Origin of the sequence: Methylophaga sp. UBA678 (genome assembly GCF_002299105.1) — a bacterium.
In the GTDB taxonomy this organism is placed as follows: Bacteria; Pseudomonadota; Gammaproteobacteria; order Nitrosococcales; family Methylophagaceae; genus Methylophaga; species Methylophaga marina.
The window spans coordinates 1-57,671 of sequence record NZ_DBNG01000027.1 but is presented as its reverse complement, the minus strand read 5'-3'; the positions used below and the strand labels follow the sequence as shown (position 1 = coordinate 57,671).

Here is a 57,671-nt window from a genome sequence, read left to right as displayed (position 1 = left end):
TCCAGAAACGGATTAACGAAGTGCATGATGCGTCAATCAAGGGCAATACTAATCTGAATGCTGAAATTAAAAAAGTATTGGATATTGGCCTGAAAATGAGTGAAGACGCCCATAACCTGACTTCCGCTTTAAAAGGCGACTCTCAGCAACGTGGTGCCTGGGGTGAAGCACAACTAAGACGGACTCTGGAAATGAGCGGCTTAATTGAAGATGCCCATTTTGAAGTACAGACAGCATTTAAAGATGCTGAAGGCAAACAGAAACAAACGGATTATTTGATTAAACTGCCAGATAATAAACACATCATTATTGATAGTAAGGTCTCCCTTAACGCTTATGACCGTGCGGTGTCAGCAGACACACCAGAATCATACAGCTTGGCGATGGCGGATCATGTCAGAGCGGTGCGTAAACATATTGATGATTTGGCTTCAAAGGATTACACCAATGTGGTCGGCATGCGAAGTCCCAGCTTTGTGTTGATGTTTATGCCAATTGAGCCTGCGTATATTGAGGCATTAAAAAATAACAAGGATTTGTTTGAGTATGGCTATAAAAAAAGCATTGTACTGGTGTCTCACACCACGTTAATACCGATTTTGAGAACGGTCTCTAATTTGTGGATGATGGAACGTAGTAATGCTGAAGCTCGGGAAATCAGCGAAAAAGCAGGGGATATTTACAATCAGGTGGCGATTGTCGCTGAACGATTACAAAAATTGGGCAATACTTTGGGCACAGTTAGTAATCAATATAATCAGGTCATCAAAGGTGTGGCAGGAAAGCAGGGCTTATACGGCAAAGTGGATCGCTTTGGTCAGTTATCAACGAAAGTCAGCAAATCATTGCCACAATTGGAAACGATTGAACGTGATTACGAAACTGAACCGCTTACCATGATTGTTGAAGCCATAGAGGAAGAAGATGATCCCCAGTTGTTATCGCATAATGAACAATCAGTCTCTGCCAAAGAATGATGAACTCTGATGTGATTAAAGATAATGAAGCCTGGCTGGATATATCACTGACACAGCAACATTGCTGGCTGCGTCAGGCTGATAAAGTCTTGTTTGAAGCGCCTGTTTCTACAGCGCTAAATGGTCCCGGTGAGCAGAATGGCAGTGGTTGTACACCGCGTGGCTGGCATCTGATCCGTGCAAAAATTGGCGATAATCAGCCCATCAATAGTGTTTTTGTCGGGCGTCGTCCTACGGCTGAAATTTTCAATGCAGCCTTAAAAGCGCAACTTCCCAATCGTGACTGGATCCTGACTCGAATTCTTTGGCTCAGCGGCATGGAAGTCGGTAAAAACCGACTGGGAAATGTTGATACAATGCGCCGTTATATTTATATCCATGGTTGTCCTGATGAGTTACCGATGGGGGAGGCGCTCTCTCATGGGTGTGTGCGTATGCGTAATCAGGACGTAGTGACGTTGTTTGATCAGGTTCACCCTGGTCTTAAAGTCTGGATCCACGAATAAGGTTAAATCACTATGGCATTAGGCCCCTTGATGGTCGATTTGCTCGGCACTGAACTGAGCGAAACAGAAAAAGAAATGCTTAAACATCCCCTGGTCGGCGGGGTAATTTTATTTAGTCGTAATTTTGAATCAGTCGAGCAAATTACCCGTTTATGTGACGACATCCATCAGCTGAGACAACCGCATCTGCTGATTTCTGTCGACCACGAAGGCGGTCGTGTCCAGCGTTTCAGAAAGGGCTTTAGTCGTTTACCACCTGTGGCTGCCATAGGTAAGGAATATCATCAGCATCCAAAATTGACGCTGGAAAGAGCAGAGCAAACCGGCTGGTTAATGGCTGCAGAATTAAGATCGGTTGGTGTTGATTTCAGTTTTGCACCTGTACTGGACTTAGATTATGGCGTTAGTCAGGTGATTGGCGATCGTGCCTTTCATCGTGATCCGTTAGCGGTAACGGACATCGCTCGTGCTTATATTCAGGGTATGAAACGCGCCTGGATGTCGGCGGTAGGAAAACATTTTCCAGGTCATGGCGCAGTAGAAGTCGACTCACATCTTGGCTTGCCTGTTGATAGCCGTCATCTGGAAGATATGCTGCAGGCCGATATGTTGCCATTTACCCGTTTATGTCAAACTGAGCTGGCAGGCATTATGCCTGCACATATTGTTTACGAAAATAATGACAAACTACCGGCCTGTTTTTCACCGTTTTGGTTGCAGGACATGCTACGCGGTAAACTACAGTTTCAGGGTGCCATTTTGAGCGATGATCTGAGCATGGAAGGGGCTGCTATTATGGGAGGCCCTCTGGAAAGAGCCGAAGCAGCGTTATCTGCCGGCTGTGATATGGTGCTGGTATGTAATAATCCCGGTAGTGTTGAGCAGGTAATTGATGGCCTGAAAGTCGCGACTGATCCGTTGAGAAACGCACGTTTGATGCGCCTGCATGGTCGGCATTCGACGCCTCGTCATGAATTACAACAAAGTGCCGAATGGAAACAGGCTGTGCAAACCGTGATGGATTACGCACCTGATCCTGAGATGGAGTTAAATCTCACATGATAACGAGGTCGTTGTTTTTCTTTTTGATGATATGGAGCTTGTCAGTCCATGCCGGCGGCGGAATTAATCCTGCCGCTATTGTCGGCATGCAGAGTTCATCGAGCCAGGAAAAATCTGTTGATATCACGGTTGAGAAGCTTAATCTGACTCAGCCCCGAATCACGGTAAAACACTTCATCAAAGCGATGGATAAAGTGGCTGAAGGGGATAATAGTGCGATCGAACACGCTGTTTCGACCTTTGATTTATCCAATGTCAGTCCGCTTATACGAACGGAGCGTGGTCGCGAAACGGCACGCCTGCTATACAATATTATTCAGATCGCCAAGACGCCAAAAGTCAGTGAGATTCCTGAAAATCCGAAAGGCAAGCAATATACCTATCTAAGAACAGATAATGGCAATATTGTGCTTAAGCTTGATGAGCAAGGTGATTGGTTATTCAGTCCAGAATCTATTGAAGCCATTCCTGATATTTTCAATGAACTCAGTCACAACAAAGAGCTGGTTGAAAAGTCTTCAGCAAAAGTGTCATTACCCGTCAGTGTCAGATTACGATCAGATATACCGGAATTTCTGAGGACTGGTTTCTTATTAGAATATTGGCAATGGATTGGCTTATTTCTGATTATTGTTATCGGATCTATTGCAGACAAATCTCTGGCATTTTTATTAAAACTGCATATCAAACGCCGTAAACAGAAACATGCCTTATACACAGAATTAGATGATGATGTACTGCGTCCCCTAGGTTTAATGGCCATGGCTCTGATGTGGTGGTCAGGTCTGAATTTACTGGGTTTACCTGATACGGCACTGTTGATTTTGCTGGTGGCGGTGAAACTGTTAGTGTCAATCTCAGGCATTTGGAGTGCGTTCAGACTTGTCGATATTTTTAATGCCTATTGGACTGCCCGCGTCAGTAGAACGCAGACCAAGTACGATGACTTATTAGTGCCCATGATCACGAAGAGTATGAAAGTATTTGTGGTCGTGATGGGAATCGTATTTGCCGCCGATAATCTGAATATTGATGTCACTAGTTTATTAGCAGGTCTTGGTCTCGGTGGTTTAGCCTTTGCATTGGCCGCTAAAGATTTATTGGGTAATTTCTTTGGTTCCTTAACTGTGCTGATGGATCGTCCCTTTCATATCGGTGACTGGGTTGTCATCGGTGATATCGAAGGAATGGTGGAGGAAGTTGGTTTTCGTAGTACACGAATCCGTACCTTTTATAACTCATTAGTCACCATGCCTAATTCCATATTAACCACCACCAAAATTGATAATATGGGCGCGCGTCGTTATCGTCGTATGCTGACAAAATTAGCAGTCACCTACGATACGCCACCAGAAAAAATTGAAGGTTTTTGTGAGGGTATTCGACGCATTATTCAGTTGCATCCCTATATGCGTAAAGACCTCTACCAAGTCTACTTTAACGATTATGGTGCCGCTTCATTAGATATTCTCTTGTATGTGTTTTGGGCGACACCGGACTGGAACACCGAGCTTCGAGAACGCCATCGTTTTTTACTGGATGTTCTGAGATTGGCACATCAAATGGAAATCGAGTTTGCGTTTCCAACCCAAACGCTTTATCTAAAACGAGGTCAGAATGGGGTACCAAAAGCGTCACCCTATTCCCCTGCGATGAGTCAGGAAGAAGCCTTTGCCAAAGGCCATGCAGAAGCTGAGTCGATTGTAGGGCAGACACTGGGCGATAGAATTCCAGGCCCTGTTGAGTTCCCTCGCTAAATTAATCACAGAAAATAGGTTTAATACATTAATGCCAAAATCGTTTGTCCATCTTCATTTGCATACTGATTATTCACTGGTTGATGGTTTAGTCAGAGTCAAACCCTTGGTCAAGCAAGTGGCCGATGCAGGCATGCCTGCTATTGCGATCACCGATCATCATAATTTATTCGCGGCGGTGAAATTATTTAATGCGGCGATGCAGGCTGGTGTGAAACCGATATTAGGTGCCGATCTGCGTTTGCGTGATCCGAATGACGCCAAGCAAAGCACGCGGTTTGTGTTGCTGTGTATGAACCTGGATGGGTTTCACAATCTGTCACGCCTGTTATCAAAAGCCTATATGGAAGGCCAGCACCTCGGTGTACCGATGCTGGAAGCTGAGTGGTTGCAAGGCCAAACTGATGGACTGATTTGTTTATCTGGCGGTCGTGAAGGTATTTTGGGTAAAGCCTTACTCAATCATCAGAAAGATGAAATTGAGCAGCAGCTTAACTTCTGGCAGACATTGTTTCCTGACCGTTTATACATGGAGTTGATTCGTACCGGACGAGAAGATGAAGAGCGGTTTATCCGGGCAGCTACAGCTTTAGCAGCAGAAAAAGACTTACCGGTGGTCGCGACCAACGATGTGCGTTTCTTAACCCCTGATCAATTTGAAGCACATGAAGCCAAAGTCTGTATTCATGAAGGTCGTCAGCTGGATGACCCACGTCGTCCAAGGAATTACTCGGAGCATCAATATCTTCGAAGTGCTGAAGAGATGACCGCCTTATTTGATGACATTCCTGAAGCAATAGAAAATACGGTTGAAATTGCCAAACGTTGTAATCTGCAACTGACACTGGGTGAGCATTATCTGCCTGACTTCCCAGTACCAGAGGACATGACCATTGAGCAGTTTTTCAGTGAAGAATCTTTCAAAGGCCTTGCTGAACGCTTAGAAGTATTGTTCCCCGACGAAGCCGACAGAGAAGCGAATAAAGCACGCTATGAAGAGCGTTTGCAGATTGAGCTGGATGTTATCAACCAAATGGGCTTCCCAGGCTACTTCTTGATCGTTGCTGACTTCATCCAGTGGGCGAAGAATAATGATGTGCCGGTTGGGCCAGGACGGGGTTCGGGTGCAGGTTCTCTGGTGGCTTATGCCTTAAAAATCACCGACCTTGATCCCTTGCAATATGACTTGCTGTTTGAACGTTTTCTTAACCCTGAGCGTGTTTCTTTGCCCGACTTTGACGTCGACTTTTGTATGGATGGTCGTGACCGGGTTATTGAATATGTGTCACAACATTATGGTCGGGATCACGTATCACAGATTATTACCTTCGGGACCATGGCAGCCAAAGCGGTATTGCGTGATGTCGGCCGTGTATTAGGTCATCCCTATGGCTTTGTTGATCAGCTCGCAAAATTAGTCCCGTTTGAATTAAAGATGACACTCAGCAAAGCGATGGAACAAGAGCCATTGCTGAAAGAGCGTTATGACAATGAGGAAGAAGTCAAAACCCTGATTGACCTCGCTTTACAGCTGGAGGGCTTAACCAGAAACGTCGGTAAACATGCCGGTGGTGTTGTTATCGCGCCAAAAGTATTGACCGAGTACACGCCAATTTATAGTGAGCACAATGGTGCTGGTCTTGTCTCTCAGTTTGATAAAGATGATGTGGAGAGTGTCGGTCTGGTGAAGTTTGACTTTCTGGGCCTAAAAACGCTGACAGTGATTGACTGGGCAATGAAAAACGTCCGCACGCTGCTACCTAAAGAAGACGCCGATAAAATCGATATTGCCAATCTACCATTGGACGATAAACCAACCTACGCTTTATTGAAGCGTTGTGAAACAACCGCCGTATTCCAGCTTGAATCGCGTGGGATGAAAGAGCTGGTTAAACGCTTACAACCTGATAATTTTGAGGATATCGTGGCCTTGGTGGCGTTATTCCGTCCTGGTCCATTGCAATCGGGCATGGTAGATGACTTTGTTAACCGTAAACATGGTCGAGCAAAAGTTGATTACCCTCATCCCGATCTTGAGCCTGTATTGAAGCCAACCTATGGAGTCATTGTCTATCAGGAACAGGTTATGCAAATCGCCCAGATCCTGGCGAACTATAGCCTGGGTGGCGCCGATATGTTGCGCCGTGCAATGGGTAAGAAAAAACCGGAAGAAATGGCCAAACAACGTTTATTGTTCCTCGAAGGGGCAGCTAAACGGGGCATTGAGGAAAAAGAAGCCGGACCGATTTTCGACTTGATGGAAAAATTCGCTGAGTATGGTTTTAACAAATCTCATTCGGCGGCTTATGCCTTAGTCGCTTATCAAACCGCCTGGTTAAAAGCCCATTATCCTGCCGCGTTTATGGCAGCCGTCTTATCTGCGGATATGGATAATACGGATAAAGTCGTTGGCTTGATTGATGAGTGTCGTGATATGAAACTGAAGGTGCTACCACCTGATGTGAATCACAGCAAAATCAAATTTACCGTGGAAGATGAAAGAACGATTCGTTATGGCTTAGGCGCAATTAAAGGCGTGGGTGAGTCTGCCCTGGCCGGTATTGTATCTGAGCGTGAACAGGGCGAAACCTTCAGTTCTTTGTATGATTTTTGTCGCCGGGTTGATATGCGTAAGATTAACCGTCGGGTGATGGAGTCGCTTGTGAAAGCGGGCGCCATGGACTCTCTCGGTGGACACCGCGCCAGTATTGAGGCCAGCCTGACAAAAGCGATGCAGATCGCCGATCAACACCGGCGTAATAAAGACAGTGGTCAGAATGATCTGTTTGGACTCAGTCCGGAAGTTGATAGCGGTCAGGATGAACCTCTGGAACAGGCCGCGGAGTGGGCAGAAGAACATTTATTACAGGCTGAAAAAGACACCCTGGGTTTATACCTGAGTGGTCATCCGATTGATCGTTATCAACAAGAATTGGCTGAATTCATCCCCAAACGCATAAATGAACTGGATGCGCCTGAATCTAAAGGGTATCAGCGTAATGAAAAGCCAGTGTTAACCGCTGGCTTGGTGGTGGCGATTCGCACCATGAAGTCAAAAAATGGCGGCCGTATGGCTTTTATCACATTGGATGATCAGAGTGGTCGTCTGGAAGTGCGAGTGTTTGCCGATGTTTATGACCAATATCAGAGCTTTATTCAGCCTGACAAGCTGGTAGTGATTCAAGGCAAAATCGGACAGGACAACTTCACTGGGGGCCTAGCCACGACAGCAGAAAAAGTGTTTGATATCACTGGAGCGCGCGAAGCGTTTGGTCATTCTCTCCAGATTAATATTGATAATAAAGACAAGGTCAGTCAGTGGATAGAACAAATGAAAAATACGCTGACGCCTTTCAAGGGTGGTGCTTTATCACTGGAGTTGTTATATCAGAACGAACAGGCAAGCACGGTAATTATGTTAGGTGATGACTGGCAGGTTACCCCCAGCGATACTTTGATGAGTCAGTTAGCTATGTTGCCGGAAAGTCAAAACGTCACCGTTCGATACCGTGCTACGATGACAAATTGAGCACTCGAAAAGCGTGAAACGCATAATAGTATGCACATTCGCATTGTTGTAGGATAAATACACTATCTGAGCATTGTTGCAAGAGGACCCGCAAAGTGGATATGACACCTTATTTCAGACTGATGGCAGACAAGGATGCCTCAGATATGTTTTTCTGCACTGGCACTGAACCCCATATCAAAATTCAGGGCGTCATCAGACCGGTTGGCACCCAGAAATTAGCGCCCGGTGATGTGAAAGAAATGGCTTATTCGATGATGACGGATGAGCAGGCAAAGGAATTTGAAAGCACACTTGAGATGAACTTTGCTGTTCCTCTGAAAGGCGTGGGGCGTTTCCGGGTCAATATTTTCCGTCAGCGTGGCGAGTGTTCTATCGTGATTCGTTATATCAGAACCTCCATTCCAACCTTTGAACAAATTGGTTTGCCTGATGTGCTCGGTGATGTGGTCATGGAAAAACGTGGACTGATTCTGGTGGTGGGGGCAACAGGTTCAGGCAAGTCAACCACGCTGGCATCGATGATAGGTCATCGCAACCGTAATTCCAGTTCACATATTCTCACTATTGAAGATCCGCTGGAGTTTGTGCACAAACATGAACGCTCAATCGTGCAACAGCGTGAAGTGGGTATTGATACTTTATCTTATGAAAACGCCTTAAAAAATGCCTTGCGTGAAGCGCCCGACGTCATTCTTATTGGTGAAATCCGTGATATGGAAACAATGAAACACGCGATTAACTATGCTGAAACGGGTCATCTCTGTCTGGCGACATTGCACGCTAATAACGCCAATCAGGCATTAGACAGAATTATTAACTTTTTCCCTGAAATTTTGCACCGACAGCTATTAATGGATTTATCGCTTAATTTGCGAGCCATTATTTCTCAACGATTATTGCCAACCAAGGATGCAGGGCGTGTACCTGCCGTTGAGGTCATGCTGAATTCTCCATATATCTCAGATTTGATCAATAAAGGAGAAATTGGCAGTATCAAAGATGCCATGCGTGACAGTAACGAAAAAGGTACCATTACATTTGATCAGGCGCTGCTCGGTCTGTATCGCAGTGGTAAGATCACAGAAGAAGACGCATTAATGAATGCCGATTCGCGTAATGATTTGAGTCTGGCTATTCGTCTTGGTGACGACAGTGCCGGGTCAGACACACCAGATGAATTAATTCTCAGCTAAGTGTCTCACTGGCTTAATGTGTATAATTCACCCATTTTTGAATATCTAAGGTAATCCTGATGCAGTTAAATTTCCTTGACTACGAACAACCCATCGCTGAGCTCGAAGCGAAAATTGATGAGTTGCGCTACATGAGTAATGACAGTGATTTAAATATCACTGAAGAGATTCAAAAGTTAAAGGAAAAAAGTGAAAGTCTGACAAAATCGATTTTCGCTTCATTAACGCCCTGGCAAATCACACAAATGGCGCGTCATCCACAGCGCCCATACACCCTTGATTACATTAAATTACTTCTGACAGACTTCGAAGAACTGCACGGTGATCGCACGTACGCTGATGATGCGGCTTTGGTCGCCGGGATCGGTCGTTTAAATGGTCGTCCTGTTGTGGCGATTGGCCATCAAAAAGGGCGTGACACCAAAGAAAAAGTCGCCAGAAACTTTGGTATGCCAAGACCAGAAGGTTATCGTAAAGCATTGCGTGTGATGAAAATGGCAGAACGCTTTGGCATGCCTGTGATTACCTTCATTGACACGCCTGGCGCTTATCCTGGCATCGGTGCTGAAGAACGTGGTCAAAGTGAAGCGATTGCCCGTAATCTGTTTGAAATGGCACAATTAAAAACGCCCATTATCAGTACAGTCATTGGTGAAGGTGGTTCTGGTGGCGCATTAGCTGTAGGTGTTGCTGATCATCTGATGATGCTTGAATACGGTATTTACTCGGTGATTTCCCCTGAAGGTTGTGCATCTATTTTATGGAAGAGTGCCGAAAAAGCCTCAGATGCCGCAGCCACATTAGGTGTGACTTCTTCACGACTGAAAGAATTGAAACTGATCGATGAAGTTGTCGCTGAGCCTTTAGGCGGTGCGCATCGTAACGTGCCTGAAATGGCAAAACGCGTCAAACAAGCCATTGAAAATAAACTGAAAGAGTTAGAAAAACTCCCTGCTGATAAATTAATCAAACGCCGTCAGGAAAAGCTGCTGAATTACGGCGCTTTTGAGGGATAAAAAACGGGGTGTCATTAAATCCCCAAAAAATCATCACTGACATTACTTCACTGGCGGCAGGACGACCTGTTTGTCTTGCCTATAGTGGTGGTGTCGATTCTCATGTCTTATTGCATCTATTAGCAACCACACAACACCCACAGCTTGCTCAAGTTCGTGCTGTACATATTAACCACGATTTACATAATACAGCGGAGCAGTGGGCTAAGCATTGTGCCGATGTTGCCAGCAAACTTGATATTGAATTTAGTCATATTAATGTCACTGTTCAGGATATCGATGAATTAGGTTTGGAAGCCGCAGCCAGGAAAGCCCGCTATCAGGCTCTGAGTGATGAATTACTGCCAGATGAAGTGCTGGTCACTGCCCAACATCAGCATGATCAGGCTGAAACGCTTTTACTGCAGCTATTTCGTGGTGCAGGGCCATTAGGGTTGTCTGCTATGTGGCCTGAAAGTCAGTCACATGGTATGAGTATTATCCGACCACTGTTAGATGTGCCCAAGCAGGATATTCTTGATTATGCTGAACTTCATCAGCTTCATTGGGTTGATGATCCCAGTAATCAAAACATCGATATCAATCGCAATTATCTACGCCAAGAAATTTGGCCGCTTTTGCAACAGCGTTGGCCCACTATTGAAAAAACTATTAGTCGAAGTGCAAAGCATTGCCAAGAGACTAGTCTGTTATTAGCTCAATTGGCGGAACAGGATCGAGAACAGTGTCAGTTGAAACACGATGGACATTTATCTATCGCAGCCGTGAAACAACTACCCTTGGAGCGGCAACGAAACCTGTTGCGGTTTATGATTGAAACAGCAGGGTATGTATTACCGTCTACAGCGATTTTACAGCGTATTATCGAAGACGTGATCAATGCCGCTGATGATAAAGCCCCGCTGGTGAGATGGGCAGATACTGAAGTCAGGCGTTATCGAGATGATTTATATTTTCAGACTTCTACAGATTCAGAGCTCCCTCCAATAGAGATTAATTTCACTGGCCCTGCAGAACTTGAGTTGTCCGACGACTGCACACTCAAATGGCAGTTGACTTCCGGTGATGGTTTGAAAACATCTGTGCTCAATGGTGATCTTATGATGCGTTATCGTCAGGGCGGGGAAAAAATCCGGCTTAGGGGACATCCGCAACATAAATCATTAAAACAGCTTTTCCAGGAGTGGTCAGTACCACCTTGGAAGCGCGCAACTATTCCGCTGATTTTTGTTGGAGCAGAGTTAGTCGCCGTTGTGGGTTATGGTTATGCTCAACATTATGCGGCTGATACTGGTGAAAAAGGCTGGCTGCCTTATCTGGCTGGTGATCTTCAACCAGATTTAGATTGAGCGGGAAGGGCAATTCTGATAATTTATACGCTATTTTGAGCGCAGCCATTCTGGCCGCGTCGTTTTTTATTGAACTCTCCATATTATGACTAAATTTATTTTCGTCACTGGTGGTGTTGTGTCTTCCCTGGGTAAGGGGATTGCCGCGGCGTCACTGGCTGCTATTCTTGAAGCACGTGGACTGAAAGTCACGTTGGTAAAACTTGACCCTTACATCAACGTTGATCCCGGCACGATGAGCCCGCTTCAACACGGTGAGGTTTTTGTCACAGAAGACGGTGCAGAAACTGACCTTGACCTCGGTCACTATGAGCGTTTCATTGATGCGGATATGACCCGCAGCAATAACTACACGACCGGACAGATTTATGAGAACGTGATTCGTAAAGAACGTCGTGGCGAGTATTTAGGCAATACCGTACAGGTTATTCCGCACATTACTGATGAAATCAAGCGCTGTATTTTCGAAGGTGCCGGTGATGCCGATGTGGCGTTGATAGAGATTGGTGGCACAGTTGGGGATATTGAATCTTTACCTTTCCTTGAAACCATTCGTCAGATGGGCTCCGAATTGGGCCGTGAACGTGCATTATTCCTGCATTTAACTTTGGTGCCATATATTGCATCAGCAGGCGAAATCAAAACCAAACCCACACAACACTCAGTTAAAGAACTCAGAACCATTGGTATTCAACCGGATGTGTTGGTATGTCGGATGGATCGTCCTCTGCCAGAATCTGAACGTAAGAAAATTGCGTTATTCACCAATGTGGCAGTGAATAATGTGGTGTCTTGTGTGGATGTGGACAGCATCTATAAAATTCCAATGGAATTACACCGTCAGGGCTTAGATGACATTGTCGTGAAACAATTAGGTTTAGATGCTAAACCGGCTGATTTAAGCCAATGGCAACAGGTCTACAACAACCTGACTAAACCGGAAGGCGAAGTGAATATTGCTATGGTCGGTAAGTACATGGAACTGACCGAAGCTTATAAATCATTGTCTGAATCATTAATTCATGCTGGTATCCATACCAGAACCAAAGTGCATGTGCACTATGTCGATTCGGAACTGGTTGAACAGCAAGGGCCGGATTGCATCAAGGATATGGATGCGATTCTGGTACCGGGCGGCTTCGGTGAGCGCGGTGTTGAAGGCATGATCCAAACCGCGCAGTTTGCCCGCGAAAATAATGTTCCATACCTGGGTATTTGTTTAGGTATGCAGGTTGCCGTCATTGAGTATGCACGTCATAAAGCCGGTATGCCCGAAGCTTACAGTACAGAGTTTGACTTAAACACGGTTGATCCTGTGATTGGTCTGATTACTGAATGGCAAAAAGAAGACGGCAGCGTTGAGCAACGCGATCATGATTCTGACCTTGGCGGTACCATGCGCCTTGGTGGTTATCCATGTGTACTGAAACCTGGCAGTCTGGCTCAAAAAATTTATGGTGAGCAAGAAATTGTTGAACGTCATCGTCACCGTTACGAGTTCAATAGCAACTATAAAGAGAAACTGGAACAAGCGGGTTTAGTGTTCTCTGGTATGTCAAAAGATGAAACCTTGGCTGAAATGATTGAAATTCCAGAACATCAATGGTTTGTAGCTTGTCAGTTCCATCCAGAATTCACATCGACACCGCGTCATGGTCATCCTTTATTTGAAGGATTTATCAGTGCCGCCAAAGCTAACAAAAAGAATAGAGGGTAATACCATGCAATTATGTGGTCATGAAGTGGGTGGTAGACAGCCTTTATTTTTAATTGCCGGTACCTGCGTTATTGAAAGTGAGCAAATGACCATGGATGTAGCCGGTCAGTTGAAAGAAATCACTGACAAGTTGGGTATTCCATTTATCTACAAGTCCTCTTTTGATAAAGCCAATCGTACCTCGACAAAGAGCTATCGTGGACCAGGTTTAGAAGCCGGTTTAGCGATTCTGGAAAAAGTTAAAAAAGAATTTAATTTGCCCGTACTGACGGATGTGCATGAAGATACGCCACTAGCTGAAGTTGCCAGCGTGGTAGATGTGTTGCAGACACCAGCGTTCTTATGTCGCCAAACAAATTTTATTGTCAATGTGGCTAGTCAGGGGCTGCCAGTTAATATCAAAAAAGGTCAGTTTCTCGCACCTTGGGATATGCAACACGTCGCAGACAAAGCCAAATCAACCGGTAACCAACAGATTATGTTGTGTGAACGTGGCACCTCATTTGGTTACAACACCCTGATCTCCGATATGCGTGGTTTACCTACCATGCGAAATATGGACTGTCCTGTAGTTTATGACGCAACACACTCCGTACAGCAGCCCGGTGGACAAGGCGGTGCCTCTGGTGGTCAACGTGAATTTGTGCCTGTACTGGCACGTGCAGCGGTCGCAACCGGCATTGCCGGTGTGTTTATGGAAACACACCCCGAGCCTGAAAAAGCCTTAAGTGATGGACCTAATTCCTGGCCATTACATAAAATGACAGCATTGTTAGAAATGCTGCAAGCAATAGATGCAACAGTAAAACAACAAGACTTTATCGAAGACGAGCTGTTAGCTGGTCGATAAGTCGATATCAAAAAAAACATTACGGGAGCAGAGCATTGAGCAAAATCATTGATGTAAAAGCAAGAGAAATCATCGATTCACGTGGTAATCCGACGGTTGAAGCTGACGTTATTCTGGAAAGTGGTGCATCTGGACGTGCAGCAGTGCCATCTGGTGCCTCAACAGGTGAACGTGAAGCCGTTGAATTACGTGACGACGATAAAGGCCGTTACTTAGGTAAAGGTGTTTTAAAAGCAGTTGAAGCCGTCAACGGTGAGTTACGTGAGGCGGTACTGGGAATGGACGCTAACGACCAACGTGCTTTAGACAATAAATTGATTGCCACAGATGGCACCGAAAACAAAAGCCGTTTAGGTGCTAATGCCTTATTAGCTATCTCGATGGCATCTGCCCGCGCTGCTGCCGCCGATGCGAAGAAAACCTTATACAAATACCTGTCAACCGAAGAAAAAGCCGTGATGCCAGTACCGATGATGAACATCATCAACGGTGGTTCACACGCTGATAACAGCGTCGATTTACAAGAATTTATGATCATGCCTGTCGGCGCATCCAGCCTGACAGAAGCTGTGCGTTATGGTGCTGAAGTCTTCCATGAATTGAAAAAAGTGCTGAACAGCCGTGGCTTGAATACAGCTGTCGGTGATGAAGGTGGTTTTGCACCGGATCTGCCATCTAATGAGTCAGCGATTGAAGTGATACTGGAAGCCATTAAAAACGCCGGTTATGAAGCGGGTAAAGATATTATGTTGGCTTTAGATGCAGCCAGCTCAGAATTTTATAAAGATGGCATGTATGTGCTGGCTTCTGAAAATCGCTCATTAACGTCAGCAGAATTTGCCGATTTATTGGCAGACTGGTCGAATAAATATCCGATCATCAGTATTGAAGACGGTATGGATGAAAATGACTGGGAAGGCTGGAAATTGTTGACCGATAAAATTGGCGATAAAGTACAGTTGGTCGGTGATGACCTGTTTGTCACTAACCCGAAAATTCTGCAAGAAGGTATCGATAAAGGCGTCGCCAACTCGATTCTTATCAAAGTGAATCAAATTGGTACTTTGTCTGAAACATTGGATGCGATTAACTTAGCGAAAGCCAATGGTTACACCGCCGTTGTATCTCACCGTAGTGGTGAAACAGAAGATACGACAATTGCTGATTTGGCTGTGGCGACCAATGCCGGTCAAATCAAAACAGGTTCATTATCACGTTCAGACCGCGTTGCGAAATATAACCAACTGATTCGCATCGAAGCTGAATTAGGTGATGCTGCCAGCTACCCAGGTATGAAGGCGTTTAACGTCCAACAAGCCTAGGTGATATGTCTAAACCCGTCATGATTTTGTTAGCCGTCATATTGGTATTGCTTCAATACCGATTATGGCTCAGTCATGACGGGCTTCCTTCCTTATTACGCCTCCACCAAGCTGTAGAAAAGCAACGCATTGATAACGCTGAGTTAAAAGAGCGAAATCAAGTGCTTGCTGCTGAGGTACAAGACTTAAAAAGTGGTCTTGATGCCCTCGAAGAAAGAGCTCGTAGTGAGCTGGGCATGGTAAAACCAGGCGAAACCTTTTTCCAGATTATTGATAAACCAGATGAGCAGTAAACAGGCTGTTTGGGCCGTTGTGCCCGCTGCAGGTATTGGCAGTCGTATGCAGGCTGATATTCCTAAGCAGTATTTAGAGATTAATAATAAACCAGTATTGCAATTAACACTTGAGCGTCTGGCTTCACATCCGGCTATTGATGGCATTGTGATTGCTTTAGCTGAAAATGATACGTGGTGGTCTGATTTATCACTCACCTTACCTTGTGAGTTGCTGACAGCGACAGGTGGTAAAGATCGTTCTGATTCGGTAACAAATGCGTTAAAGGTTTTACGGCAACGGCTAGCTGACGATCCTTGGGTATTGGTTCACGATGCGGCCAGACCTTGTTTACGACATGAAGATATTGATCGTATGTTAGCCACCTTATCGCAAGATCCGGTTGGTGGCATTCTAGGTATTCCCGTATCAGATACGGTCAAACGAGTCGATGCAGATAACGTCATTAAAGAGACTGTTTGCCGTCAAGGTCTTTGGCGTGCTGCGACGCCACAGATGTTTCGTTTAGCAATGCTTTCACGTGCACTAGAGTCGGCATCCGATCAGTCTTTCGCCGTTACCGATGAAGCTAGCGCGGTGGAACTTGCTGGCCATCAGCCACGTATGGTGGAAGGGCATAGTGATAATCTAAAGATCACACTTCCACAAGACTTGGCACTTGCAGCACTTTATTTACGCCAGCAGGCAGGAGAAAATTAATGCGTATCGGACATGGCTATGACGTTCATCGGTTTACTGAGGACACCCCTTTAATCATTGGCGGTATGACCATCCCACACACGCATGGACTTGAAGCGCATTCAGATGGTGATGTACTGATTCATGCTATCTGTGATGCTTTATTGGGTGCTGCCGGCTTATGGGACATCGGCCATCACTTTCCTGATAACGATGAGGCATTCAAAGGCATTGATAGTCGTATTTTATTGCGGCGTGTTATCGACGATCTTGTAAAACGGGGATGGTCTGTGAGTAATGTTGATGCCACGATTATTGCACAAGCACCCAAAATGGCGCCTTTTATCCCTCAAATGCGCGAATTGTTAGCCGCCGACATGCAAACCGATATCACTGCCATTAATATCAAAGCGACTACCACTGAAAAGTTAGGTTTTGCGGGTCGCAAAGAGGGGATAGCCACTCATGCTGTCGCCTTGATTAAGCCGATGGACGACTAACCTTGTCATCATTTGATTTTGCCGCCTTAGCCAGAGTCAATACAGCAGCGTTAAACCATCGTTGCCTTATTCGTCAGACGCCTGAAGATTTTCGAGTCGAAGAGCAATTGCCTTTTGAACCGGCTGGTCAAGGGCCTCATGTGATGTTACAAATTACCAAAACCGATACGAATACTGATTGGTTAGCCAAACAGTTAGCTCAGTTTGCTGGTGTTGAAGAGGTAGCGATTGGCTATGCGGGTTTAAAAGACCGACACGCTGTCACGACGCAATGGTTTAGTGTTAATACTGAAGGTGTCACTGAACCAGATTGGTCAGCCTTTGAGTCTGACTTCATAACCATCAATCAAATCACACGCCATAATAAGAAATTAAAACGTGGTGTGTTATCTGGTAATCGGTTCACCCTGAACTTGACCGTTGTTGAAGGTGATAAACAAAGTTTGGAGTCGGCGCTTAGTCAGGTGCAAAAAGACGGGGTACCCAATTACTTTGGTGAACAGCGATTTGGTCACCAGATGAATAATTTACAGGCTGTTGAACAATGGTTCCAGCAAGGCAGAAAACCTAAAAGTCGTACCAAAAAAGGTCTATACCTCTCTGCTGCGCGTTCGTGGTTGTTCAACTTAATCGTAAGTGGACGTGTCAAAAACAGTAACTGGAATCAATGGTTAAAAGGTGATGTGATGCAGTTAAATGGCAGTCACAGTTGTTTTCAATCCGATAACGACGACATGCAACTGCATGATCGCCTCGCTCGTTTTGATATTCACCCAACTGGGCCACTTGTCGGGCAAGGCGATCTGTTGAGTCAGGATGACTGCCAGCAATTAGAAACGGCTATTTTGGCAGATTGGCAGGATTGGCTTCAGGCATTATCTCGACAAGGGCTCAAGCAAGAACGTCGAGCTATACGCCTACTGCCTTCAGACTTTAACTGGCAATGGTTTGATACACATCTGCAAGTATCATTTTTTCTATCAGCAGGTTGTTTTGCGACGTCTGTGTTGAGAGAGCTCGCTATTATTGAAGATGGCAGTGAAAGATTTAGCCAGCCACTTAGCCCGTCACAACAGAAATAAAATGGAGGTCTTTATGTTTAAACAAGCCTGCCGACTTCTGACCTTGTTTAGCTTATTTACATCTCCTGTTTTGCTTGCCTCAGACTGGCAAGCTGAAACAAGCAATAAGCACCTGGTTGTGATGGAATTGTTCACAGCCGAAGGCTGCGGTTTATGTCCGGCAGCTGAAAAGTGGGTAAAACAGCTGCCTGATAAAGGTGTGACAAACGAAGATATCGTGGTATTAAATTTCCACGTCGATTATCTGGATGAAAAAAAAGGCTGGGTAGATCGTTTTGCTAGTCCGATTTTTACGGAAAGACAAAAACAGCTTGCCAGATTAAATCTATTTCAAACTGTCTATACACCTGAATTCTTCATCAGTGGAGAGGTGTTACATGATTGGCGAGCACATGGCCTTGAAGCCATTGATTTTGTAAGTGACTTTGAGCCTGAAGCCGATATCGCATTACACGCACAGCTTGCTGGTACTAGCTTATCAGTGGATACAACAGTGACTGTGCAAGATCAGGAAAACAGAGAGCACAGTCAAGTGTATCTGGCGCTGACTGAAAATAATGTCCTCAGTGAGATCCGTGGTGGCGACAATGCTGGTGCAACGTTTAATCATCAATATCTTGTCAGAGCCTGGCTCGGGCCATACCCGGTAAAAACAGATGGCACAACCGAGCTAAAAACACAGATTCCTATCGACAAAAACTGGAAATTAGTTGATATGTCATTGGTGGCTATTGTTCAAAATATGGAAAATGGTTATGTCTTACAAGGGCTGGCCTTACCTTTAAAAGATTAATTCATGGATTATTTACCGATATTTTTAGATTTAAAACAACAAACTTGCCTGGTTGTGGGTGGAGGCAGTGTTGCCACTCGAAAAACGAAGCTACTTTTAAAAGCTCAGGCCAAAGTGACCATTGTCTCACCTGAGCTGACGGATGCGTTGAATACGCTTGTGCAGCAAGGCGAGGTTAGTTGGACTCAATCAGTATTCACTCCAGCTCATATCAGTGACCAACGCTTGGTAATTGCAGCAACCAATGACGAAAAGGTTAATCAGTCTGTATATGACGTTGCTCAAAAGAAAAATATCTTAACCAACCTCACTGATAACCCTAATGATAGCGACTTTATTTTTGCTTCGGTATTAGATCGCTCTCCTATCATTGTGGCGGTATCCAGTGGTGGTGAATCGCCGGTTTTAGCTAGGAATTTGCGTGCCCGTTTAGAAACCTTAATTCCACCAGGCTACAGTAAGCTAGGCGAATTGATGGGGAAATATCGTCATGCGGTGAAACAGAAGTTTGGTGAACTTCGTCAACGCAGACAGTTTTGGGATAACGTTTTATCTGGTCCTGTCGCTGACCATGTTTTAGCGGGTCGAGAAGCTGTGGCTGAGCATATTCTTCAGCAACAGTTGGCTGATGAGGCGAAAACGATTGACACTGGCGAAGTATTCTTGGTGGGGGCTGGTCCTGGTGATCCCGAATTACTGACGTTTAAAGCACTAAGACTCATGCAACAGGCCGACATTGTTTTTTATGACCGCTTGGTTAGTAAAGAAATTTTGGCTTTGGTTCGTAAGGAGGCTGAACTCGTCTATGTCGGTAAGCAACGAGCATGGCATGCCGTTAGACAGGAAGAAATCAATAATTTATTACTCAAACATGCCCAACAAGGCAAACGTGTTTTACGTTTAAAAGGCGGCGACCCATTCATATTTGGTCGCGGTGGAGAAGAAATCGATACCTTGGCTGAACATAATATTCCTTTTCAGGTGGTACCTGGAATCACAGCTGCATCAGGCTGTGCTTCCTATGCTGGTATACCATTGACTCATCGCGATTATGCCCAAAGTTGTATTTTTGTGACTGGCCAATTGAAAGAAGGGGAATTAAATTTAAATTGGCCTGTCTTAGTAAAACCAAGACAAACAGTGGTGGTCTATATGGGACTGGCTGGCTTACCTCAATTGAGTCAACAACTACAGCAACATGGCATGCCTGCCGATATGCCTGCAGCACTGGTTCAACAAGGTACAACTGAAAACCAAAAAGTCTGGTTAAGCACCATTGCTGAGCTACCTATGCTTGCTGAACGTGAAAAACCCATTGCACCTACCTTACTTATCATCGGTGAAGTGACGAAACTACACGACAAACTGTCTTGGTTTAAACCTGGTTGATATCAGCCACCCTGGTTGGTTTATTGTAGCCGCTTATGCGTGGTTTCACTGCTATTAAGATTTGTAAGTGTTTGTTAAAAAACCATTTACAAACTTGGCACTATATATGCTCCTGTTATTGAGTTTTTACAACCATAAAAATAACTCAGGAGAGTATAGGTAATGCAATTTCCGCAAAAGAGAAAGCTGATTTGCGTCATGCTAACCTCTGCACTGTTTTCCAGTGCGAGCTTTGCCGCTGACGATGATGTGAAATTAAGCGACATAGAAGTCGTAGGGACAACCCCTCTACATGGCGTAGGCTTACCAAAGGATCAAATGGCTGCTAATGTTCAGACAGCTACAGAAGAAGATATTGAACGTGTTCAGTCATTAGATATTTCTGATTTCATGAATAAAACGCTCGGCAGTGTTAGTTTAAATCAAGCTCAAAATAATCCTTTCCAACCCGATTTACAGTTTCGTGGTTTTACGGCTTCACCATTGGTGGGTAACTCTCAAGGTTTATCTGTTTATGTAGATGGTGTTCGTGTCAACGAACCATTTGGTGATGCGGTCAATTTTGAGTTAATTCCTCAGTCAGCCATTGCGAGCACCAACTTAATTCCAGGTTCAAACCCACTGTTTGGATTGAATACACTGGGTGGTGCACTATCACTCAAAACAAAAACCGGTTTCACCAACCCCGGTCATAGCTTAGAAGCTTACACTGGTTCGTTTGGCCGTGATTCAGGCACTATCGAAAGTGGTGGTAGTGACGGTAATTTTGCTTACTTTGTGACTGGGTCAATTACCAAAGAAGACGGATGGCGCGACTTTTCACCTTCACGTGTAGAGCAGTTTTTTACTAACCTGAGCTATGCAAATGAAGACACCACATTAGACTTCGGTATTACTGCCGTAGATAGTGATTTGAATGGTAACGGTGCGTCACCGATCGAATTAGTTGCTGCTGACCGCGAAGCGGTTTTTACCCATCCAGATAATACGCAAAACAAATTGCGAATGTTCACTTTGAATGGTTCTCACTGGATTAACGATGAAACATTATTAGCAGCTAATACATACTACCGTAGAAGTGACCGCAACTCATTTAATGGTGATGGTGGTGAGTTTGAAGTTGATGGTGGTGGTGATTTTGTTGATGATGATGGTGACGCTATTCGCACAAGCGCTGGCACCATTAACGTCGCAGACTTCGCTGACCCGCGCTATGATGTGGATGTAGATGGTGATGAAGTCGAAGGTCTCGGTTTAAATAACCGTAGTAAAACTGAGCAAGATAGCTGGGGTTTTGGTGTGCAAACAACATCATTCAAGCAGCTTTTTGGTCGTGACAACCAACTGACGGTTGGTGCAGCTTTTGATCGTTCAATAGTGGATTACAGTGCCAGTTCTGAAATCGCTTATTTGACTGATACTAGAGGTACAGATGGTACTGGTATAAATCTACTAGATGCACAAGTAGATGGGAACATCGATACTAATACATATAGCCTCTTTTTCACTAATACACATTCAGTAAGCGAACGTTTAGCACTGACAGTAGGTGCTCGTTACAACTGGATTGAAGTCGATATCTCAGGCTCAAGTAAAGCAGGGGCTCAAGATTTGAATGAGTCTGGCAATTCACACACCTTTAAACGCCTGAATCCCTCACTTGGTTTAACTTATAAACTGACAGAGGACATGACAACATACGTCAGTTATAACGAATCTAATCGTGCGCCTACTGCTACCGAATTGACTTGTGCTGAGCCAGAGTCACCATGCGCTTATCCTAATGCGTTCTTGGCAGATCCTCCATTGGATGATGTTGTTGCTAGAACGATTGAAACAGGTCTGCGTGGTCAACAAGAATTGTTTGATTGGTATGCCAATGTCTACTACACAGAGTTGAAAGATGACTTGTTGTTCTTCCCAGAAGATGAAAATCTATCTGAAGATGATAGTGGTCGTTTGGGCTTAGGTAACTTTAGAAATATTGATAAGACTGCTCGTGCAGGTATTGAACTTGGCCTAGCAGGTCAATATGAGAAGTTAAGCTGGTCAGCAAACTATGGTTATGTTCGTGCGACGTTTGAAGATAACTTCACCTACTCGAGAGATGGGGATTTGTATAACGTCTCTAAAGGTGATCGTCTACCAAGTATACCTGCTCATAACTTGAAAGTAGGGCTTGACTATGCGTTCACACAACAGTTTTCTGCAGGTCTGACTGCGTCATACCATTCTAGCCAACACTATCGTGGTGATGAAGCAAACGTAGACAAGGAAATCGCTGGTTATCGTGTAGTGAATCTGCATAGCCGTTATAAAGTAAACGAGCATCTGCAATTCTTCGCGAAAGTTGATAACTTATTCGACAGTGAGTACAACACCTTTGGTTTATATGGTGAGCCAGAAGAAGCGGGTCTTGAAGACTATGAAGATCCTCACTTTGTAGGAACCAGCGCACCACGTGCAGGTTGGGTTGGCTTTAAGTTAACTATGTAGCAGAACGAAAAAAGGGGCTGAAATCAGCCCCTTTTTTTTATACAGGATTATTGAATGAAATTTTTAGTACTCTTCATTTTGTCTTCATTTTCTGGAACCTTGCTCGCTGAAGATTCAACTCAATTTTTTGAGCGGTGTTTATCAGTAGTGACGGATCTTAAACCTGGCCATGTTATTAAAGTGGAAAGGAAAGTCGAAAATGAAAGAGATGTTTACGAGTTTGATATTCGTGGCATTGATGGGGCTGACTGGGATGTGGAATGCTCAGTAAGAACAGGTAAGGTGTTAGAGGTAGAGCAAGAAGTTGATCATCCTAACCACCCTAAGTTTAAAGCCCACGCCAAAATCAGTGAGGCGGAAGCTCGAGACATTGCTTTGGAAATGTATCCGGGTGAAATCGTGGAAGTGGAATACGAGATAGAAGAAGACGGAAAAGCCACCTATGAATTTGATATTGCCACTCGTGATGGTAAAGAAATGAAAATTGAGATTGACGCTGCTTCAGGGAAAGTTATTGAACAAAATCTGGAACTTTGGCAAGTCGGCTTAGAATAAGGTTTACTCTCAACCGCAGTCATCATTAGTTTGAATGGTACTGCGGTTTTTTTTATTCAAGAAAAACGCATAGAAAGATCCACGGCTTTGATATCTTTTGTCAACGCACCAACGGATATCCTATCTACGCCTGTTTCAGCGATGCTTCTGATATTACTCAATGTGATGCCACCAGAAGCCTCGAGTTCTGATTGGCCTTTATTCAGTGCAACAGCCTGTTTTAATTCATCGATTGTGAAGTTATCTAATAGAATGATATCGGCACCAGCCATTAGCGCTTGCTCTAGTTCTGCTAAGTTTTCTACTTCGACTTCAATAGGCACATTAGCAGATAAAGCTTTTGCCTGATCAACGGCACGCTCTATTGAGCCTGCGGCCATAATATGATTTTCTTTGATGAGAATACCATCATAGAGGCCCACTCTATGATTAAAGCAGCCGCCACATTTGACGGCATATTTTTGAGCGACACGCCACCCCGGAATGGTTTTACGCGTATCCAATATTTTTACGGGCAAAGCAGAAACAGCGTCTGCATAGACAGACGATAGCGTTGCTGTAGCTGATAGAGTCTGTAGAAAATTCATCGCAGTGCGTTCACCAGTCAGTAGGCTTCTGGCTGGTCCATGAAGTTCACACAAGACCGAGTGTGCTTTCACTCTGTCGCCATCCTGTGCTTTCCAATTTATTGAAATTGACGCATCCAGCTGTTCAAACACACTGTTGAACCATTGCATCCCGCAAAGTGTGGCATCTTCCCGAGTGATTAATGTCGCAGTAGCAACTGCGTCAGCAGGAATAAGATTTGCCGTTAAATCCTCTTGTCCGATATCTTCAAGTAAAGATAGTTTAACTTGAGAGGCGATAAATGCAGCGGGCAATGGATTTTCTATTGTCATATCGATATGGTAAAGGCTAAATAGAATAGGGTAACGTGTGTTGCCAGATTAATCCAATATCGTATCCATACCACGAGTGACATCAGTGAAAATAAATAGAGAATCAGGGCTGCTTGAGAACGCAATAATGACACTATCGCCAAATTATGACGAGCGACCGGATAAGAACGATATTTCAGGTATCGTCATACACAACATTAGCCTCCCGCCTGGTGAGTTTGGCGACACGTTTATTGATGATCTTTTTCTTAACAAGCTTGATTGTTCGGCTCACCCATATTTTCAGCAGCTAGAAGGTTTAAAAGTCTCATCCCATCTCCTGATTAGAAGGACAGGGGATATTGTCCAGTTTGTGCCTTTTCATGCGCGAGCTTGGCATGCGGGAGTCTCCCAATGGCAAGGTAGAGAGAGGTGCAATGACTTTACAATAGGGATTGAACTGGAAGGGTGTGATGAGATGCCATTTGAACACCTGCAATATGAGGCGCTCGCTGAAGTCATAATGACATTATGCAAGACCTACCCCATGCTGACTCATGAAAAGATAACAGGACACGAGCATATTGCCCCAGGGCGGAAAACCGATCCTGGTCCTTATTTTGACTGGCAAAAGCTGACAAAAATGTTGGATAGACAGACATAAAAAAAGCCGCCTTTAGGCGGCTCTTTTTATAATTAACCATCAATTATTTTGTGATAGCAATCAACTCAATTTCAAAAATCAAGGTTTCATTAGGACCGATTAAGTTTCCTGCACCACGTGGACCGTAGGCCAGGTTAGCTGGAACAACGATGCGCCATTTAGACCCTTCTTTCATCATTTTCAATGCTTCTTGCCAGCCTTGAATAACACCATTGACTGGGAATGTAGCAGGTTCGCCACGATCATATGAGCTATCGAAAACGGTACCATCGATCAATGTACCTTTATAGTTAGCAATGACTTTGTCATTTTCTGTTGGCGTCGCGCCATCACCTTCTTTCAGGACTTCGTATTGTAGACCGCTATCTGTTGTGACAACGTCATCTTTCTTAGCGTTCTCTTCCATAAATGCTTTAGCTTGAGCTTGTTTCTCATTCATGACTTTAGCTAGCTCTTGCGCTTTTTGGGCTTGGTAAGCTTGAACAACTTGTTCTGCAGTGGCTTGATCAAGTTGAGGTTGCTGGCCAGCCATCATATCGGCAACACCTGCTTTGAAAGCTTCGATATCCAGTTCCACACCTTCTTGCATCATATTTTGACCAACTTGAATACCAAAGATGTAACTAATTTTTTGTTTATCTGTGTCTAATGTTGTGGCGTTGTCAGCAGCCATTACGTTTGCTCCAAATAGTAAAGGTAAAATAGCGAGTGTTTTTAATTTCATATAATGCTCTCAATGTATTTATAAGGTGCGTGCCGATTTTAGTACAATGTTTGTGAACGAAAGTTCATAACCATACGCTAAATCTACAATATTTTCACGACCCCAATGAGGTAATAACTGAGAAAAACACTTGGTTATTAATCTAATTGATACTATAATAGTACCAATTAGGAGGTGCACCAATGTTGCGAATGGGAAAATTAACAGATTATGGCATCGTGCTGATGAGTCACTTTGCGTCTAATCTGCAAGTTCAACATAGTGCACATGCTATTGCTGAAGCAGTGAAAGTACCACTGCCAACGGTTAGAAAAGTTTTAAAGTTATTGTCTCACTCAGGCTTATTAAAGTCAGAAAGAGGCGTTATGGGGGGCTACAGTCTAAGTCGTCACCCCGATGACATCACCGTTGCAGAAATCATCACAGCGATAGAAGGGCCAATTGCGTTGACGGAATGCGTAAGCACAGACAGTCACTGTGATCAGGAAACACACTGTGCCGTGCAAACCAATTGGACCAAAATTAACGACGCTGTTTTCCATGCGTTAGACGAAGTAAAACTATCGGACATGCTGGCCCCGCAGTCTTCTCTCGCGGGCAGCCCGATTAGATTCTATTCATCTTATAACGGGATGAATAAAACAACTTTACAGGATGGTGAGTTCCATGACTGAACAAAGTCAACAACTTGAAGCGATTACGCAGAAAGAATACAAAGCAGGATTTGTTACTGACATCGAAGTAGATAGTCTGCCCCCAGGCTTGAATGAAGATGTCATCAGACAAATCTCTTTTATCAAGAATGAGCCTGAATGGATGCTGGAGTGGCGATTGAAAGCCTATCGTCATTGGTTAACCATGGATACGCCGGAATGGGCACACGTTCATTATCCTGAGATTGACTATCAAGACATCAGTTATTACTCAGCGCCCAAGAAAAAAACAGACGGTCCAAAAAGTCTGGATGAAGTCGATCCCGAGTTATTAAAAACTTATGAAAAACTGGGTGTGCCTCTGGATGAGCGAGCACGTCTGGCAGGTGTCGCTGTCGACGCAGTATTTGATAGTGTCTCTGTTTCAAACACGTTTAAAGACAAATTAGCTGAGCAAGGCATTCTATTTATGCCAATTTCAGAAGCTATCCAAGAGCATCCTGAATTGGTAAAAAAATATATTGGCAGTGTGGTTCCACACAAAGACAATTTTTATGCGGCACTGAACTCAGCCGTTTTTACCGATGGCTCGTTTGTTTATATTCCTAAAGGCGTACGTTGCCCAATGGAGCTATCTACTTATTTCCGTATCAATGCCGCCAATACGGGTCAGTTTGAACGTACATTAATCATTGCCGATGATGACGCTTATGTCAGTTATCTGGAAGGCTGTACCGCGCCAATGCGTGATGAAAATCAGCTTCATGCCGCGGTGGTTGAATTGGTGGCGATGGACCGGGCTGAGATCAAATATTCTACGGTTCAAAACTGGTATCCGGGCGATGAAAATGGCAAAGGCGGCATTTACAACTTTGTCACTAAGCGTGCTGCCTGTCGTGGTGAATCGTCGAAAGTTTCCTGGACACAAGTAGAAACGGGTTCCGCTATTACCTGGAAATATCCAAGTGTAGTTTTACAAGGGGATAATTCGGTCGGTGAATTTTATTCTGTAGCTGTGACGAACAACATGCAGCAAGCCGATACCGGTACCAAAATGATCCACCTGGGTAAGAACACCAGCTCAACGATTATTTCAAAAGGTATTTCTGCCGGTCGTTCGCAGAACGCCTATCGTGGATTGGTAAGAGTCGGGCCTAATGCGGAAAATGCGCGTAATTACACCGAGTGTGACTCTTTATTGATGAGTGACACCTGTGGTGCCCACACTTTCCCTTACATCGAAGTGAAAAATCCGACAGCAAAAGTAGAGCATGAAGCGTCTACCTCAAAAATCAGTGAAGACCAGTTGTTTTATTGTAAACAGCGTGGTCTGGACGCTGAGGACGCGGTGTCAATGATTGTGAATGGCTTTTGCAAACAAGTGATTCGTGAATTACCGATGGAATTCGCTGTAGAAGCACAAAACTTACTTGGTTTGTCATTAGAAGGTTCCGTGGGCTAAGACCCATAAGAGAACTGCGAAACAATATTCAGAAATTTTAGAGAGTGAAGATGTTAACAATTAAAAATTTACACGCCAGCGTTGATGGCAAAGAAATTCTTCGCGGTATAGACATGACAGTGAACCCAGGTGAGGTCCATGCCATCATGGGGCCTAATGGTGCTGGTAAAAGTACGCTGTCCAATGTTTTGGCCGGACGTGATGGCTATGAAATTACTCAAGGTGAAGTCATTTACAAAGGCGAAAACCTATTAGAACTTGAACCTGAAGAGCGTGCTCAACGAGGCGTATTTTTGGCGTTCCAATATCCGGTTGAAATTCCTGGCGTCAGCAATGTGTATTTACTTAAATCTGCATTGAACGCAGTACGTAAGTATCAAGGTCTGGAAGAAGTCGATGCGATGGATTTTCTGACACTGGTGCGCGAGAAAATGAAACTGGTCAAAATGAATGAAGAATTTCTTCATCGTAATGTCAACGAAGGTTTTTCTGGCGGTGAGAAAAAGCGTAATGAAATTCTCCAGATGGCCATACTTGAACCTGCTTTAGCGATTCTTGATGAAACGGACTCAGGACTGGATATCGATGCCTTACGCATTGTGTCAGAAGGCGTGAATGCACTCCGTGCTGAAGATCGCTCTATCGTGATGATTACTCACTATCAGCGTTTATTGGATCATATCGTTCCAGATTTTGTACATGTCTTATCTGAAGGCCGTATCGTCAAATCAGGCGATAAAGAATTGGCAAAAGAACTGGAGAAATCAGGTTATAGCTGGATTCACGACGCACCGGAAGGTGAGACTGCATGAAACAGTTAACTGATATCACCACGCCATTTAGCGATATCGCAGTCGATAACACAATACCGGGTCAACAGCTCGATTGGTTAAAGACGCTGCGTGAACAGGCGCGTGCTCAGTTTCAACGCCATGGTTTACCTTCTAAAAAGGTTGAAGACTGGAAGTACACTTCTTTATGGGCCCTGTCACAAGAGACGTTTACTCACGAAGCTCAAGCCTCTCAGTTAAACGAAACGCGATGCTCAGAAGTTGCCTTGCTGGAATCAGCATATAGATTGGTCATTGTTGATGGTCAATTCAATGCCGAGTTATCTCGTATTGATGACCTTGAGGCAGGCTTAACGCTACTTCCTCTGTCACAAGCCCTATCAATGTCAGAAGCCGTACTGAACCAGCAGATTGATATTGAAAAGCCAGGTTTGAATGCACTGAATACGATGCTGATGAATGAAGGCGCTTATATTCAAGTTAAAGCTGGCAGTAACATCACTAAACCCATTGAACTGTTACTGATTAACACAGGTGAAACTGAAAAGTTGGCCACACACCTTCGTCATGTTATTGATTTGGCTAAAGATGCAGACTTAACGATCGTTGAGCATTATGCCAGTCTGAATGATGAGTCTGTCGGACTGACAGATGTCATCTCAGAAGTGAATCTGGCAGAGAATGCGCGTTTGAATCATTTCAAATTGCAGCATGAATCTTTATCTCATTATCACATTGCCACCTTGGCGGGTAAGCAAGCGAGCACGAGTAGCTGGCATACCAACAACATTTCACTCGGTGCCAAACTGGCCAGAAATGACATTCATAGTCAGCTCTTAGGAGAACAGGCACATGTGACTATGGATGGTATGTATCTGGTTACCGGTAAACAACATGTCGATAACCACACGCGTATCGATCACGCGGTACCGAACACCACCAGTGAAGAAATTTATAAAGGTGTGCTGGATGGCGACAGCCATGCGGTATTTAACGGTAAGGTTATTGTGCATAAAGATGCACAAAAAACAGATGCCAATCAAAGCAACCGTAACTTATTACTGTCACGTACCTGTGAAATCGATACCAAGCCAGAAATGGAAATATACGCTGATGATGTGAAGTGTGGCCATGGTAGTACGGTGGGACAGTTAGATGAACAGCAAATCTTTTTCCTACGTTCACGTGGGCTTGATGAAACGAGTGCGAGAAGTCTACTCACTTATGCGTTTGCCGTAGAAGTGCTCCAGCGAATTGCTGATTTGCCCATTCGCCAAGCTTTATCCAATGTCATTGAAACCCGATTACCGCGAGGTGTGTAGTTCATGACACAATCAACATACAATCTGGCTGAGTCGATGCTGACTGATTTCGATATTGCAGCTATTCGCCGTGATTTTCCTATTCTAAATCAACAGGTCAATGGTCATTCTCTTGTTTATTTAGATAATGCGGCCAGTAGTCAAAAACCCGTACAGGTTATTGAAGCCGTTGATCAGTATTACCGTCTTGATAATGCCAATGTCCATCGTGGCGTTCATCGATTGAGCCAACGTGCGACAGATGCCTATGAAGGCGCTAGAAGTAAAGTTAGGGGCTTTTTGAACGCGTCATCAGATAAAGAAATTATCTTTGTCAGAGGTGCTACAGAAGCGATCAATTTAGTGGCTCAAAGTTTTGTCAGACCACAATTGCAAGCAGGTGATGAAATTCTCATCAGCTATTTGGAGCATCACGCTAATATCGTGCCCTGGCAAATGGTGTGTGAACAAACTGGTGCTAAGCTAAAAGTCATCCCCATGACAGAGTCTGGTGAGTTGGATTTATCAGAGTTTGATGCCTTGTTGACGAATAAAACAAAAATCATGGCGGTAGGTCAGGTGTCTAATGCGCTGGGTACGGTGAATCCCGTTAAGCAAATGACACAAAAAGCGAAAGCCAAAGGTATTCCTGTATTAATTGACGGCGCCCAAGCCGTGCCACATATGCAGGTGGACGTGCAGGAACTGGATTGTGATTTTTATGTGTTCTCAGGCCATAAAATGTATGCACCGACAGGTATTGGTGCACTCTATGGAAAACAGGCTCTATTAGAAGCTATGCCACCATGGCAGGGTGGTGGCGATATGATTCTGTCGGTCAGTTTTGAGCACACAGAATATAATTCATTGCCTTATAAATTCGAAGCGGGTACACCTCACATTGCTGGTGCTGTGGGGTTAGGTGCAGCAATTGATTATATGCAGTCAATAGGGGTGGATAAACTCGCCGCTTATGAACATGCTCTGCTTGAATTAGCGACCGATAAATTATCAGCCATCGAAGGTATCCGCATAATCGGTACCGCAGAACACAAAGCCAGTGTTTTGTCCTTTATGATTGAAGATGTTCATCCTCATGATGTCGGTACTATTTTTGATCAGGAAGGGGTGGCAATCCGTGCAGGTCATCACTGTGCTCAGCCTGTTATGCAGTATTACGGTATTGCAGCAACTGCTCGTGCTTCATTTGCTTTTTACAATACAGAGCAAGAAGTTGATGCACTGGTTAAAGCTATCCATACCACACAGGAGTTATTTGCCTGATGAGTGATTTACGCGATCTTTATCAACAAGTGATCATGGATCACAAAAAAAAGCCTCGTAATTTCAGAGAAATTGCAGACGCGAATCACATGGCACATGGTAATAACCCATTATGTGGTGATGCCTTGGTTGTTTACGTGAAAATGAATGGCGACGTGATTGATGATGTCAGCTTCCAGGGCAGTGGTTGTGCTATCTCTGTTGCCTCTGCTTCACTGATGACGGAGAGCCTGAAAGGTAAAACGTTAGCTGAAGCAGAAGTATTGTATGACAACGTGCACAAAGCATTAACAGGAGAAGATGATACTGCTGAACTCAGCGGCAAACTCCAAGTACTGGCTGGCGTTAAAGAGTTTCCTGCACGCGTTAAATGTGCAACATTGTCATGGCATACCGTTCACGCTGCCGTAGACAATGATCATGATATTTCAGTTTCAACAGAATAAAAGGGCAGGTTTATGAACGATCAATATCAAATCAGCTCGGAACAGTTAAAAGAAGACGTCATAGAGGTATTAAAAACTATCTATGATCCGGAAATCCCCATCAATATTTACGAACTGGGCCTAATTTACGATATTCAGATAAGTACTTCAGGTAATGTGAGTATCGATATGACGTTAACAGCACCAGGTTGTCCAGTTGCTCAAACATTTCCAGGGGATGTTGAATCTCGCGTCATGTCTGTTCCGGGTGTCAAAAAAGCGCATGTCGAACTAGTCTGGGAACCACAATGGACGAAAGATATGATGACGGAAGCGGCACAGTTACAGTTAGGCATGTTCTAACGCGCTACACTCATCTTTGATGGTATTAAATCCCTTATCTCTAGGATAAATGGCTTGTGCTCTCTCATTAAGAGCACAAGCTTTTTTTTCATCTTTCAAATCAAGACGCGATCGAATGGCTAACCTAAACAGGTTAATGTGTGGGTTTCGATTTAGTTCATTTTCTACCCAGTCAGCGAAAATCTCAATATTGTCGCGAATACCGATCTGTCGGCTTTGTTCATAAAGTAACGACATCGTCACTTGTGTCGCTAAGTCTCGGAAATACGGATTATCCATAGCCATATCGAACACCTGTTCAGGATCAGAACGCTTTAATAAATAATCACGAAATTCCAAGTTAGCCAGCATACTGTGAGTAAAGAATGCGACTGCTACAACCCCACCAATCCCTGACAAGCCTTTGAGGCTGGTATTCGCGGCTATTGATAACTGTTTTTCATATTTCACACGTGATGGATAAAACACCACAAACAATAAGACAAGCATGATGAACCAATGCAGGGAGGAAATATAAAAAGGTAATTCAACCTGTGTGTGAAGTATGATAGGCAATAACAAAGCGGCATATGCGTAACGTCGACTCATGGGTAAATACCACAGCATTTTTAATAATGCCACACCAAAAAGTATCAACCCGATACCAGCTAACAGTCCGCCTTCTACCAGCCAGTAGATGATTTCATTATGTGGATGTGAAACACGTTGTGAGGGTAGTGTGGCATCAGGATGATGCTCATAAAAATCAGGTTTTGCTGATTGCCATACACGAGCAAAACTGCCGATTCCATGACCATAAATTGGGCTCTCTTTGACCAGGTCAAAACTGATTGTATAAATACCTAACCTCGCATCACCCGAATAACCAGCGTTTATGGCAGCGGTTTTTTCGCCTATTGAGCTTAGCCCTTTATCTGTGTCAATTTGATGCGTAGCAATGATAGCCAGACTCATAACTAAAATCACTGATCCCCAACGTTTTTTATTGGTCTGGATATATTTCCAACGACTTAGCACAAAAAGAGGGAATGCCAGTAAAAAACCTAAAATAGCGACTCTCGATCCACTGAAGCTAACAACAAAGGTAGAACTGAAAATGGCGATGAATAATAAGGTCATCATTGACCAGTGTGTAGATTTGGTAATTGGACGGGTCAGTAGCCAAAATACCAGCATCAGACTGGTGACCTGAAAGCTCGCGTGGTTATTTATCTGCTGAAAAGTACCGGTGGGTTCACCCTGTTGATTCACCGGAAGCCAGCCCGGTAAGTCATTCACATACAGTATCTGAGCAATGCCAATAATGGCATGCAATACACTAGCAATAATGATCCACAAAAGTATCTGATCGATTTTTTTAGGTGTGAAATTAAACTGGAATAGTGAAAAGAAAAATAACACGCCACCCCAGATATAAAATAACCTCAGAAACCACTCTGTCGAGTTAACTACGCCTGCGGCCACACCAGAGAATAGCGCCATTACAGGGAATGCCAATAACAGCCATGTAAAGCGGGGCAAAATAATGTGCTCAGATCGACTAAATCGATATAAACCATAAAAGCCAATCAGACTACCGAATAACCACACCAGAATATTGTTTGGGATTCGCATACCACTGCCACCAATATTCGCATGAAAGTAGAGTGAGCTCATAAGCAATAGAACGAATAATATGAAAAATGAACTTGTTTTATGGTTTGCTCTTATAGAAGTCATAGTTATTAATTCAGAAGAGGGGGCAGCATTTCATTGAATGGTTTTTCGGATAGCAAATACAAATATGTGGACGAACCTTTCTGAGATGCAGGACTTAGTGCATCAGTGTCGATCCAAGATTTTAACCACTGCCCATTTACCGTCTGCCCATTTAATTCCACGACTTTATTGGATCGGTTAAAAAGACTTATAACAGTTATGTAATAGTTGCCGCGTTTCCAGCTAGCTTTTGGAACAGTTTTAATGGCAGGGTCATTAAAAAGTCCTGCCGCTATGCTAATAATACTGATTGGCTCGTATAGATTATTTTCAACACGCTCAATCATAGGCAAAGCTATGGTTTTAGATGCGTAAGCTTGCATTTCTTGAAACAATTGGGTTTGTGATGGTTCAGGACTAATGTGACGGGTATCTATAAGCAGACCATCACCGATGAATTGATTTGGTAGTGGAGGGGGCTCAGGGAATTCACGGTTGTAACCTTTATAGAACGCATTTTCGGTCTGACGAATATTTTCACTTTGTTCTGGTGTATTGATTATGCGAGGCGTGATGAGTAGAACGGTTTCACTTTCTTCCTCACTTTCAGTTGTGCTTCGGAACAGTCGACCGAGAACTGGAATTTCACCCAGCACAGGCACTTGCCGTTGTTGGTTATTTTTTGAAGTGCGAATAAGCCCGCCGATGGCTACGGTTAAGTTGTCTTTGGCCATGACCGTGCCTGTCAGGCGTGATGTATCAATGGTATCGATGGGGAGTTCAAGGGCATTACCGCTATCATCAACAATAGGAATCGACCCACCTCCATTCACAATAGATGAACTTTCTTGCTCAATCTCCAACTCAACGGTTTTATCCGAATTGATGCGAGGAGTAATTCTTAAGGTAATGCCGATTTCTTCCAACTCCGTCTCTGTTTCGACATAAGCTGGAGAAACCACAATGCCATTAGCAATGGTAGCTGACTGAAAGGTGAACCCTCTTGTTAATACGGCTTCCTGGCCAATAAAGAGCTCTGCCTCACGATGATTGGAGGCGACCACCATCGGATTGGACAGTACCTTTAAGCGGTTATTACGTTCCAAAAATTCAATATTGGCTCGCAGACGACTGTTCAAAAACTCGTATACAAAGGTGCCCGTGTTTGGCAGTGCATTATTACCAAATAACACAGGTTGTTGAGATTGATTACTGCCAGAAGGTTGTAATTCAAAATTGAAAATAGAGTTAAAGTCTTCACCCAACAGGACGTTGAGAATTTTCATCTCTAACATGACCTGTGGCACAGGGATATCCATACGTTTCACCAGACTGGTGATGGACTGAATTACTCGCTTGTCATCAGTTCGGACGATGATCATATTGTGCTCATTATTGACCGTCACATAGATAGGCTGAGCTTGAACAGTCACCTGTTGAAGTGTTTCGTTATCCAAAACATTTGACATGACGCCTTGTGCATTCGGCTGAGTCAATCGGGCGAGTTGATCGACGGTTAAGTCTGTCTGACCAATCTGACTACCAGCAGCAATCAGGTTATTATTCCGACCGCCGCTACCACTCAGGCTTCGACTGTTTCTAACACTATTTCCACCGCTGCTGCGACTGCTACGGCTGCTACCTCCACTGATCGTGCGTTCACCTGGTTCACGTCCCAAGGAGAGTAAAACCCGTTGGCCATACAAATCTTCAATGGCCTCTGCGACGATTTGAACGTTGGCATTAAGTAAGGTAAAAACTTCAATATGGTCACTTTCTCTGACGATGAGATCCTGGCTATATTCTTCTCGCGTCATAATCCGATACGTATTGGTATCGTCATCATAGCGATACCACAGATCACTGATACGGCATATTGACTTGACCGCATCAAGAACCGTTGTATTTTTGAGATGGATTGTGACCCGTTTTTCAGTAGCCTCAGGTGTCGCAATTATATTGCTATCACTGAGTTCTGAAAGGGTCCGAATAACATCAATCAATCGTGTATCGCTGTATTCGATCTCACTGATTTTGGCTGCCGCATGTCCGCTACAGATGTTCAGAAAATAAAATAAAATGGCCGTTGTTAGTCGTGCCCAAAATCTAAGCCTAATCATTATCTAAGTACTCTTACTGTGCCTAATATGCCTGTCTCAACAGTGATGCTGAGTCGGCTAATATTTGTGATACGAATAGCATTGCGTGGCTGAGAGGGATCGATATTGATTTCATCGCCCTCTTTGACCATATGCACTTTATCTTTACCAATCTGAATCAAGGCCATTGGCTTATCACCATCATCACTCTCGATGTAGCCTTTGAAGATTAATTCGGGGACGGTGAATTCACCTCGGCCACGTTGAAAACCAGAACCAAACGCGCCATTGTTTTGCTGAAAGGCTGAGCCATGTTCGCTATAACTTGTCTGTGGATCGCTAAACGGATCTCTTAATAACGGGCGTGAGATGCTAGCCTGTGTGTCGACCGCGGTTAAACTTTGCCAGTCAGATATCGCAACTCTGGCATTTGGGTTTGCCAAAGCAATCTGAGTGACTAATAACAAGCTAAAAAAACAGCAACTTTTCATTTGTTTATCCAGACATGGAGAACATAGATTTGAAAAAGGCGTAATAGACATAGCCAACAATCCCGCCAATTAGGAGAATAGCTGCAGGTTCAGTTGCCGCCGCAATCGCTTTAGTGATGTTGCGAATCTTTTCTTCGTAAAACTGACCAGCATCTCGCATGATGGGAATCATGCTGCCACTTCGTTCACCCACCAGCACCATTTGTTGAATAAGTTCTTCGATATAGGGCTTATGAAAACTTTTCCCCATATCATCACCACGCAAAATGCTTTCTGATGCAGCGATGATATTTCCCGATATGGCTGTGTTACGGATAAGGTCACCGATGATTTCCAATGACTTCACTACCGAAACACCACTTTGTAATAGGGTGGATAAGCCCCAGGTGATCTGAGACATGGCACTGGCCGATATCATCGAGCCGACAAGCGGAATTTTTAACAGAAAGATATCAATGTAAAGACGGCCTTCACGAGTGGAGTAGGTATAAATAATGCCACCAATAACCACAATAAAAACAACGAGTAACACATACCATTGTGTGGTGAGGAAGTTGGCAATGCCCATCAACTGAAGCATTTCTGGAGGCGGGGTTCTGCCGCTGCGTTCAAAAAAACCAGCAAACTTTGGAATAACCGTCATCATCATGAAAATGAACACACCGATAGTCATCAACAAGACTACAATCGGGTAGGTCATGGTAGATATTAACTGTGTTTTAATTTCATGTTTGCGTTCCATAAAATCTGCAATACGCAGTAAGGCTGGTTCTAGTTCACCGCTGTTTTCAGCACTTCGAATCATATGCAAAGCCATCGGCCCAAAAATAGATTCAAATCGTTCCAGTGCCTGAGAAAATGACTTACCAGAGCTGATATCGTCATTAAGGGCATTCACTATCTGACGTAACTTGCCTCGTTGGATATGGCTGAGAATAGTTAACGCTTCAGTGACAGACAGGCCTGACCGAAACATCAATGCCATTTGTCTAAAGAAAAAGACTTTTTGAGACGTTTTCACCGGAAGGTAGGTGAGCACCTGATCCCAAGCTTGATTCAGACCTTGAATAGAGAGAGCTTGGCTGCCATCTTCAGCCACCCGAATTTGTGTGGCGAAGATGCCTTTTTTCTGCAACTTAGTGACGACAGCGTTTTGATCAGCGGCTTGAATGAAGCCCCGTTTGGTATCACCCGCACTGGTTAGACCATGATATTCATAGCGCATGAGCCGTTACTCCCATTCTCATGCCGCATCCTCTTCAGAAAAGAGGGCGAGTAAACCTAGACGACGCATTTCATCAAAGGTGGTTAAGCCAGCTAATACTTTTTCTTTGCCATCTTCGGCAAGGCTAGTGAAGTGCTTCGCACGTTTACGTAAAGTGAGTTCGTCTACATTTTCTGTAATTAATGCTTCGACCTCATCATCAACCCAGAATGTCTCAAACAGGGCAATACGACCTTGATATCCACTGCCACCACATATCGGGCAGCCCACTGGAGACCATAATTCGACCTCACTGTCTTCAGGCAGACTGAGCGCTTTTAATTGATCCTCATCAGCCATGCCCGGTTTTTTACAATGCTGACACAAGCGACGCGCCAGACGTTGAGCGATGACGCCGAGTAAGCTTGAACCAATCAGAAAGGGTTCCAGACCAATATCTTTCAGGCGAGTCACACTCGATATCGCGGAGTTGGTGTGCAAGGTGGATAACACTAGATGGCCCGTTGTTGCCGCTTTAAGAGCCACTTCACCGGTTTCGGTATCGCGAATCTCACCGACCATAATCACATCAGGATCATGACGAAGAAAACTACGCAGGGCAGAGGCGAAGTTCACCTTGGCATTCATCTGTACTTGTGAAATACCATCAATCACCATCTCTACCGGATCTTCTGCGGTGAGAATGTTGATTTCCTCACGTTGAAGTTGGGAAAGGGCGGCATACAATGTGGTGGACTTACCGCTACCGGTTGGACCAGTAATTAAAATAATGCCGTGCGGTTGTTGGATAATCTCGCTGAACTGTTCTAAGGCATGGTCTGACATGCCAAGCTGTTGCAAGGTAAATAATTGATTATCGGTGCCGAGTAATCGAATCGTGACACGTTCGCCAAACTTAGTTGGGGCGGTCGCAATACGAAGATCAAAATCATTGCCCATAGGCGTTCGGTGATTAGCGCCGCCATCCTGTGGCATTCTATTTTCAGCGATATCGAGATTAGACATGACCTTGATACGGCTAATCAGTGACACACCTTCTTCAGGTAAATAGCGGCGGCCATATTCTTGTAAACTGCCATCAATACGAAGTCTAACCAAATAATAGTTTTCAAGCGCTTCGATATGAATATCTGAAGCACGATTGAGATAGGCTTCATTCAGTAGTTCTGATACTTCTGACACAGCATCAAAACTCAACAAGTTCTGGGAATGCGACAACTGCTGCAGCTGATAATCCATGGTGGCTTTATCAGTGACACACAGCTGATAGTCTGCTTTGACTATCCGGCCTAACTGATTTTTTAAAACCGGATTATCTGGACTATCGGTGACAACAGAGAGTACTGATTTGTCATCGTTAGTGGTGTGGATAGGCAAAATACGCAGTTGTCTGCACAATGTCGGTGACAGGCGTTGTAAACGTTTTTCGTCTAGCAGGCATTGCGCGGGACGGATAAATGGGTAGCCATTTAATGCTGCAAACGCATGGATAAATCGGTTCAGAGGAATACGCAGTTGATAACACAAGGTCGATAGTTCTTCACGCTGCAAGCGACGTGCTTCCTTGCGTGCCGTTTCATATTGCTCACTGGTGATCAGGCCTTGTTCTAAGGCGGCGCTGATCAATGCTTTATCTCTAATCGCCATCTTAACGTGCCTTTAATGTTCTCAAGGCCGCTTCAAACTGATCTTTGCGTGATGTCAGTCTGCTAGCAAAATCATGTGAGATAGCACGTTCATGGACCCGTTTTGCTAGGGCATATTCAAAGGTCTGATTTCCGAGAGAACGACCTGTTTCCATTATGGAGCGGATCTGTGAAGGATTATGCTCACGGATGAGATGCGATACCGCGCCATTGACCATCAAAATTTCATTGATAGGAATACGGCCTTCTTGGTCGGAGCGTCTTGCTAATGTCTGTGTCACCACGGCACGTAAACACATCGATAGTTGTTGTCGAATGGTGTTTTGCTCATCACCCGGGAACATACCAATTAATCGGTCGATGACACCAACCGCATCGTTCGTATGTAAGGTGGCAAAGACCAAGTGGCCTGTTTCCGCAGCGGTAATCGCCGCATGCATGGTATCGAGATCACGCATTTCCCCCAGTAAGATGACATCCGGGTCTTCACGCATGGCATTACGAATTGCTTCGGCAAATGACGGCACATCCACGCCGACTTCACGTTGGTGAATAACGGCTTTTTGGTTGTGATGAATAAACTCAATAGGATCTTCGATGGTAAGAATATGGCAGGGGCGATCCTTATTGATTTCATTAATCAAACTGGCAAGCGTGGTGGACTTACCGCTACCTGTCGCACCAGTGACCAACACTAAGCCATCTTTCAATTTCACCAGTTCTGCAATTTGTGGTGGCAGATGAAGCTTTTCCAAGGAGTGAAACTGACCATCTAGCCAACGTACAGCAAAGGCTAAGTTACCTCGCTCAAAGTAAGCATTGATACGGAAACGCTCGTGTTGCTCACTGCTGTAACCAAAATCACAACTACGTTTATTATGCAGCGTATGCAATTGCTCTGATGACATGATGGCTTCAGAGATGGCTTGTAAATCAAACTGTTCAAGTCGCTCAAACTTGGTTTGCTCTTCAGTCAAACCATGTATACGCATCACAGGTGAGGTATTCATCGATAAATGCATATCTGAAGCATGATGTTGAATCATGTAGGCCAGATAGCTTTCGATTTGGGCAAGATGAGAAAGATGTTTCATTACAAGGCCAATGTCATTTCAATATCGAGCATACGATTGCCTGATAGGGCAGTGCGATCAGTCGTGTTGATACGAAGACGAGTTAACACGACGGAATAATTAAGTTGTCCGATTTCCTGTAAAAAACTCTGTAAGGCATAAAAATTACCCGACACATACAGGTCATACAAAGGACGTTTTAATTCACCACTAGGAGCTTTACTCAAGGTGTTCTGCTTGGTCATTTTGCCTGTCACCATCTGAATCAAATCACCTTGATGTGGTCGTTTCGATATCACTAACAGCCCGTTGCGTTCCGCCGTGCGGGTAATATCAGATTGTAATTGGGGCAGAGCACTGGCATTAGTCAGATCAACAAAGACATGACCCGAACCTTCCAAGCTGGTTTGTTCAGCTTCAATGGTCTTTTCGAGTTTTTTAATATCAGAAGTTTCAATTTTTTTGCCGTTGTATTCGGGTAGTTTGATGGGCTTTTGGGCACGTTTAATTTGCCGGTCTAACTTTTTATCAATGGAGCTAAGCTGGTCTTCAATAATCAGCACTTGTCTATCCAGAGACGCGCCACGGAAGAAAAAATAGGCAAATACAATGAGTACAGCACTGAGCACAGCAATTAATACTTTTTCACGCTGACTGGTATTTTTTAATGATTCACTCATAACGGGGCTCGCTGTTGAATGGTGAACTCAAAAATATAAACACCACTGTAGTTATAGCTATCCTGTCCATCGAGTCGACTTGGGCTATTCAGAATGTATAAATTGAGAGGTTGAAGATTGATGGATAAAACACGATTGAACTCATCAACACTGTTTTGATCAACAGCACGACCGGTCAAGGTAAATTGATACCAATTTGTTTCATTCAAAGTATCGATGATCACGCCATCATTGACGCTGTGAGCGAGAGTTGGCAGCAGTTTTTCTATCACATTTTGGCGCTTTATCATCACTGACTGCACCAGCTCTTTTTTATAGTTCAGGCTGTTGAGCGCTTGTTCCAGTGACTTGTACTGTGCAATATTTTTTTCCGCTTTTTTTACATCAGAATCCCGGATGCCACGATCATCACCATAGGAGTCCAGTTGTTTTTCTTTGTTGGCGAGAGTGGATTGCAATTGTTGTATCTGCCACTGACGCACACCTTCGTAACCCAGAATAATGACGGGCACCATGGCGGCAGCCAGTGATATGCGAAATGCTTTACGTTTATAAATTGGTTCGGGTGGCGGCATGCCTGGAAGAGGGGATACCATCAATGGCGCTAAGCCAAGCATATGTGCTGCACAACCTAGCTCAGCAAGGTGACTGTATTTGCTGTTTTGCTGAGCAGATATTTTAATCGTGCTGGCTTTAGGCAAGAACTGTGGGCGTAGGTTGATGCCTGATTCCACCACCTCAATAAACTCCACATCCACCCCATCAATATTGGCTACCACCCAATTATCGACTTGAGTAAATTGATGCTCATTGAGTGAATCAATGATGACTTCAGCATCAAGTGGTTGGCTAGAGGCCTTGAACATCATCGTGTCTTGCAAAACTCCGTGCTCAAGCACGGCACAAAATGCATAAGCAGGGTGAAACTCTGTGACTAAAACCCGTTCATCGACCGCATCAATTAAGGGGAGTGTGCTACCAGCCATACTGTAGACATGTTTGAGTTCAAGTTTGGGGTAACTTTTTTGGTGACTCAGTTTCTTGAATGCATTGACCCACTGTAAATGCTGTGTGATGGGCATAGCAGAACACAGGTACGCTGACTGCGCGGCTTGTTCACCAAACATTTCATTATCTAAACCGCCATCGGGTAAGGGACGCCATTGTGTTAACAGACGTTGATCTGGTAATTGCAGTTTTTCCTGAGTTGCTAGGCATTCAGCGATCTGATCTTGTGTCGCAAAGTGCTCTCTAATCGCAATTTCGCCCACGCGCATAGCACTGCGACCGCCGTGTTTGACGGAGAGTCTTTTTTCGCTGATAACCAAGGACAATAGCTGCTCGTACTGAGCGAGATTAATGTACTGGCGCTGATATAAAATCCAGCCTAGATCCCATAAAGGGGATTGATCGGCGACAACACTATCCATCTCCCAACGCATCATTTCAGCTAGGTTCATATCACCCGACACATCTGCACTTTGTGTCATTTCTACACGGCTGGGAATGGCATTGATGTGTAATAACACCGTATCGCGCGGTAAATTTTTGCCCGAGGCATTTTTTAACTGAGTGATGACATCCATCATGGCTGCTAAGGGCTCAATTTCGCGTGATGTAGCAGTATGTGTCACGCTTAATTCTTGTTTGTTGCCCGTCACAATACTGGCGTGCAGACCTAAACAATCCGTTTTAAGAACGAGTAATCCTTTACCACTGGGTTTTTTGAGTAATGATTCAAACATCAGGGGCTTACCGTTAGTGTGAGGGTGGGTTGAGTGCCATTAGGAATCACAAGTAACTTACTGATTTGATAGATATCTTCTTCTTGTGGGTCATTGTCATCATCATTCAATAGTAATACTGGGTGTTCACCAACAGGGATGTAATCGCTAGCGTCGGCAGAAGAGTCATTGCGATGCCAGCCACTGATGATGCTGGGTGAAGTTTGCACTGCTGGTATACCTGTTGATGGAGCCTTAGATACATCAACAGCAAAGTGATAGGTTGTCCATAGCTTTGTTGGCGTTCCACCATCAGTGGAGTTACGAAATACAAGAATGGCTAGATGCTGGTCATCCGTTATCGGAATTGCGTTAGAGCTATCGTAATTGAATAGTTGAATATTGATTCCAGTCAAAGGTATTTGCCAATTACTGGCATCAACCGTTATCTCTGGTTTACGACCGCTGTATGCCTCTACTGCTTCAGAAGTAGATAGTAAAAATCCAACATCAGCCCCTTTTTCAATATTATCTGCGTCTGACCCAGATGCTTGACTGCTATCAACAATAAAAGGTTGTCCCCAGCCATCAAGTAAGTCATTATTGCTGTCGACACCGCTGAGTATGTATTGACCAGTGTGACCCTTACGCTGTGTTATTAATGTAACTGCAACGGCATCACTACTATCACTACCAAAGTTGAAATAAGGTGTGGCTTGCTCAAGTTGAAACCATTGTGGAGGTTTCTCGAGTAATTCTGTAATGGCATTTTCACTGGGTAAAACACCATTGTCTACAATAAAGCCCGATAGAATCGGCTGGCCGCGATAGCTTTCACGTTTAATAATGGCATCTTTGATCAAAGCTATCTTTTGAATAGTGTCTTCATACCGTAACTGTTGATCTTGTTCATCAATAAATAGCAATGGCGTGCTGGCAACCAAGGCAATAATAAACAAAACGAGCACTAGCTCAAGTAACGTAAAGCCGCTTTGGTTCGAGGTCTGGGGCAAACTCTTTAATGGAAACATAAAACCAGATCATCCCGTTGAGGGTTAAAGAGAGTAGCCCCAGAACTACAAAGCATCTCTCTAGTACAGTAATTTTGATGACTAGCATTCGACTCTGAATAATCGCAAGCATGCTCATAGGTGCCATTTTCACCTAGACTAACAATGCGATATAGACTGAGATCGTTAATATCTTCGCTTAGGATAAGAAAAGGTCGCCCTATTTTTGAGTCGATATCAATATTGCCATCCGCATCTTTGTACCAAAGATAATAAGGCGAGACAGGTTGATGAGAAAACGCATCTGGCAATGCTAGGGTGGGTACGGTGGTCACACTGCCCGATGTGGGGGAGCTGCTACCATCAGCTTCTAAATCTGTTCCCACATCTACGTAAAACAGTTTGTAGCCTTTAATATACGGACCACGCCAGCCAACACGATAATCTGGGTTCCAGTCACTTCCGAACGGTTTAGTAATAAGAAAATCAATATCGGCTGGTGACTCTATTTCATCACCAAGTTCAGGAAGGGTATTACCATCTGATAGATAGCGATCGACCGCACTTGCTAGCTGGCGAAGGGTGTAATTGGTGGTTTGGTATTCAGCATCTGATTGAGTATTACCAAAACTCATGATGGCACTACCGGCCACAATGGCCATAATCGCGACCACAATCACCAGTTCCAGCATAGTGAAACCAGATTGCTTGGATAGAGTGGTAGATAGAGACAAGCTTGAGTCAGGCATCACAACAGACTTTACTGTTTTACAAAAACGTTTTTAAACAGCAAAAAACAGTTTTGTAAAAAAGACTTTTCGATAAGGAAAACGGTTAACGACATTTGAGTATTCAATCCACATGAACTACAACTTAAAAAGGCTGTGGGTGGGCAACCTCCCACCCACAGCAACTCAGGAGACCTGCTAATCAGGTCATTGGAGTAAGGATTATTTACTCTTCTTCGTTTCCACGTGCTTCGGCAACTTCGTCATCGTAGGCATCACCACCTGCGTCTAGGATAGCTACAACTTGAGCTGGTTCATCATTTTCATCCCAGTTTGCAGGATCACTGCAGTCGTCAGTTTCAAAATCACATGAAGCTATTTTAACGGCCATTGAATAGTGACCGTATTTATCTGGTCCAGCGTTGCCATCTGCAGGTGCTCTAGCAACAATTTCACCAATTAAATCAGAATCTGAGCCGATACCAAATACAGCAACCACGTCATCTTCGTTACCAGTAATTTCACCTGATTCAGCAAGGATCGCAATTTTCATAGCTTCATCATTATCAGCTAAATCTATGGCAGCGCCTGCACCATATTCCCACTCACCATCTTCAATTAGAGGTGTACGGAAGATGAGGTTTGGTTTGGTGACTTCAACTAACTCTTCATTACCAAATGTGACGCCATCAACAGTAACAGTTGTAAGTTCATCATCATCAGCTACGTTTGCATAAGCGTATCTTAATGACGTGAGACCTGCGTCTTTCAGTTTTTCATAACCCACAGCACCTGATGCAACAGTTGCAACAAGCAAGTTGTCAGCAAGGTCAGCCGTTAAACCACCACCAACGCGGGCAACATTTGAGTTGTTTGGATCACCAAGCACAACCGAGGTTCCACCTGCAACACCAGCTGCAGTTAATGAACCATCATTAGTATCAGGCGTCTCATCGGTAGTCAGCAAAGAGTCAAGGTTGCCTGGAATGAGACGTTTTTGGTTGACGTTGTACACTTTCAGACCACTTTCCAATGCCGCCATAGTGTGAACAGTTGTTTTCTGTGCCGCTAACTCTTCCTGACCATCCAGAGAAGAAATAACAGCACCGGCGATGATAGCCAGAATGGCAACAACGACTAATAATTCCAGCAGGGTGAAACCGCCTTGTTTGTTTTGCAGTTTCTGTGCTTTTGCACGCATATCAGCATCTTTGATGACAGAGACATCAGCAGAACGGAATTTGCTGATCATGCTTTTCATTTGTTTGATGTTCATATATTGCTCTCTTCAGGGTTAGTCTCCGCAGCTGCCCCAAGCAGTCTGTTGGTATGACTTTTTTATTTAATTTTTTAGAGGCGAACCCACTTCGCTCTCGATTCAATTACGCTGACAGGTTTGGATTGTCGATAACGAATCGATACTGCTTCCCGCAGTGAAGGATGACTTCCTTCTGCTGGCGTTTTAGAATTTTCATCTCGACCTTGATATCACCAAAACCATCATGCCCAAGCATGTCGTCAAATAATTCCAGTAGCTTGGTTTTTACTGTGTCAATGTTGGTGTCTGTTTTTTCAGTCATGCGATATTCAATTTCTGTTGGTCGGGACGGGAACGAATAATAAACAGGCAATTTATCCTTGCGTGATAGGAAAAATTCCTTTTGTTAAAAATGGCGTTTGCCATGGTCTATATTTGTCGCAGGAAAATACGTTTTGTGATGTGGTTCAAGTTATAGCCGCTGTCAATTTCAGGGATGATGAAAGGAATAACTGTGTGATTCAGTATGAAAAATTATTTAGAGCGGAGTTTTGGCCAATGAGTTTGAGGGGATTAATTAATCTGCGCATTGTGATGTCCGTCTTTGTCATCATTTTGCTAGGTGCCAGTATGACTATATGGCAAGCACGCGAGTCAGTAAGGGAAGAAGTCAGTTCCTCATACAATTTAGCATTGCAAATGGTGGAGTTTGGCCTTAACCAATTTACCCGCAACATGCATACAGAGGGGGAGTGGATAGAACATATCAGTCGCTTGCGTGAGACACGCCACTTGCAAATCAGTGTTTATGACGAAAATGGTCGTGAAACAACCCTTTCTCGCCGTGGTGATGGTGTGCAGAGAGTGCGTCCACCAGAATGGTTCGTTTCGGCGGTGATGACAGATACCATTAGCTCAACCTATGAGATTAAACTGCCTAATGATGCGATACAGCGCATTGTCATTACCGCGGATCCACTGGATGAAATCAACGAAGCCTGGGGAGAATCACTGGTCTATTTCTGGTCGATTGTCCTAATGCTTGGCATTATTTTCCTGGCGATAAATGTGGTGTTTCATTCCATGCTGAAGGCCGTTCAGACTATTTTGTCTGGCTTAAAAAATGTAGAAAGTGGTAATTACGAAGAGCACCTGCCGAGCTTCAGAATCAGTGAGTTTGATGCGATAGCAACTGAGGTGAATAACTTAACAGATGCGCTCAGTGTTGCACGTCGGAATAATCAGGCATTGGCTCGCCACACCATGCAAATTCAGGAAACGGAACGTCGTCATTTATCACGTGAATTACATGATGAAATGGGGCAATCATTGACCGCGGTTAAAGCGATGGCTGTGGCAACAAAACAGCCTGATGCTGAGGTGAATAAAGTCGCTGATTCCATTATCGAAATATGTAATCACTTATCCGGTGTGGTCAGATCCATGATGCGCACATTGCACCCGTTAAGTTTAAGTGACTTGGGTCTATACGCGACATTGACTGATTTAGTGAATGAATGGAAACGTCGACAGCCAATCTTAAAAATCGATCTTAACTGTGAACCTTCCGTAGATGAATTGGACGAAGAAGTATCCATTCATGTGTACCGAATCGTACAAGAATGTCTGACCAATGTGGTTCGCCATGCCAAAGCAGACAGGGTGAATGTGATTGTTAGGCCGACCAGTATTAAAGATGAGCATCGCATCACTATTCTCGTTGAAGATAATGGCGTGGGAGGTGGCTCAACAGGTGATGGTTTTGGATTATTAGCCATGCGTGAAAGAGTGCAGAGCATGGGTGGCGAATTTATTTTTGAATCGACCAGAGGACGTGGCGTCAGAATTCGTGTGTGGATGCCCTTTATAGAGAAAAAACATGACAAATGAACATAAAATCAGCGTTCTACTCGTTGATGACCATGCGGTAGTCCGGGCAGGGTTTCGCATGTTACTGGCTTCTCAGCCCTTTATCGGCGATATCACTGATTTGAATCAAGGCGAGCTTGTCTCTCAGGAATATGAGCGGCTTCAACCTGATGTGGTGGTGATGGATCTATCTATGCCGGGGATAGGGGGGCTGGAAGCGATTCGTCGTCTGCATAAGCAAGATCCCAAGGCAGTCGTGCTGGTTTATAGCATTCATGATGAAGCGATCTATGTAGAGCGCGCGCTCGAAGCAGGAGCCATGGGGTATGTGAGTAAAAATAGTGCGGCAGAAGTGCTTGCTGAAGCGGTCAAAACCGTGGCGGATGGCAAGCGATATATCGAAGAACAACTCATGCCTGAAATTGATGATGTGCGTCACAACGATATTGAGCATTACAGACAAGTGCTGGACTTACTTTCACCACGAGAGTTTGATGTGTTTTGTCGCTTAGCTAAAGGTATGACAGCCCATGAAGTCGCCGCTGATATGCATCTGGGTTATAAAACCATAGCGAACTACAACACGCAGATTAAAAGTAAATTGAGGGTAAACACGGCAGCCGATCTGGCTAATATTGCGGTTGTATTGGGCATTATCAAACCTTGATGACAGAAGGCCAGATACAAACATATCGAATTTGAAGCAGTTGAGATAAAGCAATGACTTGAACCGGTTGTTGCTTTACTGTTTAACTGGCTTTAGAAAAACATAAATGAGGTATGTTGATGACTGTGACCAAGCCGAAGGATCCGATCTATATTCCCCATGCAGGACCAGCTTTACTTGCCACCCCATTGTTGAATAAAGGCACGGCATTTAGTGAGCAGGAGCGTCATGACTTTAACCTGACTGGACTTATTCCAAATCGGTTTGAAACGATCGAAGAGCAGGCAGAGAGAGCTTATCTTCAATACAAAACATTCAAGACGCCTATCAACCAACATATCTACTTGCGTTATCTTCAAGATAACAATGAAACCTTGTTTTACTATTTATTAAAAGCGCATCTGGTAGAGATGATGCCGATTATTTATACCCCAACAGTCGGTGAAGCATGTGAACGCTTTTCTGAGATATATCGACGAGCACGTGGTGTGTTTATTTCTTATCCAGATAAAGATCGTATTGATGAAATTTTGCATAACGTGACCAAGGATAAAATTAAGGTCATTGTGGTCACGGATGGCAGTCGAATTCTGGGGTTAGGCGATCAGGGCGTAGGAGGAATGGGTATTCCTATAGGTAAGTTATCGCTCTATACGGCCTGCGCTGGCATTAGTCCGGCATATACGCTACCCATCATGTTGGATATCGGCACAAATAATCAGACCTTGCTGGATAATCCGCTTTATATCGGTTGGAAACACAAGCGTATTAATGACACAGAGTATGATGAGTTCATTGAATTATTTATCAAAGCTATGAAGAAACGCTGGCCTGATGTGTTGCTGCAATTTGAAGATTTTGAACAAAGTAAAGCCTTACCTATTCTTGAGCGTTACCAGAATGAACTATGTTGTTTTAATGATGATATTCAGGGTACGGCTGCTGTAACGGTTGGCACATTATTAGCGGCGTGTCAGGTAAAAAATCAAACATTGTCACAACAAAAAATCGTATTTGCTGGCGCTGGATCTGCCGGTTGCGGCATTGCTGAACAAATCATTTGCCAAATGATGGCAGAAGGATTGGATGAAACACAGGCACGTGAGCGCGTATTTATGATTGATAAAGCTGGTTTGCTTGTTGACGATATGGCTGGGCTATTTGATTTTCAACGCAAGCTAAGCCAGAAATCTCGTATTCGAGAGCAGTGGGGTGTTGATAACAGCATATTAGCATTGGAGGATGTCATTCAATTTGCGCAGCCCACTGTGCTGATTGGTGTTTCTGGACAGGCTGGATTGTTTAATGAGCGTTTGATAAAAAATCTGTTATCACACTGTGAAAGGCCGATTATCTTTCCTTTGAGCAATCCCTCTAAACAAATTGAAGCCATACCTGAATCGTTGATTCGCTGGACCGATGGTCAAGCGATTATAGCGACAGGCAGTCCATTTGAGCCGGTTCACTACCAGGATAAAACTTACCCTGTAGCACAATGTAATAACAGTTATATTTTCCCAGGCATTGGTTTAGCTGTTATTGCTGGGCAGATAAAACACATTACGCCCGAAATGATGATGGTGGCCAGTGAGGTGCTTGCTTCAGCGTCACCGTTTGTGAATGGCAAAGGCAGTGATTTATTGCCAGCATTAGAAAATATTGCTGAGTTGAGTAAGAAAATGGCATCACAAATTGTGAAACTCGCTCAACAACAAGAATTAGCTCCCTTTATTTCTGATCAAGAACTAGAGCAAAAAATTGAGAAAATCTTTTGGTGTCCTGATTACCGCGAATATAAGCGAGTGAGTATTTAGGAAAAACTTCCTGATTACCATTTGGTAAAATTTTAAGAAATAGGAATTTTTCCTGTTCTGTTCAATGGATGTTATAATTCACCCACAAGTTTGATCATTGCTCTTGTGGGTAGAGACTGATCTTTTTGATCTAATCTAATAAGGAGCTCAACACTATGACTTCAATGTTCTTGAAGACCATTCCCGCTGCCATCGCTTTAACTCTCAGTTCAACCGCTTTCGCTGATACGGATAACTATGATTTAGATGATATCCGCAGTTGGGATATCGTGAAAATTGAAACATGTTTAGATGCGGCATTAGACACTATTCCTGGTCATGCTCGTAAAGTCGAAATGAAAATGGAAGGTGATGATCCTATCTACGAATTCGACATTGAAGCGAAAGCTGATGGCAACATTTACAATGTGGAATGTAACGCTGAAGAAGGTTTCATTGCAGAGATTGAGCGTGAAGTGGATGCTAACGATCCTGTTTTCAAAAAATTAGCTAAAATCTCACAAGCGGAAGCCAGAGAGTTCGCTTTATCTATTCACCCAGGTGAAGTCGTTGCTTCTGAATACGAAGTGGGTTTTGACGGTGATGCGACCTACGAATTTGATATTCAAAGCATTCATGGCTATGAAGTCAAAGTCGATGTGGATGCAACCACTGGTGAAATTGAAGAAGCCAATATCGAATTGTATGAAATTGGTATGGAAAAAGAATAAGTTAGTTTATTCTGAAATAAAAAAAGCCGCTGTTCATCAGCGGCTTTTTTTTGCTCACAATCAGAGAGTGGGTTAGCTCAGAGCCTTAAGTTGTTGTTCAAGTAAGGCATAGGATTGTTTGAGCTCTGCTAATTTCTCTTTTTCTTTTGCCACGACCTCAGCAGGTGCTTTGGCGACGTAATTTTCATTCGACAGCTTGCCTGAAGATTGTTTGATGACTTTATCCAGCTTCGCCATTTCTTTATTCAGGCGGTTGATTTCAGCCTCTTTATCAATCAAACCTTCCAGCGGAATCAGAATTTCCATTTTACCCACTAATGCTGTTGCAGCTGCAGGTGCAGCGCCTTCCAGAATTTCAATTGATTCAAGGTTCGCCAGACGGCTCAGGAACTGCTGATTACTGCTCAGAATGGCTCTATCTGATTCAGAAGCATCTTTGAGCAAGACCGGCAATGTTTTCTTCGGTGCAATATTCATTTGCGAGCGAATAGAACGTATGCCTGTAATAAACTGCATGACCCATTCCATCTCGGTGACCGCCGTATGATCAACCTTATTCTCATCGGCTAAAGGATAAGGCTGACGCATAATAGTCTCACCGTATACTCCAGCGAGCGGGGCAATGGTCTGCCAGATTTCTTCTGTAATAAACGGCATGAAAGGATGTGCCATTCTTAATGTGGCTTCCAGCACGCGTACCAGTGTACGACGTGTACCACGTTTGGCTGCATCAGAAGCGGATTCGCTATTTAATACCGGCTTGGATAGCTCTAAGTACCAGTCACAGTAGTTATTCCAGATAAATTCATAAATACCTTGAGCAGCGTGATCAAATCGATAAGCTCCAATCGCTGCACCGACTTCTTTTTCAGCGATTTGCAATTGCGAAATAATCCAGCGATCCGCCAGACTGAGTTCCACTTCATCATTGTCAACACCGGTATCTTGTCCTTCGGTGTTCATCAAAACATAACGCGCCGCATTCCATAATTTATTACAGAAATTACGGTAGCCAGCGATACGATTCATATCAAAGTTGATATCACGGCCGGTAGAAGCGAGCGAAGCAAAGGTAAAGCGCAGTGCGTCTGTACCATGGGGCTCGATGCCATCCGGGAATTCTTTGCGTGTCGCTTTTTCAATTTTTTCAGCCAGTTGTGGCTGCATCATGCCCGAGGTACGTTTTTGTACCAATGTTTCTAAATCAATACCGTCGATGATATCGATAGGATCTAGCACATTACCTTTGGATTTTGACATTTTATGGCCGTGCGAATCACGAACCAGACCGTGAATGTATACTTCTTTGAACGGCACATCATCCATGAAATGAATGCCCATCATCATCATTCTGGCTACCCAGAAGAATATGATGTCAAAACCGGTAACCAACACATTACCCGGATACCAGGTTTTTACTGCCTCATCCTCTTTAGGCCAACCCAGAGTTGAGAAGGGCCAAAGTGCTGAGGAGAACCAGGTATCAAGTACGTCTTCATCCTGAGTTAGTTGAATGTCTGCAGCGAGGTTATTCTCAGCTCGAACAGCCTCTTCATCATGACCTACATAAACATTGCCTTGCTGATCGTACCAGGCAGGAATGCGGTGACCCCACCAGAGTTGGCGCGAGATACACCAGTCCTGGATATCACGCATCCAGCTGAAATACATGTTTTCATAAGACTTAGGTACAAACTTCACTTTGCCTGTTTCGACTGCTTCAATAGCTGGTTTGGCCAGTGTTTTTGCATCGACATACCATTGATCTGTCAGCATCGGTTCAATGACGACGCCACCACGATCTCCATAAGGTACCGTCAGATCATGATCTTTGATTTCTTCCAGCAGACCTGCTGTATCAAAGTCGGCGACAATCGCTTTACGTGCGGCAAAGCGCTCTAATCCACGATAGGCTTCCGGAATACTGGCTTCAATGTCAGTATTGGCACTGCCATCGGTGTGGAATATTTGTGGAACATCACGTACATCAGCGTTGAGTGTGAAGATATTGATCATGGGCAGACCACAACGCTTGCCAACTTCATAGTCATTGAAATCATGGGCTGGTGTTACTTTTACCGCGCCCGTGCCTTTTTCCATATCGGCATGTTCATCACCCACAATCGGAATGCGTCGATTAACTAACGGCAATAGAATCTCTTTGCCAATCAGATCCTTGTAACGTGGATCTTCAGGATTCACAGCGACACCTGTATCACCCAGCATGGTTTCTGGACGGGTAGTGGCGACAACGATGTAGTCCTTGCCTTCACTGGTGGTCAATCCATCAGCAAGCGGGTAGCGCAGATGCCACATATGACCTTTTTGTTCGCGGTTTTCTACTTCCAGATCAGAGATGGCGGTGTGGAGTTTGGGATCCCAGTTAACCAATCGTTTTCCACGATAGATCAGGCCTTCTTTGTATAATTTCACGAAGACGTGTTTCACCGCTTCAGACAAATCGTCATCCATGGTGAAACGATTACGGGACCAATCCAGTGAGGAACCAAGACGACGTAATTGACGCGTGATGTTACCGCCGGATTCTTCTTTCCATTCCCAGATACGTTTGGTGAAGTCATCACGACCAAGATCGTGACGTGTTTTTCCTTCAGCGTTAAGTTGGCGCTCTACCACCATCTGCGTGGCAATACCGGCATGATCGGTTCCGGGTTGCCATAAGGTATTGTCACCTTTCATTCGATGATAACGAGTCAAGGTATCCATGATGGTGTTATTAAAACCATGGCCCATATGCAGGCTACCGGTCACATTGGGTGGGGGTAGCATAATGGCGTAGGGTGAACCTTCACCTGTCGGCTTAAACTCGCCAGCCTGTTCCCATTTCTGGTACCAGCGTTGCTCAATTGCGTCAGGGGTGTATGTTTTTTCCATGTGATGTCTTGTCTGTCTGGTCGGTGTACGGAGTATACAAACGTCGTTTGTATACGATACAAAATAAACGACGCATTATACCTGCTGTGAGAACATCTGTTCAGGGGGAATGTTGGTTTTGAGTTTTTCTAGCGGTAGTGGCGTGGTTTATACGTGGAAAGTTTCGATTTCATAGCCACGTTGTTTGTAAAACTGAAACCGTTGACGACCAGCCTGTTTGCTGGATTCATTATCGTCAATAATTTCTGCCACACGCTCAAACTGACTAAAAAATAGAGGTTGTTCATCTGTCAGGTTAATCATCACATCCATTAGTCTTGGAGGCTTTTTGTCCTGATAGCCGATGAGAACCGGGCTTTGATTATCGGATTGATCGGTCACTTCATGAGGGACAAAACTATCTGGTCGAATTCCCCAGAGGGCCGTGTCCATTGACTGACCTTCCTGTTCAGATGCGGTGTGGATATAGATTTGATGACCTTGATGATAGGCCTTTTCAGCAAGACGGCAGGCAAATGCCTGCCGCTTGTCTAGCTCGCTTGATTTAAGAATATAGAAGCTGATTCGAGTCATGGTTACTGATTGGACTCGATACGATTTAGCAGATATTGAACTAACATCGGCACGGGACGACCAGTAGCGCCTTTGTTTTTTCCGCTATTCCACGCCGTACCCGCAATATCAAGATGCGCCCAGGTAAATTTCTCTGTAAACCGAGAAAGGAAACAGGCCGCTGTCACACTACCAGCTTCTTTACCACCGACATTGGCGATGTCGGCAAAATTGCTGTCCAGCAAGGGTTGATAGTCATCCCACAAAGGCAATTGCCATGCACGATCAAAACTATCATTACCGGCTTTTAACAAGTCATCAGCCAGTTGTTGATTATTAGCCATTAAACCTGTCGTTGTACTGCCCAAAGCCACAATGATAGCGCCAGTCAGTGTGGCAATATCAATGACGATTTCAGGATCGAAGCGCTCGCTGTAGGTGAGTGCGTCACACAAGATTAAGCGGCCTTCAGCATCAGTATTAAGAATCTCGATGGTTTTACCGGCCATGCTAGTGACGATATCACCTGGTTTGTTGGCATCACCATCAGGCATGTTTTCAGAACTTGGCACCACACCCACCACGTTGATCGGCAGATTTAATTCTGCCACTGCTTGCAGCGTGCCAAGCACGCTCGCTGAGCCACACATATCATATTTCATCTCATCCATGCCTTGAGATGGTTTGAGTGAAATACCACCGGCATCAAAGGTGAGTCCTTTACCCACTAATACGACTGGCTTGCTGTCGCCCGTGCCTTTGTATTCCATGGTGATTAATTTGGCAGGCTGGCGGCTGCCGCGCGATACGGAGAGTAGAGAGCCCATGCCTAGCGCTTCCATATCTGCTTCTTCTAATACGGTGGTATTGATCGAAGCATATTTTTCTCCCAAAGCAACAGCTTGTTCTGCCAGGTAAGTTGGGGTACATACGTTGCCTGGAAGATTCCCAAGTTCACGAGCCAGATTCATCCCTGCGCCGATGGCTGCACCTTGTTCAGCTGCTTTTTGAATGTCAGCAGCATCTTGTTCAACAGAAATAGTGCAGGCTAGCAGCGGTTTTTCGACCGCTTTCGTTTCAGATTTCGTTTGTGAATATTTATACAATGCTGTTTCTGCATTGCAGGCAATTTGACGAGCTTTCCATGCAGTACTGCGATCGTTCACTTCGATATCAGTAAAACTACAGACGGCTTTCTCAGCACCACTTTCATTCAGCGCTACAATCGCTGCAGATGTGGCGGTGTTAAAATCATTTTCTGTTGTTTTTGTTTTTTTGCCGAAGCCGACTAGTAATACTCGAGGGCTGTTTATCTCAGCTAGATTGTGAAGGAATAAGATTTGTCCTGGTTTTCCGCTGAAGTCACCATTATCAACGATACGCTTGATTTGGCCTTGTGAAGCTTTATCAAGTTGTTGGGCGGAAGGGCTGAGTTCACCCTCGTTGTATATACCAACGGCAATACAATCGGTTTGCTGAGATGCAAGGGCATCACTAGTGACAAAATACTGCATGGATTTCTCCTGTAAGGACAATTTGGTTTAGACTTCGTTATTTTAGTGTGTCAGATAATACCAATCTATTCTAACCAAGACTCTTAATTCATGCGCAACGTTCCACAACAGATTTTTTCCTGGCTATGGGTCATAGACCGCTACATGCTCAAGGAATTTGTGATTAACCTGATGGCAATTACAGGAGTTCTTTGGTTAATTTATATCTCTACACGATTTGCGCGCTACCTGGCTGAGGCAGCCGTCGGCAATATGCCTGCCGATGTTATTTTTAGTCTGCTCGGTTTCAGTTCGCTTGGCGCTCTGTCTATCTTGCTACCCATAGCAGCATTTCTGGGAGTGATGCTCACACTCGGGAGAATGAGTTCCGATAATGAGCTGACAGTGATGGCCGCCTGTGGCATTTCGCGTAAACGAATCATTAGAAATGTGTTGATATTTTCCGGTGTTGTGGCAGGCATAGTCGCGTATCTGTCGCTAACTATTGTGCCTAGTGTCTTGGCTGAACGCTACGAACTTGAGCAAAAAGCTAAAATGTCTGCGAATACGACTGGGTTGGTTGCGGGTAGTTTTAAAGAAAGTCGAAATGGCGACTGGACATTTTATTCTGAAAAACTTAGTAGCGATAAACAGTTAATGGAAAACGTATTTATCGAAATTCACCGCAAGAACAAGCCGCTGATTTTTCGTTCTGATACAGGCCATTTTGAAGTGGATGTCGATACCGGCGATAAATTTCTGGTACTGAATGACGGTTATCGCTACGAAGGAAAAGCAGGCCAACAAGATTTCACAATTGCAGAATTTGAGTCACACAGTTTGTTGGTAGAAAAAGGCGATGATGGACAAGTCAGAGAACGCCATAAAGCGCTCCCGACCAGTGTGTTATGGCAACGCGGCGGTTTGGAAGATATTGCTGAAATTCAATGGCGAATTTCTGCTGCCATCATGACGCTTGTGTTGTGTATATCAGCTATTCCATTATCTAATGCCGGCCCCAGACAGGGTCGTTATGCGGGCTTTGTTCCCGCCGTTTTGCTTTACATTATCTATAGCAATTTGCTTGGCGTGAATCAGGCATGGATTGAAAAAGGCAGTATTAGTGTCGGTGTCGGAATGGTTTGGGTTCACCTACTAATGGCGATGATCATGCTGTTTTTGATGTATAGACAAAAAATCCAACGACTGCTCACACAACAAAAACGAAGACGTCAGCAATAATGAAAATTCTTTCCAGATATATCGCATCTCATATTCTGTCCAGCACTTTTGTTGTGTTATTGGTGCTTCTTGGGCTTTATACCTTTATGGATTTTGTGACTGAGCTAGACGATCTTGGCAAAGGACAATATCAACTTCTCGATATTCTCAGCTATCTAGCCTTAACCATGCCAAAACGTATCTATGAATTACTACCTGTGGTTGCGTTATTGGGTAGTGTGATTGGCTTAGGGAATTTGGCAAGTCAGAGTGAACTGGTGGCTATGCGAGCTGCGGGTATATCAATCAAAGATATCAATAAGTCTGTGATGATCGTAGCGGCTATTCTCGTATTAATAGCGATTGTCGTTGGTGAGGTCATCAGACCAGTAACAGAAGAACATGCCAGAGAATTACAGTCTGTGGCACAGACTGGCACCGTCGGTACGCGTTCTGAGCATGGCTTCTGGACAAGAGATGGTAATCATTTTAATCATATAGAACGTATTAATAGTGATGGAACATTTACCAATATTGCCATTTATGAGTTTGACGGGGCCAATAGATTACGGGCACTGACTAAAGCCAGTAGTGCCAAGTACGAAGATGATGGGTGGATATTAAACGATGTCGTGCAAAGTACTATTGATGAGAATGGTGTAAAAGTCAGTTCAACTACACATGCTCGTTGGAAGTCACAATTGAATCCAGGCATGTTAAATGTGGTGGTGGTGCCGCCTGAGTTTTTGGCGGTATGGAATTTATTGGATTATATCTCTTTCCTTGAGACAAACCATCAGTCAGTCGCTCAGTACGAATTGGCTTTCTGGAGTAAAGTAATGATGCCGCTCAGTACGGCAGTTATGGTCTTGTTGGCTGTGCCATTTATCTTTGGACCATTACGCTCATCACCCATTGGCGGCAGAATCCTGGCTGGCGTTTTGATTGGCTTAGGTTTTTACCTGTTTAATCAAAGTTTTCAGCATATCGGTTTGGTTTTTGGGTTATTGCCTTGGTTGGCCGCATCGTTTCCAACATTATTATTTGCCGGTTTAGCATGGTGGATGAACAAGCGAGTGAAATAGGCTGTTGATGAGATAGTGGAAAATAGCTTGTTGATAAAAATGAATGAAATAATGCCAGAAGAATCTGTCATGAATTGACAGATTAAAGATGGCGTCCCCTAGGGGGTTCGAACCCCTGTT

50 protein-coding genes (1 of these 50 running past the window's edge) are annotated in these 57,671 nt (G+C 44.2%); 33 read left to right on the top strand and 17 right to left on the bottom strand.

Annotated features, from left to right (window positions below; all coding sequences use genetic code 11):
• The 19 genes from rmuC to B3014_RS13120 all read left to right on the top strand — a co-directional run.
• Positions 1 to 977, top strand: the 3' portion of a protein-coding gene (gene rmuC / locus B3014_RS13210) for a DNA recombination protein RmuC (protein ID WP_289244947.1). 631 nt of this gene lie to the left of the window's left edge; only the last 977 of its 1,608 coding nucleotides appear in the window; its start codon lies off the left edge, out of view; the stop codon is at positions 975 to 977.
• Positions 974 to 1,483, top strand: a complete 510-nt coding sequence (locus B3014_RS13205) for a L,D-transpeptidase (RefSeq protein WP_289244946.1) — start codon at positions 974 to 976, stop codon at positions 1,481 to 1,483. The genes rmuC and B3014_RS13205 overlap by 4 nt, the downstream gene beginning before the upstream one ends.
• A gap of 12 nt (positions 1,484 to 1,495) precedes the next feature.
• Positions 1,496 to 2,545, top strand: coding sequence for a beta-N-acetylhexosaminidase (gene nagZ, locus B3014_RS13200; protein ID WP_289244945.1), 1,050 nt, complete (start codon positions 1,496 to 1,498; stop codon positions 2,543 to 2,545).
• Positions 2,542 to 4,302 (top strand): mechanosensitive ion channel family protein, encoded by a 1,761-nt coding sequence (locus tag B3014_RS13195; protein ID WP_289244944.1) that lies wholly within the window; start codon positions 2,542 to 2,544, stop codon positions 4,300 to 4,302. The genes nagZ and B3014_RS13195 overlap by 4 nt, the downstream gene beginning before the upstream one ends.
• A gap of 31 nt (positions 4,303 to 4,333) precedes the next feature.
• A complete protein-coding gene (gene dnaE, locus B3014_RS13190; RefSeq protein ID WP_289244943.1) occupies positions 4,334 to 7,831 on the top strand; it encodes a DNA polymerase III subunit alpha in 3,498 nt (1,165 codons plus the stop codon).
• A gap of 95 nt (positions 7,832 to 7,926) precedes the next feature.
• Positions 7,927 to 9,027, top strand: coding sequence for a PilT/PilU family type 4a pilus ATPase (locus tag B3014_RS13185; RefSeq protein WP_414673349.1), 1,101 nt, complete (start codon positions 7,927 to 7,929; stop codon positions 9,025 to 9,027).
• A 59-nt stretch (positions 9,028 to 9,086) separates the two neighbouring features.
• Positions 9,087 to 10,043: an acetyl-CoA carboxylase carboxyltransferase subunit alpha gene (locus B3014_RS13180; protein ID WP_289244942.1), complete on the top strand. Its 957-nt coding sequence runs from the start codon at positions 9,087 to 9,089 to the stop codon at positions 10,041 to 10,043.
• Positions 10,044 to 10,051: 8 nt separating this feature from the next.
• Entirely contained in the window at positions 10,052 to 11,392 is a 1,341-nt protein-coding gene (gene tilS / locus B3014_RS13175; protein WP_289244941.1) for a tRNA lysidine(34) synthetase TilS, read from the top strand.
• Between the two features lie 85 nt (positions 11,393 to 11,477).
• On the top strand, positions 11,478 to 13,109 hold the full coding sequence (locus B3014_RS13170; protein ID WP_286305032.1) for a CTP synthase: 1,632 nt from the start codon (positions 11,478 to 11,480) through the stop codon (positions 13,107 to 13,109).
• Positions 13,110 to 13,113: 4 nt separating this feature from the next.
• The gene (gene kdsA / locus B3014_RS13165) at positions 13,114 to 13,959 is read left to right on the top strand and encodes a 3-deoxy-8-phosphooctulonate synthase (protein ID WP_091711720.1); all 846 of its coding nucleotides are present in this window, start codon (positions 13,114 to 13,116) and stop codon (positions 13,957 to 13,959) included.
• A 35-nt stretch (positions 13,960 to 13,994) separates the two neighbouring features.
• Positions 13,995 to 15,281, top strand: coding sequence for a phosphopyruvate hydratase (gene eno / locus B3014_RS13160; RefSeq protein WP_289244940.1), 1,287 nt, complete (start codon positions 13,995 to 13,997; stop codon positions 15,279 to 15,281).
• A 5-nt stretch (positions 15,282 to 15,286) separates the two neighbouring features.
• Positions 15,287 to 15,574: a cell division protein FtsB gene (ftsB, locus tag B3014_RS13155; protein WP_286305030.1), complete on the top strand. Its 288-nt coding sequence runs from the start codon at positions 15,287 to 15,289 to the stop codon at positions 15,572 to 15,574.
• Entirely contained in the window at positions 15,564 to 16,274 is a 711-nt protein-coding gene (gene ispD / locus B3014_RS13150; protein ID WP_289244939.1) for a 2-C-methyl-D-erythritol 4-phosphate cytidylyltransferase, read from the top strand. The genes ftsB and ispD overlap by 11 nt, the downstream gene beginning before the upstream one ends.
• A complete protein-coding gene (ispF, locus tag B3014_RS13145; protein WP_286305028.1) occupies positions 16,274 to 16,753 on the top strand; it encodes a 2-C-methyl-D-erythritol 2,4-cyclodiphosphate synthase in 480 nt (159 codons plus the stop codon). The genes ispD and ispF overlap by 1 nt, the downstream gene beginning before the upstream one ends.
• Before the next feature lie 2 nt (positions 16,754 to 16,755).
• Complete coding sequence (truD, locus tag B3014_RS13140; RefSeq protein ID WP_289244938.1) at positions 16,756 to 17,835, top strand: tRNA pseudouridine(13) synthase TruD; 1,080 nt, start codon at positions 16,756 to 16,758, stop codon at positions 17,833 to 17,835.
• A gap of 13 nt (positions 17,836 to 17,848) precedes the next feature.
• Positions 17,849 to 18,628 carry a DUF1223 domain-containing protein gene (locus B3014_RS13135; RefSeq protein ID WP_289244937.1) on the top strand — a complete coding sequence of 260 codons (780 nt, stop codon included), beginning with the start codon at positions 17,849 to 17,851 and terminating at the stop codon, positions 18,626 to 18,628.
• Positions 18,629 to 18,631: 3 nt separating this feature from the next.
• Positions 18,632 to 20,017 (top strand): siroheme synthase CysG, encoded by a 1,386-nt coding sequence (gene cysG / locus B3014_RS13130; RefSeq protein WP_289244936.1) that lies wholly within the window; start codon positions 18,632 to 18,634, stop codon positions 20,015 to 20,017.
• A 162-nt stretch (positions 20,018 to 20,179) separates the two neighbouring features.
• Positions 20,180 to 22,513, top strand: coding sequence for a TonB-dependent receptor (locus B3014_RS13125; protein WP_289244935.1), 2,334 nt, complete (start codon positions 20,180 to 20,182; stop codon positions 22,511 to 22,513).
• A gap of 54 nt (positions 22,514 to 22,567) precedes the next feature.
• Positions 22,568 to 23,068: a PepSY domain-containing protein gene (locus B3014_RS13120; protein ID WP_289244934.1), complete on the top strand. Its 501-nt coding sequence runs from the start codon at positions 22,568 to 22,570 to the stop codon at positions 23,066 to 23,068.
• Between the two features lie 56 nt (positions 23,069 to 23,124).
• On the opposite strand, the gene nadC is transcribed toward B3014_RS13120, so the two are convergent.
• Complete coding sequence (gene nadC, locus B3014_RS13115; protein ID WP_289244933.1) at positions 23,125 to 23,967, bottom strand: carboxylating nicotinate-nucleotide diphosphorylase; 843 nt, start codon at positions 23,965 to 23,967, stop codon at positions 23,125 to 23,127.
• Between the two features lie 85 nt (positions 23,968 to 24,052).
• On the opposite strand from nadC, the gene ampD reads away from it, so the two are divergent.
• The gene (gene ampD / locus B3014_RS13110) at positions 24,053 to 24,610 is read left to right on the top strand and encodes a 1,6-anhydro-N-acetylmuramyl-L-alanine amidase AmpD (RefSeq protein WP_289244932.1); all 558 of its coding nucleotides are present in this window, start codon (positions 24,053 to 24,055) and stop codon (positions 24,608 to 24,610) included.
• 43 nt (positions 24,611 to 24,653) lie between these two features.
• Here ampD and B3014_RS13105 read toward each other — a convergent pair whose 3' ends face one another.
• A complete protein-coding gene (locus B3014_RS13105) occupies positions 24,654 to 25,334 on the bottom strand; it encodes an FKBP-type peptidyl-prolyl cis-trans isomerase (protein WP_289244931.1) in 681 nt (226 codons plus the stop codon).
• A 182-nt stretch (positions 25,335 to 25,516) separates the two neighbouring features.
• Here B3014_RS13105 and B3014_RS13100 point away from each other — a divergent pair, with 182 nt between their 5' ends.
• The 7 genes from B3014_RS13100 to B3014_RS13070 are packed head-to-tail and all read left to right on the top strand — an operon-like array spanning position 25,517 to position 31,613.
• Positions 25,517 to 26,008, top strand: coding sequence for an SUF system Fe-S cluster assembly regulator (locus B3014_RS13100; RefSeq protein ID WP_289244930.1), 492 nt, complete (start codon positions 25,517 to 25,519; stop codon positions 26,006 to 26,008).
• Entirely contained in the window at positions 26,001 to 27,449 is a 1,449-nt protein-coding gene (gene sufB, locus B3014_RS13095) for a Fe-S cluster assembly protein SufB (protein WP_286305018.1), read from the top strand. Before B3014_RS13100 ends, sufB begins: the two co-directional genes overlap by 8 nt.
• 50 nt (positions 27,450 to 27,499) lie before the next feature.
• Positions 27,500 to 28,261, top strand: coding sequence for a Fe-S cluster assembly ATPase SufC (gene sufC, locus B3014_RS13090; protein WP_286305017.1), 762 nt, complete (start codon positions 27,500 to 27,502; stop codon positions 28,259 to 28,261).
• On the top strand, positions 28,258 to 29,562 hold the full coding sequence (gene sufD / locus B3014_RS13085) for a Fe-S cluster assembly protein SufD (protein ID WP_289244929.1): 1,305 nt from the start codon (positions 28,258 to 28,260) through the stop codon (positions 29,560 to 29,562). The genes sufC and sufD overlap by 4 nt, the downstream gene beginning before the upstream one ends.
• Before the next feature lie 3 nt (positions 29,563 to 29,565).
• Positions 29,566 to 30,825, top strand: a complete 1,260-nt coding sequence (locus B3014_RS13080; protein WP_286305015.1) for a cysteine desulfurase — start codon at positions 29,566 to 29,568, stop codon at positions 30,823 to 30,825.
• Positions 30,825 to 31,271, top strand: coding sequence for a Fe-S cluster assembly sulfur transfer protein SufU (gene sufU / locus B3014_RS13075; protein WP_289244928.1), 447 nt, complete (start codon positions 30,825 to 30,827; stop codon positions 31,269 to 31,271). Before B3014_RS13080 ends, sufU begins: the two co-directional genes overlap by 1 nt.
• A 12-nt stretch (positions 31,272 to 31,283) precedes the next feature.
• Positions 31,284 to 31,613, top strand: a complete 330-nt coding sequence (locus tag B3014_RS13070) for an SUF system Fe-S cluster assembly protein (RefSeq protein ID WP_289244927.1) — start codon at positions 31,284 to 31,286, stop codon at positions 31,611 to 31,613.
• Here B3014_RS13070 and B3014_RS13065 read toward each other — a convergent pair.
• The 12 genes from B3014_RS13065 to B3014_RS13010 form a co-directional block, all read right to left on the bottom strand.
• Positions 31,599 to 33,227, bottom strand: a complete 1,629-nt coding sequence (locus B3014_RS13065; RefSeq protein ID WP_289287006.1) for a PglL family O-oligosaccharyltransferase — start codon at positions 33,225 to 33,227, stop codon at positions 31,599 to 31,601. The genes B3014_RS13070 and B3014_RS13065 overlap by 15 nt on opposite strands.
• A 110-nt stretch (positions 33,228 to 33,337) precedes the next feature.
• Complete coding sequence (locus tag B3014_RS13060) at positions 33,338 to 35,431, bottom strand: type II secretion system protein GspD (RefSeq protein WP_289244925.1); 2,094 nt, start codon at positions 35,429 to 35,431, stop codon at positions 33,338 to 33,340.
• Positions 35,431 to 35,901: a hypothetical protein gene (locus B3014_RS13055; RefSeq protein WP_289244924.1), complete on the bottom strand. Its 471-nt coding sequence runs from the start codon at positions 35,899 to 35,901 to the stop codon at positions 35,431 to 35,433. Before B3014_RS13055 ends, B3014_RS13060 begins: the two co-directional genes overlap by 1 nt.
• A gap of 4 nt (positions 35,902 to 35,905) precedes the next feature.
• Complete coding sequence (locus B3014_RS13050) at positions 35,906 to 37,126, bottom strand: type II secretion system F family protein (RefSeq protein WP_289244923.1); 1,221 nt, start codon at positions 37,124 to 37,126, stop codon at positions 35,906 to 35,908.
• Between the two features lie 18 nt (positions 37,127 to 37,144).
• Positions 37,145 to 38,773 carry a GspE/PulE family protein gene (locus tag B3014_RS13045; RefSeq protein WP_289244922.1) on the bottom strand — a complete coding sequence of 543 codons (1,629 nt, stop codon included), beginning with the start codon at positions 38,771 to 38,773 and terminating at the stop codon, positions 37,145 to 37,147.
• Between the two features lies 1 nt (position 38,774).
• Positions 38,775 to 39,866 carry a type IV pilus twitching motility protein PilT gene (locus B3014_RS13040; RefSeq protein ID WP_289244921.1) on the bottom strand — a complete coding sequence of 364 codons (1,092 nt, stop codon included), beginning with the start codon at positions 39,864 to 39,866 and terminating at the stop codon, positions 38,775 to 38,777.
• Positions 39,866 to 40,525 (bottom strand): hypothetical protein, encoded by a 660-nt coding sequence (locus tag B3014_RS13035; protein ID WP_289244920.1) that lies wholly within the window; start codon positions 40,523 to 40,525, stop codon positions 39,866 to 39,868. Before B3014_RS13035 ends, B3014_RS13040 begins: the two co-directional genes overlap by 1 nt.
• Complete coding sequence (locus B3014_RS13030) at positions 40,522 to 42,270, bottom strand: PilN domain-containing protein (protein ID WP_289244919.1); 1,749 nt, start codon at positions 42,268 to 42,270, stop codon at positions 40,522 to 40,524. The genes B3014_RS13035 and B3014_RS13030 overlap by 4 nt, the downstream gene beginning before the upstream one ends.
• A complete protein-coding gene (locus tag B3014_RS13025) occupies positions 42,270 to 43,280 on the bottom strand; it encodes a type II secretion system protein (protein WP_289244918.1) in 1,011 nt (336 codons plus the stop codon). Before B3014_RS13025 ends, B3014_RS13030 begins: the two co-directional genes overlap by 1 nt.
• Positions 43,268 to 44,008, bottom strand: a complete 741-nt coding sequence (locus B3014_RS13020; RefSeq protein ID WP_289244917.1) for a type II secretion system protein — start codon at positions 44,006 to 44,008, stop codon at positions 43,268 to 43,270. The genes B3014_RS13025 and B3014_RS13020 overlap by 13 nt, the downstream gene beginning before the upstream one ends.
• A gap of 205 nt (positions 44,009 to 44,213) precedes the next feature.
• Entirely contained in the window at positions 44,214 to 45,263 is a 1,050-nt protein-coding gene (locus B3014_RS13015; RefSeq protein ID WP_289244916.1) for a type II secretion system protein, read from the bottom strand.
• Between the two features lie 106 nt (positions 45,264 to 45,369).
• Positions 45,370 to 45,567: a hypothetical protein gene (locus B3014_RS13010; RefSeq protein WP_286305000.1), complete on the bottom strand. Its 198-nt coding sequence runs from the start codon at positions 45,565 to 45,567 to the stop codon at positions 45,370 to 45,372.
• 194 nt (positions 45,568 to 45,761) lie between these two features.
• On the opposite strand from B3014_RS13010, the gene B3014_RS13005 reads away from it, so the two are divergent.
• The 4 genes from B3014_RS13005 to B3014_RS12990 all read left to right on the top strand — a co-directional run bounded on the left by B3014_RS13005 (position 45,762) and on the right by B3014_RS12990 (position 50,305).
• Positions 45,762 to 47,135, top strand: a complete 1,374-nt coding sequence (locus B3014_RS13005; RefSeq protein WP_289244915.1) for a sensor histidine kinase — start codon at positions 45,762 to 45,764, stop codon at positions 47,133 to 47,135.
• On the top strand, positions 47,125 to 47,781 hold the full coding sequence (locus B3014_RS13000; protein ID WP_289244914.1) for a response regulator: 657 nt from the start codon (positions 47,125 to 47,127) through the stop codon (positions 47,779 to 47,781). Before B3014_RS13005 ends, B3014_RS13000 begins: the two co-directional genes overlap by 11 nt.
• Positions 47,782 to 47,900: 119 nt before the next feature.
• Positions 47,901 to 49,595: an NAD-dependent malic enzyme gene (locus B3014_RS12995; protein ID WP_289244913.1), complete on the top strand. Its 1,695-nt coding sequence runs from the start codon at positions 47,901 to 47,903 to the stop codon at positions 49,593 to 49,595.
• A 155-nt stretch (positions 49,596 to 49,750) separates the two neighbouring features.
• Complete coding sequence (locus tag B3014_RS12990; protein WP_289244912.1) at positions 49,751 to 50,305, top strand: PepSY domain-containing protein; 555 nt, start codon at positions 49,751 to 49,753, stop codon at positions 50,303 to 50,305.
• Positions 50,306 to 50,377: 72 nt separating this feature from the next.
• On the opposite strand, the gene B3014_RS12985 is transcribed toward B3014_RS12990, so the two are convergent.
• From B3014_RS12985 to B3014_RS12975, 3 genes are all read right to left on the bottom strand, one after another.
• Positions 50,378 to 53,200 (bottom strand): valine--tRNA ligase, encoded by a 2,823-nt coding sequence (locus B3014_RS12985; protein WP_289244911.1) that lies wholly within the window; start codon positions 53,198 to 53,200, stop codon positions 50,378 to 50,380.
• A gap of 147 nt (positions 53,201 to 53,347) precedes the next feature.
• A complete protein-coding gene (locus B3014_RS12980) occupies positions 53,348 to 53,773 on the bottom strand; it encodes a DNA polymerase III subunit chi (protein WP_289244910.1) in 426 nt (141 codons plus the stop codon).
• A 2-nt stretch (positions 53,774 to 53,775) separates the two neighbouring features.
• Complete coding sequence (locus tag B3014_RS12975; RefSeq protein ID WP_289244909.1) at positions 53,776 to 55,266, bottom strand: leucyl aminopeptidase; 1,491 nt, start codon at positions 55,264 to 55,266, stop codon at positions 53,776 to 53,778.
• Between the two features lie 90 nt (positions 55,267 to 55,356).
• On the opposite strand from B3014_RS12975, the gene lptF reads away from it, so the two are divergent.
• On the top strand, positions 55,357 to 56,487 hold the full coding sequence (lptF, locus tag B3014_RS12970) for an LPS export ABC transporter permease LptF (RefSeq protein ID WP_289244908.1): 1,131 nt from the start codon (positions 55,357 to 55,359) through the stop codon (positions 56,485 to 56,487).
• Positions 56,487 to 57,551 carry an LPS export ABC transporter permease LptG gene (lptG, locus tag B3014_RS12965; RefSeq protein ID WP_286304990.1) on the top strand — a complete coding sequence of 355 codons (1,065 nt, stop codon included), beginning with the start codon at positions 56,487 to 56,489 and terminating at the stop codon, positions 57,549 to 57,551. The genes lptF and lptG overlap by 1 nt, the downstream gene beginning before the upstream one ends.
• Positions 57,552 to 57,671 lie beyond the last annotated feature (120 nt).

Excerpts from the sequence above, each read along its gene's own strand:
- B3014_RS13205 (WP_289244946.1), top strand. The coding sequence starts at position 974 with ATGATGAACTCTGATGTGATTAAAGATAATGAAGCCTGGCTGGATATA.
- nagZ (WP_289244945.1), top strand. The coding sequence starts at position 1,496 with ATGGCATTAGGCCCCTTGATGGTCGATTTGCTCGGCACTGAACTGAGC.
- B3014_RS13195 (WP_289244944.1), top strand. The coding sequence starts at position 2,542 with ATGATAACGAGGTCGTTGTTTTTCTTTTTGATGATATGGAGCTTGTCA.
- dnaE (WP_289244943.1), top strand. The coding sequence starts at position 4,334 with ATGCCAAAATCGTTTGTCCATCTTCATTTGCATACTGATTATTCACTG.
- B3014_RS13180 (WP_289244942.1), top strand. The coding sequence starts at position 9,087 with ATGCAGTTAAATTTCCTTGACTACGAACAACCCATCGCTGAGCTCGAA.
- B3014_RS13170 (WP_286305032.1), top strand. The coding sequence starts at position 11,478 with ATGACTAAATTTATTTTCGTCACTGGTGGTGTTGTGTCTTCCCTGGGT.
- kdsA (WP_091711720.1), top strand. The coding sequence starts at position 13,114 with ATGCAATTATGTGGTCATGAAGTGGGTGGTAGACAGCCTTTATTTTTA.
- ftsB (WP_286305030.1), top strand. The coding sequence starts at position 15,287 with ATGTCTAAACCCGTCATGATTTTGTTAGCCGTCATATTGGTATTGCTT.
- ispD (WP_289244939.1), top strand. The coding sequence starts at position 15,564 with ATGAGCAGTAAACAGGCTGTTTGGGCCGTTGTGCCCGCTGCAGGTATT.
- ispF (WP_286305028.1), top strand. The coding sequence starts at position 16,274 with ATGCGTATCGGACATGGCTATGACGTTCATCGGTTTACTGAGGACACC.
- B3014_RS13135 (WP_289244937.1), top strand. The coding sequence starts at position 17,849 with ATGTTTAAACAAGCCTGCCGACTTCTGACCTTGTTTAGCTTATTTACA.
- cysG (WP_289244936.1), top strand. The coding sequence starts at position 18,632 with ATGGATTATTTACCGATATTTTTAGATTTAAAACAACAAACTTGCCTG.
- B3014_RS13125 (WP_289244935.1), top strand. The coding sequence starts at position 20,180 with ATGCAATTTCCGCAAAAGAGAAAGCTGATTTGCGTCATGCTAACCTCT.
- B3014_RS13120 (WP_289244934.1), top strand. The coding sequence starts at position 22,568 with ATGAAATTTTTAGTACTCTTCATTTTGTCTTCATTTTCTGGAACCTTG.
- nadC (WP_289244933.1), bottom strand. The coding sequence starts at position 23,967 with ATGACAATAGAAAATCCATTGCCCGCTGCATTTATCGCCTCTCAAGTT.
- B3014_RS13105 (WP_289244931.1), bottom strand. The coding sequence starts at position 25,334 with ATGAAATTAAAAACACTCGCTATTTTACCTTTACTATTTGGAGCAAAC.
- B3014_RS13100 (WP_289244930.1), top strand. The coding sequence starts at position 25,517 with ATGTTGCGAATGGGAAAATTAACAGATTATGGCATCGTGCTGATGAGT.
- sufB (WP_286305018.1), top strand. The coding sequence starts at position 26,001 with ATGACTGAACAAAGTCAACAACTTGAAGCGATTACGCAGAAAGAATAC.
- sufC (WP_286305017.1), top strand. The coding sequence starts at position 27,500 with ATGTTAACAATTAAAAATTTACACGCCAGCGTTGATGGCAAAGAAATT.
- sufD (WP_289244929.1), top strand. The coding sequence starts at position 28,258 with ATGAAACAGTTAACTGATATCACCACGCCATTTAGCGATATCGCAGTC.
- B3014_RS13080 (WP_286305015.1), top strand. The coding sequence starts at position 29,566 with ATGACACAATCAACATACAATCTGGCTGAGTCGATGCTGACTGATTTC.
- sufU (WP_289244928.1), top strand. The coding sequence starts at position 30,825 with ATGAGTGATTTACGCGATCTTTATCAACAAGTGATCATGGATCACAAA.
- B3014_RS13070 (WP_289244927.1), top strand. The coding sequence starts at position 31,284 with ATGAACGATCAATATCAAATCAGCTCGGAACAGTTAAAAGAAGACGTC.
- B3014_RS13065 (WP_289287006.1), bottom strand. The coding sequence starts at position 33,227 with ATGCGAATCCCAAACAATATTCTGGTGTGGTTATTCGGTAGTCTGATT.
- B3014_RS13060 (WP_289244925.1), bottom strand. The coding sequence starts at position 35,431 with ATGATTAGGCTTAGATTTTGGGCACGACTAACAACGGCCATTTTATTT.
- B3014_RS13055 (WP_289244924.1), bottom strand. The coding sequence starts at position 35,901 with ATGAAAAGTTGCTGTTTTTTTAGCTTGTTATTAGTCACTCAGATTGCT.
- B3014_RS13050 (WP_289244923.1), bottom strand. The coding sequence starts at position 37,126 with ATGCGCTATGAATATCATGGTCTAACCAGTGCGGGTGATACCAAACGG.
- B3014_RS13045 (WP_289244922.1), bottom strand. The coding sequence starts at position 38,773 with ATGGCGATTAGAGATAAAGCATTGATCAGCGCCGCCTTAGAACAAGGC.
- B3014_RS13040 (WP_289244921.1), bottom strand. The coding sequence starts at position 39,866 with ATGAAACATCTTTCTCATCTTGCCCAAATCGAAAGCTATCTGGCCTAC.
- B3014_RS13035 (WP_289244920.1), bottom strand. The coding sequence starts at position 40,525 with ATGAGTGAATCATTAAAAAATACCAGTCAGCGTGAAAAAGTATTAATT.
- B3014_RS13030 (WP_289244919.1), bottom strand. The coding sequence starts at position 42,270 with ATGTTTGAATCATTACTCAAAAAACCCAGTGGTAAAGGATTACTCGTT.
- B3014_RS13025 (WP_289244918.1), bottom strand. The coding sequence starts at position 43,280 with ATGTTTCCATTAAAGAGTTTGCCCCAGACCTCGAACCAAAGCGGCTTT.
- B3014_RS13020 (WP_289244917.1), bottom strand. The coding sequence starts at position 44,008 with ATGCCTGACTCAAGCTTGTCTCTATCTACCACTCTATCCAAGCAATCT.
- B3014_RS13015 (WP_289244916.1), bottom strand. The coding sequence starts at position 45,263 with ATGAACATCAAACAAATGAAAAGCATGATCAGCAAATTCCGTTCTGCT.
- B3014_RS13010 (WP_286305000.1), bottom strand. The coding sequence starts at position 45,567 with ATGACTGAAAAAACAGACACCAACATTGACACAGTAAAAACCAAGCTA.
- B3014_RS13000 (WP_289244914.1), top strand. The coding sequence starts at position 47,125 with ATGACAAATGAACATAAAATCAGCGTTCTACTCGTTGATGACCATGCG.
- B3014_RS12995 (WP_289244913.1), top strand. The coding sequence starts at position 47,901 with ATGACTGTGACCAAGCCGAAGGATCCGATCTATATTCCCCATGCAGGA.
- B3014_RS12990 (WP_289244912.1), top strand. The coding sequence starts at position 49,751 with ATGACTTCAATGTTCTTGAAGACCATTCCCGCTGCCATCGCTTTAACT.
- B3014_RS12985 (WP_289244911.1), bottom strand. The coding sequence starts at position 53,200 with ATGGAAAAAACATACACCCCTGACGCAATTGAGCAACGCTGGTACCAG.
- B3014_RS12980 (WP_289244910.1), bottom strand. The coding sequence starts at position 53,773 with ATGACTCGAATCAGCTTCTATATTCTTAAATCAAGCGAGCTAGACAAG.
- B3014_RS12975 (WP_289244909.1), bottom strand. The coding sequence starts at position 55,266 with ATGCAGTATTTTGTCACTAGTGATGCCCTTGCATCTCAGCAAACCGAT.
- lptF (WP_289244908.1), top strand. The coding sequence starts at position 55,357 with ATGCGCAACGTTCCACAACAGATTTTTTCCTGGCTATGGGTCATAGAC.
- lptG (WP_286304990.1), top strand. The coding sequence starts at position 56,487 with ATGAAAATTCTTTCCAGATATATCGCATCTCATATTCTGTCCAGCACT.